This window comes from Limosilactobacillus viscerum (assembly GCF_947387525.1).
Classification (GTDB): domain Bacteria; phylum Bacillota; class Bacilli; order Lactobacillales; family Lactobacillaceae; genus Limosilactobacillus; species Limosilactobacillus viscerum.
The window spans coordinates 57,672-105,112 of record NZ_CANDNW010000003.1 but is presented as its reverse complement, the minus strand read 5'-3'; the positions used below and the strand labels follow the sequence as shown (position 1 = coordinate 105,112).

At 45.8% G+C, this 47,441-nt stretch carries 42 protein-coding genes, 1 pseudogene and 2 other annotated features (1 of these 45 only partly in view); of the genes and pseudogenes, 8 read left to right on the top strand and 35 right to left on the bottom strand.

The window, feature by feature from the left end; all coding sequences use genetic code 11:
- The 28 genes and pseudogenes from QOS07_RS01995 to ezrA all read right to left on the bottom strand — a co-directional run.
- A pseudogene (locus QOS07_RS01995) lies at window positions 1-208 on the bottom strand (ISL3 family transposase); the annotation flags it as partial.
- 256 nt (window positions 209-464) lie between these two features.
- The gene (gnd, locus tag QOS07_RS01990; RefSeq protein WP_283587330.1) at window positions 465-1,364 is read right to left on the bottom strand and encodes a phosphogluconate dehydrogenase (NAD(+)-dependent, decarboxylating); all 900 of its coding nucleotides are present in this window, start codon (window positions 1,362-1,364) and stop codon (window positions 465-467) included.
- Between the two features lie 148 nt (window positions 1,365-1,512).
- Window positions 1,513-1,971 carry a preprotein translocase subunit YajC gene (gene yajC / locus QOS07_RS01985; RefSeq protein ID WP_283587329.1) on the bottom strand — a complete coding sequence of 153 codons (459 nt, stop codon included), beginning with the start codon at window positions 1,969-1,971 and terminating at the stop codon, window positions 1,513-1,515.
- 71 nt (window positions 1,972-2,042) lie between these two features.
- Window positions 2,043-3,119 carry a tRNA-ribosyltransferase family protein gene (locus tag QOS07_RS01980; RefSeq protein ID WP_283587328.1) on the bottom strand — a complete coding sequence of 359 codons (1,077 nt, stop codon included), beginning with the start codon at window positions 3,117-3,119 and terminating at the stop codon, window positions 2,043-2,045.
- A gap of 7 nt (window positions 3,120-3,126) precedes the next feature.
- Window positions 3,127-4,149: a Holliday junction branch migration DNA helicase RuvB gene (ruvB, locus tag QOS07_RS01975; protein ID WP_283587327.1), complete on the bottom strand. Its 1,023-nt coding sequence runs from the start codon at window positions 4,147-4,149 to the stop codon at window positions 3,127-3,129.
- Between the two features lie 15 nt (window positions 4,150-4,164).
- Window positions 4,165-4,761 carry a Holliday junction branch migration protein RuvA gene (gene ruvA, locus QOS07_RS01970; RefSeq protein ID WP_283587326.1) on the bottom strand — a complete coding sequence of 199 codons (597 nt, stop codon included), beginning with the start codon at window positions 4,759-4,761 and terminating at the stop codon, window positions 4,165-4,167.
- Between the two features lie 23 nt (window positions 4,762-4,784).
- On the bottom strand, window positions 4,785-6,812 hold the full coding sequence (gene mutL / locus QOS07_RS01965; protein ID WP_283587325.1) for a DNA mismatch repair endonuclease MutL: 2,028 nt from the start codon (window positions 6,810-6,812) through the stop codon (window positions 4,785-4,787).
- Between the two features lie 12 nt (window positions 6,813-6,824).
- The gene (gene mutS, locus QOS07_RS01960) at window positions 6,825-9,464 is read right to left on the bottom strand and encodes a DNA mismatch repair protein MutS (RefSeq protein ID WP_283587324.1); all 2,640 of its coding nucleotides are present in this window, start codon (window positions 9,462-9,464) and stop codon (window positions 6,825-6,827) included.
- Between the two features lie 152 nt (window positions 9,465-9,616).
- Window positions 9,617-11,170 (bottom strand): ribonuclease Y, encoded by a 1,554-nt coding sequence (gene rny, locus QOS07_RS01955; protein WP_283587323.1) that lies wholly within the window; start codon window positions 11,168-11,170, stop codon window positions 9,617-9,619.
- Window positions 11,171-11,271: 101 nt separating this feature from the next.
- On the bottom strand, window positions 11,272-11,460 hold the full coding sequence (locus QOS07_RS01950) for a hypothetical protein (protein WP_283587322.1): 189 nt from the start codon (window positions 11,458-11,460) through the stop codon (window positions 11,272-11,274).
- 123 nt (window positions 11,461-11,583) lie between these two features.
- Complete coding sequence (gene recA, locus QOS07_RS01945; protein WP_283587321.1) at window positions 11,584-12,651, bottom strand: recombinase RecA; 1,068 nt, start codon at window positions 12,649-12,651, stop codon at window positions 11,584-11,586.
- Between the two features lie 93 nt (window positions 12,652-12,744).
- Window positions 12,745-13,992 carry a competence/damage-inducible protein A gene (locus QOS07_RS01940; protein WP_283587320.1) on the bottom strand — a complete coding sequence of 416 codons (1,248 nt, stop codon included), beginning with the start codon at window positions 13,990-13,992 and terminating at the stop codon, window positions 12,745-12,747.
- 118 nt (window positions 13,993-14,110) lie between these two features.
- A complete protein-coding gene (gene pgsA, locus QOS07_RS01935; RefSeq protein ID WP_283587319.1) occupies window positions 14,111-14,695 on the bottom strand; it encodes a CDP-diacylglycerol--glycerol-3-phosphate 3-phosphatidyltransferase in 585 nt (194 codons plus the stop codon).
- Between the two features lie 18 nt (window positions 14,696-14,713).
- Window positions 14,714-15,811 carry a helix-turn-helix domain-containing protein gene (locus QOS07_RS01930; RefSeq protein WP_283587318.1) on the bottom strand — a complete coding sequence of 366 codons (1,098 nt, stop codon included), beginning with the start codon at window positions 15,809-15,811 and terminating at the stop codon, window positions 14,714-14,716.
- Window positions 15,812-15,897: 86 nt separating this feature from the next.
- Window positions 15,898-17,196, bottom strand: a complete 1,299-nt coding sequence (gene yfmH, locus QOS07_RS01925) for an EF-P 5-aminopentanol modification-associated protein YfmH (RefSeq protein ID WP_283587317.1) — start codon at window positions 17,194-17,196, stop codon at window positions 15,898-15,900.
- A 5-nt stretch (window positions 17,197-17,201) separates the two neighbouring features.
- Window positions 17,202-18,449: an EF-P 5-aminopentanol modification-associated protein YfmF gene (gene yfmF / locus QOS07_RS01920; protein ID WP_283587316.1), complete on the bottom strand. Its 1,248-nt coding sequence runs from the start codon at window positions 18,447-18,449 to the stop codon at window positions 17,202-17,204.
- A gap of 252 nt (window positions 18,450-18,701) precedes the next feature.
- Complete coding sequence (locus QOS07_RS01915) at window positions 18,702-19,550, bottom strand: amino acid ABC transporter substrate-binding protein (protein WP_283587315.1); 849 nt, start codon at window positions 19,548-19,550, stop codon at window positions 18,702-18,704.
- A gap of 23 nt (window positions 19,551-19,573) precedes the next feature.
- A complete protein-coding gene (locus QOS07_RS01910) occupies window positions 19,574-20,251 on the bottom strand; it encodes an amino acid ABC transporter ATP-binding protein (protein WP_283587314.1) in 678 nt (225 codons plus the stop codon).
- An 11-nt stretch (window positions 20,252-20,262) separates the two neighbouring features.
- The gene (locus QOS07_RS01905) at window positions 20,263-20,910 is read right to left on the bottom strand and encodes an amino acid ABC transporter permease (protein WP_283587313.1); all 648 of its coding nucleotides are present in this window, start codon (window positions 20,908-20,910) and stop codon (window positions 20,263-20,265) included.
- A 70-nt stretch (window positions 20,911-20,980) separates the two neighbouring features.
- Window positions 20,981-21,337: a binding site (T-box leader), on the bottom strand.
- Window positions 21,338-21,389: 52 nt separating this feature from the next.
- On the bottom strand, window positions 21,390-21,926 hold the full coding sequence (gene mreD, locus QOS07_RS01900) for a rod shape-determining protein MreD (protein WP_283587312.1): 537 nt from the start codon (window positions 21,924-21,926) through the stop codon (window positions 21,390-21,392).
- Window positions 21,927-21,932: 6 nt separating this feature from the next.
- Window positions 21,933-22,790 (bottom strand): rod shape-determining protein MreC, encoded by an 858-nt coding sequence (gene mreC, locus QOS07_RS01895; RefSeq protein WP_283587311.1) that lies wholly within the window; start codon window positions 22,788-22,790, stop codon window positions 21,933-21,935.
- 140 nt (window positions 22,791-22,930) lie between these two features.
- Window positions 22,931-23,932 carry a rod shape-determining protein gene (locus QOS07_RS01890; RefSeq protein ID WP_283587310.1) on the bottom strand — a complete coding sequence of 334 codons (1,002 nt, stop codon included), beginning with the start codon at window positions 23,930-23,932 and terminating at the stop codon, window positions 22,931-22,933.
- A gap of 147 nt (window positions 23,933-24,079) precedes the next feature.
- Complete coding sequence (locus QOS07_RS01885) at window positions 24,080-24,709, bottom strand: JAB domain-containing protein (protein WP_283587309.1); 630 nt, start codon at window positions 24,707-24,709, stop codon at window positions 24,080-24,082.
- A 50-nt stretch (window positions 24,710-24,759) separates the two neighbouring features.
- Window positions 24,760-26,076, bottom strand: coding sequence for a bifunctional folylpolyglutamate synthase/dihydrofolate synthase (locus QOS07_RS01880; protein WP_283587308.1), 1,317 nt, complete (start codon window positions 26,074-26,076; stop codon window positions 24,760-24,762).
- A 119-nt stretch (window positions 26,077-26,195) separates the two neighbouring features.
- Window positions 26,196-28,850 (bottom strand): valine--tRNA ligase, encoded by a 2,655-nt coding sequence (locus QOS07_RS01875; protein WP_283587307.1) that lies wholly within the window; start codon window positions 28,848-28,850, stop codon window positions 26,196-26,198.
- 90 nt (window positions 28,851-28,940) lie between these two features.
- Window positions 28,941-29,155: a binding site (T-box leader), on the bottom strand.
- 45 nt (window positions 29,156-29,200) lie between these two features.
- Window positions 29,201-30,421, bottom strand: coding sequence for a tRNA uracil 4-sulfurtransferase ThiI (thiI, locus tag QOS07_RS01870; RefSeq protein WP_283587306.1), 1,221 nt, complete (start codon window positions 30,419-30,421; stop codon window positions 29,201-29,203).
- Between the two features lie 25 nt (window positions 30,422-30,446).
- A complete protein-coding gene (locus tag QOS07_RS01865; protein WP_283587305.1) occupies window positions 30,447-31,595 on the bottom strand; it encodes a cysteine desulfurase family protein in 1,149 nt (382 codons plus the stop codon).
- 330 nt (window positions 31,596-31,925) lie between these two features.
- On the bottom strand, window positions 31,926-33,620 hold the full coding sequence (gene ezrA, locus QOS07_RS01860) for a septation ring formation regulator EzrA (protein WP_283587304.1): 1,695 nt from the start codon (window positions 33,618-33,620) through the stop codon (window positions 31,926-31,928).
- A 121-nt stretch (window positions 33,621-33,741) separates the two neighbouring features.
- On the opposite strand from ezrA, the gene QOS07_RS01855 reads away from it, so the two are divergent.
- Together QOS07_RS01855 and rpsD are read left to right on the top strand one after the other, a co-directional pair.
- On the top strand, window positions 33,742-34,209 hold the full coding sequence (locus QOS07_RS01855) for a GAF domain-containing protein (RefSeq protein ID WP_283587303.1): 468 nt from the start codon (window positions 33,742-33,744) through the stop codon (window positions 34,207-34,209).
- A 186-nt stretch (window positions 34,210-34,395) separates the two neighbouring features.
- Complete coding sequence (rpsD, locus tag QOS07_RS01850; protein ID WP_003715925.1) at window positions 34,396-35,001, top strand: 30S ribosomal protein S4; 606 nt, start codon at window positions 34,396-34,398, stop codon at window positions 34,999-35,001.
- Window positions 35,002-35,057: 56 nt separating this feature from the next.
- Here rpsD and yaaA read toward each other — a convergent pair whose 3' ends face one another.
- The gene (yaaA, locus tag QOS07_RS01845) at window positions 35,058-35,807 is read right to left on the bottom strand and encodes a peroxide stress protein YaaA (protein WP_283587302.1); all 750 of its coding nucleotides are present in this window, start codon (window positions 35,805-35,807) and stop codon (window positions 35,058-35,060) included.
- Window positions 35,808-35,899: 92 nt separating this feature from the next.
- Between yaaA and QOS07_RS01840 the strand changes: the two genes are divergently transcribed.
- From QOS07_RS01840 to QOS07_RS01815, 6 genes are all read left to right on the top strand, one after another.
- Window positions 35,900-36,385, top strand: coding sequence for a YueI family protein (locus QOS07_RS01840; protein WP_283587301.1), 486 nt, complete (start codon window positions 35,900-35,902; stop codon window positions 36,383-36,385).
- Window positions 36,382-37,686, top strand: a complete 1,305-nt coding sequence (locus QOS07_RS01835) for a replication-associated recombination protein A (protein ID WP_283587336.1) — start codon at window positions 36,382-36,384, stop codon at window positions 37,684-37,686. Before QOS07_RS01840 ends, QOS07_RS01835 begins: the two co-directional genes overlap by 4 nt.
- A 291-nt stretch (window positions 37,687-37,977) precedes the next feature.
- A complete protein-coding gene (locus QOS07_RS01830) occupies window positions 37,978-38,271 on the top strand; it encodes a hypothetical protein (RefSeq protein ID WP_283587300.1) in 294 nt (97 codons plus the stop codon).
- A gap of 65 nt (window positions 38,272-38,336) precedes the next feature.
- Window positions 38,337-38,828 (top strand): universal stress protein, encoded by a 492-nt coding sequence (locus QOS07_RS01825; RefSeq protein WP_283587299.1) that lies wholly within the window; start codon window positions 38,337-38,339, stop codon window positions 38,826-38,828.
- A 91-nt stretch (window positions 38,829-38,919) separates the two neighbouring features.
- On the top strand, window positions 38,920-40,005 hold the full coding sequence (locus QOS07_RS01820; protein WP_283587298.1) for a GntR family transcriptional regulator: 1,086 nt from the start codon (window positions 38,920-38,922) through the stop codon (window positions 40,003-40,005).
- On the top strand, window positions 40,005-40,847 hold the full coding sequence (locus tag QOS07_RS01815) for an aldo/keto reductase (protein ID WP_283587297.1): 843 nt from the start codon (window positions 40,005-40,007) through the stop codon (window positions 40,845-40,847). The genes QOS07_RS01820 and QOS07_RS01815 overlap by 1 nt, the downstream gene beginning before the upstream one ends.
- 76 nt (window positions 40,848-40,923) lie before the next feature.
- Here the strand turns inward: QOS07_RS01815 and QOS07_RS01810 are convergent, their stop codons facing one another.
- The 6 genes from QOS07_RS01810 to QOS07_RS01785 form a co-directional block, all read right to left on the bottom strand.
- Window positions 40,924-41,493, bottom strand: a complete 570-nt coding sequence (locus QOS07_RS01810) for a sugar O-acetyltransferase (protein ID WP_283587296.1) — start codon at window positions 41,491-41,493, stop codon at window positions 40,924-40,926.
- A 107-nt stretch (window positions 41,494-41,600) separates the two neighbouring features.
- On the bottom strand, window positions 41,601-41,930 hold the full coding sequence (locus QOS07_RS01805; protein WP_283587295.1) for a hypothetical protein: 330 nt from the start codon (window positions 41,928-41,930) through the stop codon (window positions 41,601-41,603).
- A 221-nt stretch (window positions 41,931-42,151) separates the two neighbouring features.
- Window positions 42,152-43,576 (bottom strand): L-arabinose isomerase, encoded by a 1,425-nt coding sequence (gene araA / locus QOS07_RS01800; protein ID WP_283587294.1) that lies wholly within the window; start codon window positions 43,574-43,576, stop codon window positions 42,152-42,154.
- 377 nt (window positions 43,577-43,953) lie between these two features.
- The gene (locus tag QOS07_RS01795; protein ID WP_283587293.1) at window positions 43,954-45,312 is read right to left on the bottom strand and encodes a sugar porter family MFS transporter; all 1,359 of its coding nucleotides are present in this window, start codon (window positions 45,310-45,312) and stop codon (window positions 43,954-43,956) included.
- A gap of 320 nt (window positions 45,313-45,632) precedes the next feature.
- Window positions 45,633-46,715 carry a GntR family transcriptional regulator gene (locus QOS07_RS01790; protein WP_283587292.1) on the bottom strand — a complete coding sequence of 361 codons (1,083 nt, stop codon included), beginning with the start codon at window positions 46,713-46,715 and terminating at the stop codon, window positions 45,633-45,635.
- Between the two features lie 81 nt (window positions 46,716-46,796).
- Window positions 46,797-47,441, bottom strand: the 3' portion of a protein-coding gene (locus QOS07_RS01785) for an L-ribulose-5-phosphate 4-epimerase (RefSeq protein ID WP_283587291.1). It continues 87 nt past the right edge of the window; the window shows 645 of its 732 coding nt (coding positions 88-732); the start codon falls outside the window, past its right edge — the gene reads right to left on this strand; the stop codon is at window positions 46,797-46,799.

The following is a 47,441-nucleotide window of genomic DNA, read 5'->3' as shown; positions in this document are numbered from 1 at the left end:
ATTTATATTTAGCCTGATAATAACCAAATTTAACAATCTGACCACGGTTGATCACCCCACAATTAGGGCAAGCTTTAGGGGTATAAGACAGCCGGCAACTAATCTGGGCCACCCGAACTGATTTAACGACCGCAAATTTAAGCCAATGTCGAGAAAAACTTAAGTGGGGATCTGTTAAATTAAGGAGAATTCTAGTATCATTATCCATAGAGGTTACCTTCTTTTCTGTGTGATTTGGCGATTTCATTGTAACAGAGGGGACCTCTGTTTTTTTAGTTTAAACGTAAAAATCTGGTATTGGTATAGAAAGTGAAATTTCTATATCAACACCAGATATTGTAGAGCCAAATAAACGAGGCCCAGCGCCCGGTAATCGAACCGAACTCTGGACCTCTATTTATATTCGTGGAAGTTGAAATCGTAACCGACTTCTTACCCCCTCGTTAAATTTTACTCAGTTGAAACTACTTCTTATCAACTGCGTGGCCACCGAAGCCGTTCCGCAATGCAGCAACCACCTTACCATCAAAGGTGTCTTCTTGCATTGACTTGTAACGTGCAGCCAGGGCTTCGTAAATAACAGGAGTTGGAACACCATGTTCCATTGCGTCAACCAATGTCCAGTGTGCTTCACCACTACTGTGCATCCGACCTTGAATATCATCCAGGTGAGGATCCTTTTCAAAGGCTGCTTGGGCTAATTCCATCAGCCATGAACGAATAACTGAACCATTGTTCCATAACTTAGCAACAGCGGCATTGTCATAGTTGAAGTCTGAAGCTTCAAGAACTTCAAAACCTTCACCGATGGATTCCATCATCCCGTATTCAACACCGTTGTGGACCATCTTGAGGTAGTGACCAGAACCAGCCTTACCAGTGTACAGGTAACCGTCCTTTTGGGCAATTCCTTCAAAGAGTGGACGAATCCGTTCAAAGACTTCCTTGTCGTCCCCACCTATCATGAAGTTACCACCTTCGAGGGCACCACGCCAACCACCTGAAGAACCACAGTCAAAGAAGTGGATCCCCTTTTCAGTCAGCATCCGGTTGTGCTTCAGGGAGTCCTTCCAGTAAGTGTTACCACCGTCAATAACAATGTCATCAGCAGAAAGCTTGTCTGCCAATTGTTGCATGGTAGCATCCGTTGGCTTACCAGCTGGGACCATTACCCAAACAGTCCGTGGTGTATCAAGCTTTTCAACCATTTCATCAAGGGAAAAGGCAGTTTGTGCACCGTAAGAACCGGCTTCTTCAACTGCATCCTTGTTCAGGTCAAAGGCAACAACGTCGTTATCGTTCCGCAGCATATTTTGAGCAAGGTGGATACCCATCTTTCCCAAACCAATCAATCCAATTTGCATTATAAATTCCCTCCTGTTATCGGCAGTCTCGCCAGGAAATGCAAAATCCCGACAAATGAAAAAAACAATAAAAGGGGCTTCAAAAAAAAGAAACCCTTAACTAATTACCAGTTAAGAGTTTCGCACGTTTATATAAATTAGTCAATTATTATTTTGTCTCGTCATCGGTTGATGAATCGTCAGCAGTCTTGTCGTCTTCTGACTTTTCAGCTGAATCAGCGGCCTTGTCAGCACTTTCTGCTGGCTTATCGTCTTCCGCCGTGGCTTTGTCTGCAGAATCATCCTTGCTTTCATCGGCAGCACGCTTAACAACCCGCGCAATTGCCACCATGTCAAACGTAAGGTAAATGCCTTCACAGTCAAGCGTAACTGTCCGGTCTTCCTTGTTGACAGTGTCAATCTTACCGTGAAGACGGCCAATTGTTACAACCTCGTCACCCTTGTGCAGTTCATTCATCATTTCTTGGTGTTGCTTACGCTGCTTTTGTTGTGGACGAATCATAAAGAAGTACATCAATGCGATCATCAAGACGATCAGGATGATGCCAGAGTAACCACTTGCATTGCCGGAAGCGGCACCGAGTGTTAAGAAGCTTAAACTATTCACTATCTTATCCATTCCTTTCAAAAAATCTCTAAATTAACTGTACCAAACTTTTACTAAAAAAACCACTACCACTAACCAATTGCTAGGTCATCGGCAAAGTCATCAACCTGGCCAGTAGCAATTGCCTGACGGAGCTGAGCCAGCAGGTGGTTAACGGCGTAAAGGTTATGAATCAATAGTAGGCGAACTCCCAGCGGACTCTTCGCCAAGGTCAGTTGGTGGAGGTAGGACCGTGAATAGCCTGCCCGACAAGTTGGACAGCCACACCCCGATACCAGGGGCCCTTGGTCTGCAAGGAAGTGCTCTTTTACCAAGTGAATCCGCTTAGTACGGTTAAAGGCAACACCGTGCCGGGCAGCCTGGCCTGCACAATCGCTGTCCACCAGGTCGATCCCGTTAATAATTGCTAGTAATGCTTGCTCAAGCGAACCACAAGTCGATAAATAACGAACCCCAGCAGCAGGCAACATTGCTGTCGTTTCTCGAATAACCCGTACCTGTTCCGTTAGCTTAACGTCTTCATCAATTCCAGCCAGATTATAGCCACTAAATTGGTGACCTTGCACCGCCTCAACGCTAAACCGGCGAAGGCGTTTAAGCCCACCACCGGTGATTGTTGCTAGTGACCCAGGGTTAGCTGTATCTAGCCACGAGGCAGTTTGCTTAGCCGCTGCCTGAAGGTCGTCAACCGGTGAATAGTAGTTTTCCCACCGGGCAAAAGTTGACTGAAGGTCACAACCAAGTTTTGCTTGCCATTCCATCGCTATCTCCGGCGTATACAACTTTTGCTGGCCACTTGCTGGTTCATGAAAACTAACACCATTCTTCTTCCGACCACGCGGCTTTGCCCACCGGTAAGCCTGTTCAGCACCGGTATCGCCAACTACCAGTCCGGGCCACTGTAGCCGTGTATGAAGGTCGCCAAAATCTGGATGCTGTCCTTCACTAGCCGCCAGGCAGTAAGGTAAGACCGACTGCTTAATCGCCGTCGTCCCCAGTTTAGTAAGTTCCCCCGGTGTCAACGTAGTGATTGTATCACCGGTTTGGACAAGTGCAGGCGTTGTCACCTGTTTTTCACCGACCTGCAGCAGTCCTGTGCGGGCATTGCCACTTTGCTTATTTAAGTTAAATTTTACTTGTTTCTTCATTATTATTTTACTTTCCCTTGTCGGTCGGGTACTCAATTCCCAGGTGCTCATAAGCTGCTGGCGTTACTACCCTTCCCCGTGGCGTCCGCGCAATAAAGCCGATCTGGATTAAGTACGGCTCATACATTTCTTCAATTGTATTCGTTTCCTCACCGATGTTAGCCGCGATCGTCTTTAAGCCAACTGGACCGCCATGGTAAAAATTAATCATTGTTAGTAACATTTTACGGTCCACTTCATCAAGACCGTGGCTATCAACTTGGAGCAAGTTCAGCGCCTGCTTGACGGTTTTTGAATCAATGCTCTGCTTGTGGGCAACCTGGGCAAAGTCACGAACCCGCTTCAATAGCCGGTTCGCAATCCGGGGAGTTCCCCGCGAACGTAAAGCTAGCTCGTGAGCACCTTCATCCTCAATTTTTGTCTTAAAAATTCGGGCGGACCGGAAAATAATCTGTTTCAGCTCATCATTATTGTAGTAATCCATGTGTTCAACAATTCCGAACCGGTCGCGAAGTGGTGCTGACAGCATCCCTGCCCGGGTCGTTGCACCAATTAGGGTAAACGGTGGCAACGGAAAATGAACTGGGTGGGCAGTTGGTCCTTCACCAACCACAATATCAATGTAGTAGTCTTCCATTGCCGAATAAAGCATTTCTTCAACGACTTTTGGCAGGCGGTGAATTTCATCGATAAATAAGACATCGCCGGGCTTGAGCTCGTTCAATAACGCCACTAAGTCCCCTGGTTTTTCAATTGCGGGACCACTGGTGGTTTTAATATTAACCTGCATTTCATGCGCAATTACCATTGCCAGGGTCGTTTTACCAAGGCCGGGTGGTCCGTAAAGCAAAACGTGGTCCAGGGCTTCTTCCCGTTCCTTAGCTGCCTTAATATAAACAGTTAGCTTTCCCTTTAGTTGGTCCTGACCAATGTATTCATCGAGGGTTTGCGGACGAAGAGTCAGTTCAAGTTGTTCTTCAGTTTCATCTTGTGACTGGTCAGACAGGATTCCGTGTTTCTTGTCTTCCACCTTAATTCCCCCTTACTAGTTCAACAGGTGCAGAGCTTGACGTAGGTATTCATCAGTGCTTGCCTTGCTACCCTGCAGGTTCTTCTTAACCTTCTTTACGTCGCGCTCTTTGTAACCTAGCGCCTTTAACGCTGCCAAAGCGTCACTTAATGCTGGATTATCCTCTTCCGCTGTCTCACTAGCACTACTGGTAAAGAGGTCACCAGTACTGGCGCTTGCCAACTTATCTTTCAGGTCCAAGACAATTTGTGAAGCAGTCTTCTTCCCAATTCCTGGGAACTTAGTGAGGTAGCCAATATTGTTATTAGCAATTGCATCAACCAAGCCCTGGTGGTCTGGATTGGCAAGGATCGCAAGCGCACTCTTTGGCCCGATCCCCGAAACGTTAATCAACTGCATGAAAAGTCTTTTTTCCGCCTGGTCGCTAAAGCCAAACAGTGAAATATCGTCATCACGGACTGCTTGGTATACATAAACCCGGACGGCCATCGTCGAGTCTTCCTTGAAGCGGTAGGGGTTGGCTACCAAGAGCTTGTAACCAACGCCATTTACGTCAATCACAATGTACTGGGGAGCAACAATTGAAATTTTTCCCGTTAAATATTCATACACGGTTAGTAAAACTCCTTTACTGGTTAAAAGTCATGATCATCAAAGTCATCTGCATACGGAACGTGTGATTCCTGGATTCGTTTAAACATCTTTTCCAGGTCACGGTCGTTAAAGTGAACCGTCACTGGGCGGCCATGAGGACAGTTAAACGGGTTTTCGCACTGGGGCAACCGCCGCAAAAGTGCCCGGGCTTCCCGATCATCCAGGTGGTGGTTGGCCTTGATTGCCCGCTTACAGGACATCATGATTGCCGTCTTCATCCGAAATTCCCGGACCGTCAATTTACCATCCTTAATTATCCAGTCAATCATTTCTTTTGCCGTATCCTCTTCCTGCCCTTCCGCAAACCAGGTGGGGTGTGAACGGAGAATAAAGCTGTTTTGACCAAACGATTCAAGGTGGAGGCCAACACTTGCCAAAACGTCAGCATGGTTACTGATGTTCATCGCATCCACCGTTGAATAGTTCAGCACTAGCGGTACTAGGAAGGTCTGTTGGTCGTCACTTACCAGCCCAATCTCCTTCCGGAAACGTTCATAGTTTATTCGTTCCTGTGCGGCGTGCTGGTCAACAATATACAGACCATCGCTAGCCTGGGCGAGCAAAAAAGTTCCCTGGAGCTGTCCGATATATTGGAGGTCGGGAAAACGGCCCGCGGCTTGGTCACTCTTGTCATGAACATCCAGTTCTACGTTTTTGGTCTTGGTCTGCTGGTTATTCATTTCTACGTGATCATCTTCACCGGCAAACGGCTGGGCATCCCCTTCGTGTTGGTAACGCTCGTCAAATTTCTGCATCCGGGGCGAATGAAGTTCAGCGGTCTGGTGGATAATCACCGGTGCCGCGAGTTGACTATCAACCGTATCAGCACCTGCGCTTCCATTATCTGCTGCTTGGGTAGGTTCTTCTGGATGGGCAGCTGCCGGCTGGGGCTTAGTTATTGGTGCTCCTTGGTCAACCGTATATGGCTGCGCCGCTTCATTCAGGCGCCGGTTCAAATCATTAACAACCTCCGGATCCGGCTGGGGACCAAAGTTATCACCATCGAGGTCCGGTATTAAGTTTTCTTGCGCAATCCGTTGGCGAATTGTCTGGGAGATTAGATTAGCTAGCTGGGGTTCCTTGCTCAACCGTACCTCCCGCTTTGCAGGGTGAACATTAACGTCAACCAGGACGGGATCAAGGTCGATATTGATTACCGCAATCGGGTAGCGACCAACCATTAACTTTGATTCATAGCCCTGGATAATGGCCTTTGTTAGCTCAAAGTTCCTGATATACCGGTGGTTAATCGTGATCGTAATGTACTGGCGTGAGGCCCGGGTTAGTTCCGGCAACGAAACAAAGCCGCTGACCTTAAAGTCATCGTCTTCTCCTTGGACCGCCAGCATCTTTCGTCCAGCTTTAATTCCATAAATTGCCGCAATTACCTGCTGGAGGTTGCCATTACCGGCTGACCGAAAGAGCTCCTTGCCATTATGGGTAAAGCTAAACGCTACTCCGGGATTGGCAAGTGCCAGGCGGTTAACGATATCAGTAATCCGCATTAATTCGGTATGCGGAGACTTGAGGTACTTCAACCGGGCAGGAGTATTGAAAAACAGCTCGGTTACCCGAACATCGGTCCCCCGGCGCGCAGGAGCTGGCTGGTTAGCAACTAGTTCACCACCACGCAGGTGAACCATCCGTCCCGCGGTAGCCCCTTCCTGGGCAGTTGTCAATTCTACGTCTGCGACCGAGGCGATACTTGGTAAAGCTTCACCACGGAAACCCATTGTTTGCACCCGGAAGAGGTCCTTGCGGCTGCTAATCTTACTTGTGGCGTGCCGCTTAAACGCTAGCTGGACATCATCACTAGCAATTCCGTCGCCATCATCAATCACCCGGATACTATCTAAGCCGGCATTTTCGACAATGATATCCACCCGGCTGCTGTGAGCATCCAGTGAATTTTCCACTAGCTCCTTTACGATTGATGCGGGGCGTTCAATAACCTCACCAGCGGCTATCTGATCCGCTAACACACTATTTAGTTCATGAATTTGCCCCATTGATTAGCCACCTCACTTTAATTTTTGCTGCCACTCATAAAGCTGGTTCATTACCTGCATTGGGGTCATCCCCATCAGGTTTAATTCCTTCAGCTGGTGAAGGACCCGCTCTTCCTTTTTATTCAACTTCTTAGCCGGTGGTTGGGGGCTAAATAATTCCATCTGCCCGTTCGGCTCTACTACCGGTTTAACAGTAGTTGACTGTTCAGCGACCCGGTCGGCTTCCTTCGCCTTTTCTGGTGCTGGCTTGTCGGGAGCCTGGCTCGTTGGCAGTTCGACATCCTTCTTCTCTAACTTCTGCAAAATCTGGTCGGCCCGTTTCAGTAATGGAGCAGGCATTCCAGCTAGCTTAGCAACGTGAATACCATACGACTTATCTGCTGGCCCGGCACTAACCTTGTGGAGGAAAACTAATTCACCATTTTTCTCCGTTGCCCCAACATGAACATTCTTTAAGCGTGGCAATGTTTCTTCTAGGCTTGTCAACTCATGGTAGTGGGTTGAAAACAGTGTCTTTGCCCGGACATGCTGGTGAACATATTCAATGATTGCCTGGGCCAGTGCCATCCCATCATAGGTGGCGGTCCCCCGACCAATTTCGTCAAAGAGGATCAGACTACGGTCCGTAGCATGGCTCAGGGCATTGTTTGCCTCCATCATCTCAACCATGAAGGTACTTTCACCGGAAATCAGGTCATCGGCCGCCCCGATCCGGGTAAAGATCTGGTCAAAAATTGGCAATTCAGCCCGACTAGCCGGAACAAAGCAGCCCATCTGTGCCATCACCGCCGTTAGGGCCAACTGACGCATGTAAGTACTCTTACCAGACATGTTTGGCCCGGTAATCAACAGGATATCGGTATCGTCACCCATTTGGACGTCATTAGGAACGTACTCCTGGTGCCCCATAAACTTTTCAACCACTGGGTGACGGCCATCCTTAATTGAAAGCTGATGGCCAGTATTCATCGTTGGCCGAACAAAGTGGTAATCTTCACTAACCACCGCAAAGCTCTGCAAGACATCCAATTCGGATAACGCCTGGGCAAGCTTTTGTAGCCGCTTGATCTGCCCCTTCACCTGTTCCCGTACCTTCACAAACAGGTCATATTCAAGGGCAACTGACTTTTCCTGGGCCCCTAAGATCAACGCTTCTTTTTCCTTTAATTCCGGTGTTGAGAATCGCTCAGCATTAACCAGGGTTTGTTTCCGTTCATAACGGTCACGAGGAATCTTGCTGAGGTTAACCTTGGTTACTTCAATGTAGTATCCGAAAACATGGTTATAGCCAATTTTCAGGTTGTTGATTCCGGTTACCTTTCGTTCCTGGTCCTGTAAATCAGCAATCCACTGCTTGCCATTATTCATTGCATCACGGTATTGGTCGAGCTGGTCATTATAACCATCCTTAATCACCCCACCATCAGTCACGGCAATTGGCGGTTCTTCTACCACGGCGCGGTCAATTAAGTCAGCAATGTCACTCAGCGGGTCTAGGCGGCTAGTTAGGTCGGCAAAGACTGGTGAGTCTAGTGTCTCTAATACGTACTTAATTTTTGGTACTTGCTGAAGTGAGGTCTTAAGCTGGATCAGGTCACGGCCATTAACGCTTCCGTAGGCGACCCGGCCGGCTAACCGTTCCAGGTCATAAACCTTGATCAACTCTTGTTGGATATTGCTCCGTTCAAAATAGTGGTCAAGTAGTTCAGCGACTTTATCTTGCCGTTCCTTAATTGCGTTAGGGTCAATCAACGGCCGGTCAAGCCACCGCTTTAATAGCCGACTCCCCATTGCCGTTTTGGTCTCATCAAGCAGCCATGATAACGTCCCCTGCCGCTTACCACTTCGCAGGTTAGTCATTAGTTCCAGGTTTGTCTTAGAATAGTGATCAATTTTCATAAATGAACTTGGCTGGTAAGCAATCGCCTTTTGGAGGTGGGCAAGTGACCGCTTCTGAGTGGTTAGAAGGTAGGAAACCAGTAAGCCAACTACGTGTTTTTGTCCCTCACTAGTAAGGTCCTGCGTTAAGTAGCTAATTTCTGACCGCTTCAAAACTTCTTCCTGCGTGGACAGCAAAATATGGCGCTGGTCAAGCGCCGTCGTCAGTTGGTCCGGCAATTCCCCCTGGCCGACGACTTCCTTTGTTTGCAGGTTGATTAACTCGTTTAGGATGCCATCGACGTTTGCAAAATCACTGGTCTTAAGCTCACCAGTTGATAGGTCCGTGTAGGCAAGGTAAAAATGGTTATCTTGGTGGTAGATGGCACCTAAGTAGTTATTGTCCTTTGCTTGGTCACCATTTAAATCCATCTGAGTCCCAGGCGTAACTAAGCGGGTAACTGCCCGTTTAACCATTCCCTTCGCCTTTTTAGGGTCCTCCATCTGCTCACAGATAGCAACTTTGTACCCCTTATCAATCAACACGTCAACATAGCTTTCCACTGCCCGGTGCGGTACCCCACACATTGGGATCGGGTTCTTGGCACTATGATTACGGGTGGTTAGCGTCAGCTCTAAAAGTTGCGCCCCCTTAATTGCGTCATCATTAAAGAGCTCATAAAAATCACCCAGGCGGTAAAAAAGAAACGCGTCTGGGTACTGGTCTTTCACCTTTTGATACTGCTCCATCATTGGTGTTTGTTTTTTTGTCAAAAAAATTTCACCTCATTAAATTCGATACGGTTATATACTATTTAATTATATTTTTTGCGGACCGGCAGTGCAAGACTTGCGAATTTTAAAAATAAAAAGGCTGGGATTATCCCCAGTCCATTAATATTATCAAGCTAACCAGCAAGCGTTAACTATTTAGCATAGTCAACTGCCCGTACTTCACGAATAACAGTCACTTTGATGTGACCAGGATATTCCAATTGTTTTTCGATCTTTTGCTTAATATCGTGGGCCAAAGTAGTTGCCTCCAGATCAGAGACTTTCTTTGGCTTAACAATTACCCGTAATTCACGGCCGGCCTGAATTGCAAAACTATGGTCGACACCATCATAATTATTAGCTATACCTTCAAGTTTCTTCAGGCGTTGGATGTATTGTTCAAGCGACTCACTCCGCGCACCAGGACGGGCACCAGAAATTGCATCGGCTGCTTGAACAAGGACCGCGATTACTGACGATGCTGGAACATCACCATGGTGGGAGGCAATCGTATTGATTACCACCTTGTTTTCCTTGTATTTCCGTGCCAGTTCAACACCCAGTTCAACGTGTGAACCATCGACTTCGTGGTCAATCGCCTTACCGATGTCATGCAAGAGCCCTGCCCGCTTTGCCAGGTTTACGTCCTCGCCAAGCTCACTAGCCATAATTCCAGCAAGTTTAGCAACTTCAACTGAATGGTCAAGAACATTTTGACCATAACTAGTCCGGTACTTCATCCGCCCAATCGTCTTAATTAAGTCTGGGTGCATTGAATGAATACCCAAGTCAAAGAGTGCCTGTTCGCCCGTCTCCCGAAGTTTGCTATCCATTTCCTTACGTGCCTTATCAACCGCTTCTTCAATCCGTGCCGGATGAATCCGACCATCTTGAATTAACTTCTCTAAGGCAATCTTAGCAATTTCACGCCGGACCGGGTCAAAGCCGCTTAAGACAACTGCTTCCGGAGTATCATCGATAATTAAATCAATACCCGTTAACGTTTCGAGGGTCCGGATATTCCGCCCTTCACGACCGATAATCCGTCCCTTCATATCATCATTTGGCAAGTTAACCACTGAAACCGTTGCTTCAGAAACAACATCTGCAGCACTTCGCTGAATTGCTTCGACGATTAGCTTCTTGGCGTTACGGTCTGCTGTAATTTCAGCTTCCTGTTCGCTATCACGAATCATTACTTCTCGTTCAGACTTTAATTGATCCTTCATCTCGGCGAGCAGCTGTTGCTTGGCATCCTCATGAGACATTTGTGCAACCTTTTCTAGCTCTTCTTGGCGTTGGTCAACTAACGCGTCAGCCTTTTGCTGAGCATTCCGTAATTTTTCAGTCTGCTGGTCCAACTTATGTTCACGGTTACCAACTGCCGTTTCACGTTTTTCCAGTGCTGAATCCTTATGGTCTAAGCTTGTTTCACGTTGTAATAAGCGATCTTCTTGGCGTTGAATTTCGTTCCGTCGCTGCTTCAACTCATCTTCAACGTTTTCCCGGTAACGGTGGCTTTCTTCCTTTGCCTCAAGGATTGCTTCCTTTTTCGCCGTTTCTGCTTCAGTCTTGGCTGTCGAAAGAATTCCGGCGGCCGTTTGATTTGCTGCCGTAAGCTGCTTTTCATAAATAACTTTACGTACAGCATAGCCAATAACAAGACCGACAACCATAGCAAGCGCGGCGAAAATTAATAACTGCATTATTTCACCCCCGCTTCAACTATTTTGTTGTTGGTTGGTTAATTATTTTCACCGTGTAATGCAAAAAGCACCACACAAAATAAATTTTAAGCTTGCAATTCTTAAGTGTCAACAATATTATTTTCTTCATTTGAAATATTGTTAACCATGGCCGTTAAATTAACGATCGCTGCTTTATTATTCTTTTCTTCCACGTGTAACGTGCTCCGCGGGACCGGGCCTAGTACATTATAGAAAACCGGCACTGACGCCTTCAGCGTCAATACCGGTTTGCATTTCTCTTCTTCCACGCGTAACGTGCTCCACGGCCGAGGGCCTAGTACATAACATGGCAACCGAAGCCGACGCGTCCCGCGTCAACTCCGGTTGCCATGTTATGCATACGGCCCTCTTATTGGCCGTTCCGCACTTAGTTAATTTTTACTAGCTTCCTCAATTGTTTCCTGTTGGCCGCCCTCTTTTGGTTGGTCCGCTTCGCCATTGTTTTCCAATGGCTTCATCCCGTATGCTACCCGAACCTTGTTCATCAGTTCGTTCATGCTTTCTGGATGGTCTGCCAGCCATTGCTTGGCGTTTTCACGACCCTGACCAATTCGTTCGTTGCCATATGAGTACCAGGCCCCACTCTTGTTGACCAAGTCCTTTTCAACCGCCATATCCAGCAGTTCCCCAGTCTTTGAGATGCCTTCACCGTACATAATGTCAACTTCACACCGCTTGAACGGTGGCGCAACCTTGTTCTTAACAATCTTTACCCGGGCCTTGTTACCAATAACATCTGTCCCGTTCTTAATCTGTTCCGCACGGCGGATTTCCATCCGGATTGTCGAATAGAATTTCAGTGCCCGACCACCAGTCGTCGTTTCAGGGTTACCAAACATCACCCCAACCTTTTCACGAATCTGGTTGATAAAGATCGCAATCGTCTTCGTCTTGTTGATCTCACCAGAAAGCTTCCGCAATGCTTGCGACATTAACCGTGCCTGAAGACCAACATGGGCATCCCCCATGTCACCATCAATTTCAGCCTGTGGAACTAAGGCAGCAACGGAATCAATTACCACCAGGTCAACCGCCCCACTGGCGATCAGTGCGTCAGCAATTGCTAACCCTTCTTCACCAGTATCTGGCTGGGAAAGAAGCAAGTTATCAACATCAACCCCCAGTGCTTCTGCATATTGTGGGTCTAGGGCGTTTTCTGCGTCAATATATGCCGCAGTACCACCCTGACGTTGAACCTCTGCCACCGCATGCAAGGCAACCGTCGTCTTACCAGAACTTTCTGGGCCATAAATTTCTACTATCCGACCACGTGGGTAGCCACCAACACCAAGCGCTTTATCAATCGCTAAAGAGCCACTAGAAATAGTGGCAATCTTCATGTCGGCAGCATCACCCATGCGCATGATAGAACCCTTACCAAAGTTCTTTTCAATCTTTTTTAACGCAACATCCAGTGCTGCTTTACGCTGGTCTGCCAAATTAAATTCCTCCTTTTATTCGGACTCATATCTGCCAATTAACAATACCAGTTTTCACACTAAAAAACAAGAAAAATGCGAACAACGGTTCGATTATTTCTGTAATGCCTGGTATACCATCTGAAGGCCATACTGAACACTAAGGTTTCTAATTTCCTGTCGACCATTATAAGCGGCGAGGTGAAGTTCCCTGGTTTGAACCGGCTGATTACGTTGTGCTAGGCCAAGCCAAACCGTCCCCGCGGGGTTTCCTTCAAGTGCATCCGGTCCCGCAACACCAGTAAAGGCTACCCCAAAATCAGCATCTAATTGTTGCCGACTTTTTTCTGCCATCTGGGCCGCGGTCGGTGAACTAACCACACCGTATTTTTCAATAACATCTTTGTCAACACCCACCAGTTTTTCCTTTGCACTTGCAGCGTACGTGACAAAGCCGCCATCAAATACATTGGAAGCACCGGGAACTGAACAAATAGTGCTTTGGAATAAACCACCGGTCAGACTTTCTGCACCAGTGATTGTTAATCCGCGTTCTTTCAAGGAGTCAACAACCACTTCCGCCAATGAGCACTTATCACCCATTCCAAAATAAAATGGCCGTTCAACAGCTAAGATTGCTGCTGTTACCTTGTCAAGCAATGCTTTTGCTTCTTCTGTCGGCAAGTCATAGACATTAATCCGAACCTGGATCTGACTTGGCTGGACATAAGAAGTAACTGTCATCCCCGTAAAGTCAGCCGTGGCTTCCTCAATCTCATCCATTAATAATGATTCAGGCCGCCCCAAAAAGTTTAGTGTCCGACTGGTAATCTGCCGGCCGGTTCCGTACTTTTCAATTAGCCGTGGCTTAACACTCTTTTCCAGCATTGCCCGAAATTCAGAGGGTGGTCCTGGCATCACAACTACTAGTTGCTTTCCATTATCATACCAACTACCTAATGCTAGACCGACTGGGTTAGCCAGCGGTTGACCGCCCGCCAGGTACCGAGCCTGCTGTATATTTTCTGGTGGCAATTCTGTCTTCCGGTTCTTAAAGCTCTCCTTAATCCACTCCCAGTGCTGGTCATCAGTGGCAAGGTCAGTTTCAAGGGCCGCAGCAGTACTGCGCAGCGTAACATCATCCGTGGTTGGTCCAAGGCCCCCACATACAAAAATAAGTCCCGCTCGTTTCTGTGCCGTGTGAATTGCATCCTTAATCTGGTTTGCATCATCTAAGACGGTTACCTGGTAAGGTGCCTTAATATCCATTGCGGTTAAAGTCTGTGCCAACAGTGGTGCATTGGTATTAGTAACTTGTCCTAGCGCTAATTCAGTCCCAACTGAAATGATCTCAGCATCCATAATTTACCCTCCTAATTAATAAGAACGGATTATTCCTTTTAAAGCATTTATTCTTTATCTAACTTTCGCTAATGGCAAAAAAGAGACCGCGAGCCCAAGGCCACAGTCTCCTTAATTTTTACTTGAAACCATCTGAAAAGACACCCCGGCCCTGGATAAAGTAGTCCACACCAGAGTAAATAGTAAAGAATAGGCAAATATAGAGCATAATTTGCCCAAAAGGAATATTCCAGATAGCGAAAATAACGTTGTTTAACAGCAAGAAAATGATCGCAATGAATTGCGTCGTCGTCTTAATCTTTCCTGGCATTTTAGCGGCCAAAACCGTTCCATCTTGTTCTACTAGCAATAACCGCAGACCGGTAACTGATAATTCACGCCAAATAATAATCGCGGTTACCCACGCTGGAACAATTTGACTCCCCGTCAAAACGATAAAGGCAGTCATTACCAATAATTTGTCAGCTAGTGGGTCAGTAAATTTACCGAAGTTCGTAACTAAGTGATTTTTCCGCGCAATCCGGCCATCAAGATTATCAGTAATGGTGGCAGCAATAAAGAGGATTGCCGCAATCAGTTGGGCAACCGGAATCGTTGCGCCCCAAAAGGTAACGCTCCCCCATGATAAAGGTAAAACCATCAGCAGGAGAAAGAAAGGAATAATTATTAGACGAACAACAGTTAGCTTATTAGGTAAATTCAATTTTAGTTCCTCCCAGTATTAACGCGTACCACCGGTTGTTTGTGCTGCACCACCGGTCGTGGTAGTAGCAGCGCCTTGATTGGTAGTAGTTCCTTGAGTAGTCGTCGTCCGACCCGTAGTGGCATTAGAAGTGCCCGTGGTGGTGTTGCCGTTTGTTGCTACTCCTGAACGAGTAGTTGTTGCGGTACTAGTGGTATTCCGCTGCGTTGTCGTTGCACTACTGCTGCTTGAAGAACTAGCCGTTTGACTACCGAAGTTGATGGTAATTGTCCGCGTATTTTGGTTCTTGCCACTATTAGTGAAGTTAATCGTCTTACCGCCAATTATAATCTTGGTTGCTGACGGGTTAGTGACCGTAATTACTAAGGAAGTAGTTGACTTTGCGATCTTAACACTGTTCTTACCGTTGGCAGCCATGGTCTGGCTAAACAGGACTTGATTATTGCCTTGAACCCGGACAACAGAACTAGCACTGGTTTGCACTTGTAAGTTAGTGTTCTTCTTCAGCTTACCAGCACTGTATACGACCCCCGTAGTTGTCCGTGAGCTTTCCCGTAACTTAATTGGTGAGCTAGTTGGCTTCTTTACATTCTTCTTAACTGAAGAAGATGACTCCTTCTTCCGGCTCTCACCAGAAACAGAAACAGAACTATTATCAATTCGGGTAGAAGAATCACGGTGACTACGAGCAATGGCCGTAACCCAAATTGCTGCCAGCACAACAATAATGACACATGCAATAATTACGGTTGGCAGGTATTGGCGCGCCTTACTTACACTGTTACTAACCGTCTTCCGTTGGCTAGCCCGCGTTTCAACCGCCTGTGAAATATGGTCAGAATATTCGGCCGTCTTTGCCTCAGGAAGGTCATCATCGTATTCACTAAGTAATTCCTGTCCGTCAAGGCCAACTGTATCAGCATACTGCTTAACAAAGGCCCGGACATAGAAGTCACCTGGCAACTCATCGAACTTCTCATCTTCAATTGCGATTAGGTAACGCTTTTGAATCTTCGTAATTTGCTGCAGGTCATCAAGGGTGTAGCCCTTAGCTTGACGGGCCTTCTGCAGCTTCTTACCAATTTCCATTTGTTGTTCGCTGTCGTTTTCACTCATTATCTTATCTCCATTAATTTCATTATTTTTCTCACTGGACATTATATCATGCTGTCCCGTTTGTGAAAGTTAAGAAAATCTATCAATTATTGGTGCTGAGAAACAATTTGGTAAACTGACATCCCCGCAGGGTTAACAAAGTCCTTTGCCGCCTGGTGAAGGTCCGCCAGTTGCAGTTCTTTCATCATGCGAATTTCATCCATCAGGTTGGCACCCGCAAAAAGATCGCCAGCATACCGGTTGCCGATTGCCTCTGGTGAATCAAGCAGACTAATTAGCCGGCCAATTTCCGCCCGCTTAATTCCTTCAAAGTGGTCTGCTGCCCGATCAATTTCTTCATCCGCATTATCCAAAATAGCCATCACTTCATCAGCAAATTTTTCACGTTGGTTGGTGTTCGTACTGATATAAGCAAAGTGGAAAGCACGGGTCATATCAAAGTTATAACCAAAGGAATCATCAATAATCCCCTGGTCATACAGGCGGAGGTAGTTATCAGAGGTGTCATCAAGCAGTAGGTCCAAGAGCAGGTCCACCGCTAACTTATACTTAAGCCGCTCATGACCATCGTCAAAAGTCTTTAACCCCCGTATTCCAACCATTGCCTTCGGTCGGTTAACGTCCATTGTCAAGGAGCGGAACGGAATTACATCGTGACCACTCGGATCATTCAATTCAAAGAAACGACGGGGCTTTTCCTGTGGTGCAAACTCTTTTTTCGCCTGGTTGTCCTCAATCCAGCCCATCGTTTCAGCCGGGTCCAGCTTACCAACCAGTAATAAGTTCATATTGCTTGGCTGGTAAAAGGTCCGGTAGCAATCAAATAAAATTTTCGGCGTGATTTTACTAATTGAATCAACCGTCCCCGCAATATCAATATGCATCGGGTCATGGGGGTAGAGGTTGCCTAGCATTCCCAGGTAAAGGCGCCAGCTAGGATCATCATTGTACATTTGAATCTCTTGGCCGATTATTCCCTGCTCTTTTTGCACCGTCTCGTCAGTAAAGTATGGGTCTTGCACAAAATCTAACAGGATATCCAAATTTTCCCGCAGGTGGCTAGTGGTCGAAAAGAGGTAACTAGTTTGGGTAAAACTAGTAAACGCATTCGAGTCGGCCCCGAGCTTGCCAAACAGGTCAAAAGCGTCGTGATCCTTTTTTTCAAAAAGCTTATGCTCTAAAAAGTGTGCAACACCATCTGGTACCTGAACCGGTTCTTCTTGTTGGTACGGAACAAAGTGATTATCAATTGAACCAAAGTCGGTGGTCATGATGGCGTATGTCTTGTTAAATTCAGCCATGGGCATCAATTGTACTTTAAGTCCATTTTCTAAGGTTTTCCGGTAGATTGACCGGTTAAATTCTTGATAAAGATAATTGTCCATTTATTTTAATTCTCACCACTTAATAAGTATACTGCTTGCTTGTTTAACATTTGTGCAACCTGAACTACTTGGTCCCTCGTTACTGCATTAATTTGGGCTGTTTCATCCTGCGTTGGCAAGCCAAGTAATTGGTTTGCCAACCGCCGACCAAGGATATTTCCAGCCAAGTCATTACTGGACAAGTACTGGTTAATTAAGCCGCTCTTAACCTCTTCAAATTGTTCATCCGTAAACTGACCATGCTGGAGTGCGAGTAATTGCTGGTCAATTAGCTTTTCTACCCGTGAAGCCTGACGGGAGTCAATCCCCGATTGAACACTCAAAAGACCATTAAACGGCATCAAGCGACTAGCAGCATAGTATGCCAAGCTGGCACGTTCACGAATATTAACGTACAGCTTTGAATACGGACTACCACCAAAGAGGTCATTAAAGACCAGTCCGGCATAGTACAGTTCTTTTCCACTATAGAGTGGCAATTGGTAACCAAGGTTCAGCTTTGCTTGACTAACTGGCTGGTACTCAACCTGCCGTTGAACCTGCTTATATAACGGCTGGTGATATAGCACTTCCTGGTGGTTGATTGTCCGGTCAGCAAACGGCATCTTAGCAAACGCGGCCTTCACTTGCTCCGCATCAACATCACCAAGGAAGAGAATATCAACCCGGTCGTTGGCAATCATTTCCTGGTAGGTTTGGTAAACACCAGCAGCGGTTAGTTTATCAATTTCTTGGCTCCGACCGAAGCTTGGTACCCGCATCACTGTACCATCGCGATAATAAAGGTCCAATAACCGCCGAGCAGCCCAGAATTGTTTATCATCATAGTAACTATTAATCGTGCTCTTTAGGTTAATTGCCTGCCGGTCAAATGTTTCCTGGTCAAACTGACCATTATTAACTAGCGGGTTAAACAGAATCTCGTTAATTAATGCGACCACTTTTTCAAATAATTCACTGTTTGCTAACCGGTCATTAATAAAGCTAGCCTTAAGGCGGACACAGTGAAGCCGACCAACCCGAGTAACACCCATGCTAAGGTAAGTACCATACTGCTTAGCTAACTGGTCAGCCAGCGCTGTTTGGGTTGGGTATTTCTTGGTACTGGTTTCCAATAAATTAGCCAGGAGGTTGCGCGCCGTCGCATTATCAAATGTTTGCGGCGTCGCAAAATTAATTAGGATTTGGTTCATATTGAACTTCTTGCTTGGAACAACGTCCAAGTTAACCCCCGAAGCGAGGTTGTAATGCATGAAAATCATACTCCCTTTACGAATATTCGGTTGCGTACTGAATAATGATACGTTAAATAGTAGCCAATTTCAAACTATTCCGTGGTATTGAAAGCTGTGGCACCAACCTGGTTGAATGAGCTCGCTTCACCAAGCCACGGGATATGCTCTGCGATGCTTAAAACTAACACAAAATGGCCCCAAATCAAATCCTCGTCCACTAAAAAAGCCTACGGACACCTCATTTTGGTCGCCAGTAGGCTTAATTATTTTTTAGTCATTATCGGATCCTAGGTAGTTACTGTTGGAGCCGAACCACTTTTCGTTAATCTTTCTTAGCTGACCATTCTTTTGGAGGTTACCAAGGCCACGGTTAATCTTCTTCCGTAATGTCTTGTCACCCTTCCGCATTCCGACACCAAAGTATTCAGCAGGTAATTCTTTTGTATCATATACCCGGTATGAATTCTTGTCCTTTTGGTGGTTAACGTAGTAGTCAGCATAAACTTGGTCCATTAGGATTCCCTGAATCCGGTTGGCGTTCAAATCAATAAACGCATCTGGGAACGTATCATAGAGAACCGCCGACTTATTTTTAATTTTATCCTTTAATAGCTTTGGCTTAGCGTCAAGTACGGATTGACCAGTCGACCCGTTTTGGACCCCGAGGGATTTTCCAGCCATGTCATTCAGGTTGTTAATGTGGCTGCTCTTCTTAGTAACCAGAACTTGCCGGTTCTTTAAGTATGGGCGGCTAAAGGCAACCTTCTTCTGTCGGTCAGGGTTGATTGAGTAACCATTCCATAATAGGTCAATGGTCCCATTTTTCAGCTCTGTTTCCTTCATTGACCAGTCAATGGTTTGAAAGTCAACTTTAATCCCGTATTGCTTGAAAACTGCCTTTGCAAGGTCAATATCGTAACCAACTAATTTACCATTCTTTTGCCGGAAACCCATTGGAACAAAGCTGTCGTCAAGGCCAATCGTAACCTTTCCCCGCCGTTGGATTCGTGACCAGGTGTCCTGGGTATTAGCACGCGTGGTAACACTCTCACACCCGCCAAGCAAGAACATCGGAACGACGAGGAGCAGCAGCAACCAGATTGCTTTAATCTTTTTCATATGCCTCTTCCTCTCTTCCGTAGTTAATTTTCTTGGTTCTCAACATCTTGCACCTGGTTAAGGGACTTGTCCAAGGCCTTAACCTTCAAAATGTCATCAGCAATTGTATCCGCAAACGTGAAATCGTGAGTAACAACCAGTTGGGTCATTCCATCCTTCTTTAGGCCCAAAATAATCTTGGCGACTTCCTTCCGCATGGTTGGGTCTAATGCGGATGTTGGTTCGTCATAGCAAAGGATCTTCGGCTTCATTGCTAATGCCCGCGCAATCGCAACCCGTTGCTTTTGCCCACCAGAAAGTTGGTATGGGTACAGGCTGCCCTTATCATCTAGTCCTAATTCATCAAGTAATTCCTTTGCTTCTTTTTCAGCCGTTGCCTTATCCTTCTTAAGGACCATTGTTGGTGCTAACGTAATGTTTTCCATTACGGAAAGGTTAGGAAAAAGGTTGTAATCTTGGAAGACAACCCCAATTACCCGGTCTGTTTCTTCATTTCCTTGGGGGTCAAAGGCCTGACCATCAATCAAGAATTGACCACTATCGGCAGTTTCCAAACCGGTGATACACCGCAAGAGGGTCGTTTTACCGGCACCAGAAGGACCAACAATACTTAAAATTTCACCATCTTTAACTGTCAGGTTAACATTATCCAAGATTACCCGATTGCCAAAGCTCTTTTTTAAATTCTTAACTTCTAACATTGCGACCCCTCCTACTTAAAGTAAGCATACCGTTGTTCAACCTTCCGCAGAACAATGGTGCAAATTCCGACAAGGATTAAGTAAATCAAACCGACTAACAGTAATGGTACCAAGGTAACGTCCCGTGAAGTTGCTACGTTTCCGGCCCGGAGCAAGTCACCAAGTCCAATTACGTAAACTAATGATGAATCCTTTACCAGGTTAATCACTTCATTCCCAATTGACGGGATTACAATCTTAACCACTTGGGGAATTACAATCTTACGGAGTGTTTGCCAGTAGTTCAGCCGTAGCACACGAGCCGCTTCAAATTGTCCTTCATCAATGGCTTGAAAACCACCACGGAAAATTTCAGCAAAGTATGCGGCGTAGTTTAGAATGAAGGCGACTAAAGCAGCATCGTAACGCTGGAAGACAATGCCAATAATTGGTAAACCATAGAAAACAAAGATTAATTGCAGTAATAATGGCGTCCCCCGCATCAGCCAAACATAAATTTCTAGGATCCACTTTAATGGCCGAATCTTAGAAATCAAACCGATACTAACAAGGATCCCCAGCGGTAAGGAACCGATTAACGTCCAAAAGAAGATCTGTAGGGTTAACGACGCCCCCTGGAATAATGACGGTAAAATTGATGAAACATATTGCGCAGACATATAAATTTCCTCCTTCTCTTCACTGAGCGAATGGTGTAAACAAAAAATCCTCTAGAACTAATAACTAGTTCTAGAGGACGAATCAATCGTGGTGCCACCTCTTTTTGTGGTTACTTCACAATAACCACCTCAGCAAGTTCACTTTACTTTCACTAATGAAATGGTAAATAAAAAACACCCTCGAGCCAAACTGGCTACGAGGGCGTTTCCGCGGTTCCACCTCATCTTATCAGCTCCCTCACGAAAGCTGACCTTAGTGAGTTCATAAAATAAACTCCGTGCTGTAACGGGCGACCCCGGACCTTCCTACTGGAATTCAGAAGATCAACTCACAGATGTGATTCAAGTGCTTTAGCAGGTCTCTTCCCATCAACCGAGACTCTCTTCGCAACTAAGAACACTTTACTAGTCTGTTCATTGTCATTCGCTTTATTGATTGTTTACACAATACACTCATTATATTTTAATGTCAAGAACAATTAAGCAGTTTTTTCACTCGTTGCCCATGAATATAGTGACTGGATTGGCCAGTACAGGACGACGAAGTAAATCAAATTCAGTGCTAAAGTCGGCGCTAATGAGAATGCTAAGTAGTCGCCAAAGTTAACACTCGTAATCCCAACCATGTAGTACGCACAATAATTAACCGTTGCAAAAACAACAATATCAATAAAGAAGATCATAATTGCTGTTAAAAACGAGTCACTGAAGTAGTGCGCTAGCAACCTGGTTAGTGCCACAATACACGGAAATAGAACCATGTATAGACCGAGAACACCAGAACTGTAAAGGTCCGCCACGACTCCGGCCGCAATTGAAAACGGAATTAACGGGATATCAACCCCATTTTCAAAGAAATATGACAGCACTAACCATAAGAGCACCAATTCACTCATCATCGAATATGGGAAGCGGAAAAAGAGTGGTGCCCAGACATGGCTAAGTGAGCCATCCAAAAACAGGCAGACAAAGAGACCGATTGGGAAAACATACTTTAATCGTGATAGTCGATACATCAGTAATCACTCCCGTGCAGTGCTTTCGGCAACAGTCACAATGTTAATGTCGTTAAAATTGGTTGCGGGGGTTATATAAACCTTTTGGGCCAGTCCATAATCATCCTTGCCAACCCGTGCAACCTTACCAACATACAGGCCCTTAGGGGTAACGCCACCCATTCCGCTGGTAACGACCCGGGTACCCTTAGTAACCTTCGCCTTCGAACTTACCTGTCCCATCACTAACTCATTCCGGTTAGCATTGTATCCGGTAATAATTCCGTTAACGACCTGGTTGCCCTTGCCACCAATTGAAATGGCAAAACGACTTGACGCCTCGTTAGTGTCACTTAATAGTTCAACCTTACTGTTAGTCTTATTAACTTCAACAATTCGGCCGATTAAGCCACCATCACTCATTACCGGCATATTTTTCTTAATGCCGCTTGATTGTCCCTTGTTAATTACTAACTGTTGTTGCCAGGACGATGGTGTCCGCATTAAGACGGCCGCAGTTACCGTGTCATAGTCCGTCATTGACTTCTTCAACTTAAGTTCTTGCTTAAGCTGTTTGTTTTCATGGGCAAGAGTTTGGTCACGCACCTTGGTTTGTGCCAATTCCGTAACTTGTTGCTTTAATTCACGGTTCTCTGAATAAGTATTCATCAAATCATTTACCGAACTAAAGCTCGTTTGCAACCAGTTGACTGGCAACGCCACCGCACTATCCGCAAAGCCAACAATATCGTTGCCGAATTGTTGGATCAACGGCGGTGTGTTGCGCCGGTTCCGCATTGTAACTGACCCAGCCATTAGGCCAAAGCAAACGACCAGAATTACCACAATGATAACCAACCGGCGATTGGAAAAGAACTTTTGCATGATAATCCTCCATTGTGGGCAAGATAATAAAAGGGGGCTAGACAAAACAAATCGTTTTGCGACCAGCCCCGTCTATCACTAGCCAAATCTAATGATATATATTTTACTACTAACCAGTAGCTTCCTAAATCATTCTCTATCTACTTCTTCATTACATCAATGCTCTTCAATGATTCACCGGTACCAATGGCAACACAGTCAAGTGGATCATTAGCAATAAAGACAGGCACCTTGGTTACGTCAGCAATCACGTCAGGTAAGTGCTTCAGTAAGGCACCACCACCGGTCAATACGATCCCGTGGTCGATAACATCAGCTGCAATTTCTGGAGAAGTTTCTTCAAGAGTACCCTTAATGGCGTTGATGATATTTTCAACAACATCTTGGAGAGCAACGGAAACGTCCTTAGCGGAAACTTCCATCGTCTTTGGCAAACCAGTAACCAGGTCCCGGCCACGAACTTCAGTTGTTCCCATTTCTTCAGCAGCAGGTACTGAAGCAGAACCAACGTCCCACTTCAGCTTTTCTGCTGTCCGTTCACCGATTAAGAGGTTCATATTTTGACGAACGTACTGTGCAATGGCATCGTTCATCTTGTCACCAGCCATCCGGATTGACCGACTAGAAACAATCCCACCAAGTGAAATGGTAGCAACATCAGTGGTCCCACCACCAATATCAACAACCATACTACCAGTTGGGTCCATTACCGGCAGGCCGGCACCGATGGCGGCAGCAAATGGTTCTTCAATTACGTAAGCATCACGTGCACCAGCGACACGAGTAGCATCAATTACCGCCCGCTTTTCAACTTCAGTAATTCCACTTGGTACACAAACCATTACGTATGGCTTACCATTTGAATTACCCAGTGCCTTGCCAATGTAATACTTCATCATTGCGACGGTAGTGTCGTAGTCAGCGATCACACCGTCCTTCATTGGACGAATTGCAACAATACTTTCTGGTGTCCGCCCAATCATGTCCCGTGCATCACTACCAACAGAAATTACTTCGTTTGTCTTTGCGTTACGAGCAACTACTGAAGGTTCACGGAGAACGATTCCTTTACCCTCAAGGTAAACAATCGTGTTAGCGGTCCCCAGATCGATTCCAAGATTTTTGGTTCCGATTCCTAGCAATCTGCTTCTTCCCTTCGTTTTAAGACTAATAATCTATTTTATCCAATATCGTTGATATTATACCATAGCCATGGTTCACATACGAACTTAAATATACATTAATTAGCGGACGAAGGCGAAACCTACACGGATAAATTAAACTTTTCTTTACCTTTCACCGTTTACCTGCTGTTCCTCCCGCCAACTATAATAACGGTCCTGACCAACGATTAAAAAATCTAACATCTGCAAACCCAGCACCTGGCAGCCGTGTTCTAGCCGTTTAGCAAAGCTGTTATCCTGTGGCGATGGCTGAACATCCCCCGATGGATGGTTATGAACCATCACAATCCCGGTTGCCGATCGGCGAAGAGCGGCAGCAAAAATGCGGTCCGGATAGAGCATACACTCACTCCGACCACCGCGGAATAAGGTTGTAATGTCAATGATGTCATTATGAACGTCAGTAAACGCAATTGCCACACATTCCTGCTCTTCTTGGCAAAAATGATCAATCATTTCCTTACCAAGAACGTGACTAGAGTAAGCATGCCCGCAAAGCTCATGGTGACTGCGGGCAACCAGCTGTCCAAGTTCAATTCCCGCAATTAGGGACCGCATTTCCGGCCCCCAGCTTAATACTGTTTCTCGTTCCTCTTTTGTCATCTGTTTTACACTTAGCGGCGTTGGAAAACATTCCCAGAATTTTAAGAAAAGCTCTTCACCGCGTTCAATTGTATCAGCAGGGATACTCCGTACTAATAAGTCGAGGTACTCTTCACTTATTGCTTTTGCCATCTTTATCATTCTCCTATTTTTCGGTCTAAATAATAAATACGGCAAAATTCTTAATTGTCACTAAATAAATGTCGAACTTCTGAAATAAAGTACAGTGACCCGGTCACAATCATTACATCTTCACTGCTGAGCTGACTGGCAATCTCTTGGAAGGCCAACTGCCACTGCTCATTAACCTGAATTGGGTAGCGTGCCGGAACCTCCTTTGCGACGGTGGCCAGGTCTGCACTTGGTCGCTTGGGGCCGGGGCCGGCAAAGTGGGTGACTGTGATATGGACATTGCCCAGACTGGCTAATTCGCCGAGCATCAAATCATACTGCTTATCGGCCAAAATTGCGACGAGCAAATAAACATCCCGGTCACTGAAGTCGTCCTTAATCGTCTTGACCAATGCCTGAACCCCCGGCAGATTATGGGCACCATCTAGTAAAACAAGTGGCGAATCATTGACAACTTCCAAACGTCCAGGCCAACAGGTGCTAGCAAGTCCCTTTTTCAGTGCCGTCCGGTCGACGGGCAGGTGCAAACTATTAAGGAATTGCTGGGTAGCCATTAATGCAACTCCGGCATTTTCCACCTGGTAGTCACCACCCAGGCCTAATTGGCAGCAAAAATTAGGCAGCCCTGGTCCCTGGTACTTAATTTCGGCATAAAAGTGGTGGGACTTTTCTTTGCTAATCTTAAAATCATCCCCCAGCGCATACACGGTTGAATTCAGCTTAGCAGCCGTTGAACGGACAACCCGTTCAGCGCTTTCCGGGAGGTTGCCGATTACAACCGGCTTTCCATCCTTGATAATTCCCGCTTTTTGCTGAGCAATCTCTGCCAATGTGTTACCTAGGTACTTCATGTGGTCCCAGCCAACGGTTGTAATCACACTCACCGCCGGAATGATGACGTTGGTTGAGTCAAACAGACCGCCAATTCCCACTTCCAGTAATACTACATCCGGTTTCTTTTCGGCCATGTAGCAAAACATAATGGCTGTATCAATTTCGAATTCGGTTGGCCCGCCTTCTGGCAATTCCTGGTCAAGTTTGGCTACTACCTTTGCTACCCGGTTAGTTAACCGGACCAGGTCCTCATCACTGATCTGCTTGGCATTATACTCAATTCGTTCGTTAAAGCGGGTAATAAATGGTGAGGTAAAGCTTCCCACGTCAAGGCCGCTTGCTAACAGCATCGACCGCATCATGGCAACTGCCGACCCCTTGCCATTCGTCCCCGTTACGTGAATATAGCGAAGGCCATCCTGTGGGTTCCCTAATTCAGCTAAAAAGCGGCGCATCCGTTTTAAGGTTGGAATCTTCTTAAACTTAGTCCGGCCGTGAATAAAATTTAATGCTTCTTCATACGTCGAAATCATTTTCTTGCTCCTTTAACTTGATAACGCGGTATGCAAACGAGGCCCACAGCCTGGCAAAGCCAAACTCCGGACCTCGTTTTGTGCTCAGCGGAACTTTAGTTATGTTCCCGATTCATTTATTAAGCATTTTCCAGTGAAGTAAGACGGTCCTTGGCTGCCGCAAGCTTTTCTTGCCATTCAACAGCCTTTTGCTTTTCAGCTTCAACCACCTTTTCTGGCGCATTTTCAACAAACTTCTTGTTACCAAGCTTCTTGTTGGAACGGTCAACTTCCTTTTGCAACTTAGCGATTTCTTTTTCCATCTTGGCCTTTTCTTCATCTAGGTCCACCAGTTCAGCCATTGGGATGAAGACCTCGGCCCCTGCCAGGATGCTGGACATTGCCAACTTAGGTGCTTCCACATCGGCTGCAATCTGCAGGTCAGCTGGGTGGCAGAAGCGGTCAATGTAGTCGCGGTTAGCATTCAGCATCTCCTTCAAGTGGTCATCCTTAGTCTTGACCAGGATATCAACCGGCTTTGACATTGGTGCATTAGCTTCATTCCGGATTGTCCGAACAGCCTTGATCATTTCAATTAAGCTGTCCATCTGTTCAGTTGCTGCTGGATCATCCAGGTCCGCATTAACCACTGGGTACTTGGCAATCATGATTGACTTGCCTTCGTGTGGCATTGATTGCCACAGCTTTTCAGTGACAAATGGCATGATTGGGTGGAGCAACTTCAGGGTTTGATCCAGGACGTAACCCAAGATGTTCTTGGTGTTGGCCTTTTCTTCATCTGTCCCGTTGTTCAGCTTTTCCTTGGTCATTTCAATGTACCAGTCACAGAAGTCATTCCAGATGAAGTTGTACAGGGCACGACCGACTTCACCGAATTCAAACTTCTCTGACATTTCATTAACCTGCTTAATGGTGGCATTCAACCGGCTGAGAATCCAGCGGTCGGAAAGGTCCCACTTATCCTTAGCAGGCAGAACTGGTGCCGACATCTCGCCAAGGTTCATGATTACGTACCGGCTAGCATTCCAAATCTTGTTAATGAAGTTCCAAGCGGCATCCATCTTCGTGTAAGAGAAACGGATATCTTGACCTGGAGTTGAACCAGTAATCAGGAACCACCGTAAAGCATCAACACCATACTTCTTAATAACGTCCATTGGGTCAATCCCGTTACCAAGGGACTTACTCATCTTCCGCCCTTGTTCATCACGAATTAAACCGTGAAGAAGAACATTCTTGAATGGAGCCTTGCCAGTGAATTCCAGTGATTGGAAGATCATCCGGGAAACCCAGAAGAAGATAATGTCATAACCGGTAACCAGGGTATTGGTTGGGAAGTAGCGCTTAAAGTCAGCTGCATCGGTATCTGGCCAGCCCATCGTTGAGAATGGCCATAGGGCACTGGAGAACCAAGTATCTAAGACATCACTATCTTGTTCCCAGTTTTCAGCGTCTTTTGGTGCTTCCATTCCAACGTAAACTTCCCCGGTCTGCTTATTGTACCAAGCCGGGATCCGGTGTCCCCACCAGAGTTGCCGGGAAATAACCCAGTCATGAATGTTCTCCATCCACTGGGTAAAGGTATGCTCAAACCGTTCAGGGACGAAGTTAACCCGGTCGTCAGTCTTTTGGTTCTTTAATGCCATTTCGGCCAGTGGCTTCATCTTAACAAACCACTGGGTAGACAAACGAGCTTCAACTTGAACACCGGTCCGTTCAGAGTGACCAACAGAGTGAACAATTGGAACAACCTTTAGCATGTAGCCTTGGTCTTCCAGGTCCTTCACGATCGCCTTCCGTGCTTCAAACCGGTCCATTCCTTCATACTTACCGGCATTTTCGTTCATTGAGGCGTCTTCGTTCATTGTGTTCAGTTCTGGTAAGTTGTGGCGCTTACCAACCTTAAAGTCGTTCGGGTCATGGGCAGGGGTAATCTTAACCATCCCAGTACCAAAGTCAGGCGTTACGTAACTGTCAGCGATGATTTCAATTTCACGGTTAACCAGTGGAACCTTGACCTTCTTACCGATCAGTTCCTTGTACCGTTCATCATCAGGGTGAACCGCAACAGCTTCATCACCAAACATGGTTTCAGGCCGGGTAGTGGCGATTTCAATATAGTCCTTACCGTGGAAAGTGGTGCCATCAGTGAATGGGTACTTAACATGGTAAAAGGCACCCTTGTCATCCTTGTGGACAACTTCGATATCAGAAAGAGCGGTCCGTGCTTGTGGGTCCCAGTTGATAATGTAAGTTCCCCGGTAAATCAGGCCCTTCTTGTAAAGTTCAACAAAGACCTTCCGTACCGCCTTGTTTAACCCCTCATCCAGTGTGAACCGTTCACGGTCATAATCAACGGAGATCCCCATCTTAGCCCATTGCTTGTGGATAATATCGGCATATTCATCCTTCCAGTCCCACACCTGTTGGACAAACTTTTCCCGGCCAAGGTCATAACGGGAGATACCCTGTTCGCGTAACCGCGCTTCAACCTTTGCCTGGGTAGCAATCCCGGCGTGGTCCATTCCAGGAATCCACAGCACGTCATAACCCTGCATCCGCTTTTGACGGATAATGATATCCTGCAAGGTTGTATCCCAGGCGTGACCAAGGTGCAGTTTCCCCGTAACATTCGGCGGTGGAATAACGATTGAGTACGGGTGGGCCTGCTTATCACCACTTGGTTTGAAGAGGCCCTGGTCAATCCACCATTGGTAACGACCAGCTTCAACAGCTGTTGGATCATACTTAGTTGACATATCTTTTTCTGCCATTGTATAACCGCTCCTTTCACTTTCTCTTCTAAAACTTATCTCATTTCGTAAGCACTGACGAGACGAATAAAAAAGTCGTCCTACCATCTCTGATAGGACGACTTGCTCGCGTTACCACCTAAATTGGATAGCCACCTGGCTACCCCGCTCAATCATTTAGTAACGGTAATGAACCGGACCAGCCTACTAAACGTTCAGCCAGTCAGCTCCCGAGCTACATTCACGAATTAACAGCGAGGCCTTCTCAATTAACGGCCCTCCCTGGACACTGCTTAATCCACTACTATTTCGGTCATTGCTTATTATGCTTGTATGATAGCTAAATAATTCCCTAACGTCAAGCAGAGATTTTAAAGTAATTCTGCAAAAACGTCTTCATTCTGGTTCAGGAAATCTTCACCTGGGTGGATGTTGGTAATCTTGATCCCGTCAAGCGAACGTTGAATCAGGACATCAATATCAAGGTGCTTTTCATAAAGCCGCGCCTTCTTTACGCTTGGCTTGGTCTTTGGCGACGGTGGTGTAAAGACGGTGCAGCAGTCCTCGTATGGCAAGATTGACAGGTCATAAGTGCCGATTTCTTCAGCAATCTTGATGATTTCGGTCTTGTCATAAGAGAGGACTGGCCGTAAGACTGGATAGTTTGTTACATCTTCAATTGCCAACATGCTTTCCATTGTTTGTGATGCTACCTGACCAAGCGATTCACCATTAAAGATTGCCAGGCCATGCCGTTTTTCCATGATGGCCGTTGCCAATCGCAGCATCATCCGCCGCTGGATCGTCATCAGGTAACCTTCAGGCACCTTTTCCTTAACCGTTTCCTGAATTTCAGTAAATGGCACCTCAATGAACTTAATGCTTCCTGAATACTTGGCTAGCTTTTCGGTTAGCTGCTTAGCCTTAGCCAAAGCCTGCGGACTAGTGTACGGAGGACTGAAGAAGTGAACCATCTCCATGGAGACACCACGTTTCATCCCTAAGTAGGCGGCAACTGGTGAATCAATTCCTCCGGAGAGCATCATCATTCCCTTACCGGCGGTGCCGACCGGGAGACCACCTGCCCCCTTGATTGTTTCACTGGATAAGTAGATCCCATTAAGCCGGATCTCGACCCGGATAGTTAAGTCCGGGTGGTGAACATCAACTTTTAACTTGTCCGGGAACTTGGTTAGCAAGTCACCACCAAGCTTATCGTTCATTTCAAAGGTGTCAATTGGGAATTTGTGGTCTGAGCGCTTGGTTTCAATTTTAAAGGTAACTGGTTCCTTCACTTGCTCTTCGACCATTTCTTCCGCCGCCTTTGCAACCGCGGCAAAGTTTTTTTCCACCTTGATCGATGGTGAAAAATTTTGAATACCAAATACATCCTTGAGGTGCTTCATTACCTCATCATAGTTAGCCCCATTTAATTCAACATGAAGCCGGTCCTGCTGTGCGTGAACCTTTACCTGGTCAAATTTGTGGAGGGCGTGACGAACATTGTCACCAAGGCGGTCAATAAATGATTTTTTATTATGACCCTTGGTGGAAAGTTCACCGTACCGCACCATAATTTCAGTGTATTGCAAGTATTTTCCTCCTTCCGTCTACTCCTTAATCAATAATTTTCTTGAAGCCCGCGTATAATTCGTCAAAGACACGGTTGAATTCATCCGCTTCTTCTAACGTGTTCTGATCGCCAAGGCTGATTCGAACAGCACTCGTCGCTTCGTTTTCGGGTACCTTCATTGCAGCTAGAGTACCTGCTTCAGCATGCTTCTTTGAAGAACATGCGCTGGTTGTTGAAATATAGATACCCTTTTCCTCAAAAGCGTGAACAATGGTTTCACCACGAACACCAACAATCGCAAAGCAAAGCACATGAGGTGCAAAGCCCTCCTGACGACCAGAGAAAATCTTCACGTGGTCAAACTGCTGAAGGTAGTCATAGATTTTTTCCTTAATTGCTTGCTCCGTCTTAACCGTCGTCGCTTCATTTTCTTTCACCAGACGGATTGCCCGGGCCATGGCGACATCCCCGGGTGTATTTTCGGTTCCACTCCGCATTGTCCGCTCCTGGCCACCACCAGCAACCAGTGGCTCAAGCTTTCGACCGCTCTTCACGTAAACAAAGCCGGTCCCCCGTGGTGCATGAAATTTGTGCCCTGAGAAGGTTGCAAAGTCGACCCGGTCACTGAAGACAATGTCATCAATTCCCTTGCCAATTGCCTGAACGGCATCAACCATGTAGTGGATGTTTGGGTAATCCTTTAATATTTCCCCCACTTCCTTAATGGGTTGGATCGTCCCAATCTCATTATTAACAGCCATAATTGAAACTAAGATTGTGTCTGGACGAAGAGCAGCCTTAACATCTGCCGGGTTAATCCGTCCTTCTTTATCAACTGGAAGGTAGGTCACATCAAAGCCCAGTTCTTCTAACTGTGCCATTGAGTTACGAACAGCAGCGTGTTCAACCGACGTGGTAATAATATGCTTACCGAACCGTCGCTTAGCCATGGCGGTTCCCTTAATCACCCAGTTATCACCTTCTGAGCCGCCACTAGTAAAGATGATTTCACTTGGCTTTACGCCTACCAGCTTGGCAATTTGCTGCCGGGCTTGTTCTAATAGATTCCACGCTTCTTCACCGAAGTTATGCAGGCTGCTGGGATTCCCCCAGATCTTCTTGCTTACCGTGTCATAGGTAGCTAGTACTTCCGGCGAAATCTGTGTTGTCGCGCTATTATCAAAATAGATCATCGCTCTTGCTCCTCTGATAATTTCATCTGACGGTCATCAACCGGCTCCTTGCCGGCAGGAAAATGGTTCGACGCTTTCTTAAAGCAACTTCATATTATAACAAAGACCGGAGCTGTGACACAACCCCGGTTAGGGCCTGCGACGCGAAGCTAGCCTATCTGGTATGGCTAGCATAGGGCGATCGTTAGCACGGAACGGGCTAGCAATTGTCCGCAGCTAGACACTAAGGCGCTGGGGGTGTAGCACGCGATATCTCTGTAATATTCGGAGCTAAAAAACAAAGGGATTGTGGCAAAACCGAGTTTTGTCACAGTCCCGACCGTCAACTATTTAATTATCTTCATTATAGTAGCTATCTTCAATCCGTTTAAATGAACCTGGTTCAACCTCCTCAAGGGCGGTCCCAATCTTTTCAAGGCTCTTTGCATACTTATAGTCACTGAACAATTGTCGTGACTCAGTGGCGGCCTTTTCGATTCTTTCATTATCCGCAAAACGGTTAGCATATTGAAGAAGGCGTTCCGTCAGTTCTGCACTATCACGAAGGTCATTTGTCTTTTCCCGCAGCGTTTCAAGGTCCGCTTCAACCATGATCAATTGCTTAGTAACATCATCCATGTTGATCTTATACTGGTGGAGTTCGGCGGATAATTTCTTAATCTCATCCGTTACACCCATGAAGTAATCAATGTAGTCTTGCGAAACTCCCGGTAAGTTTAGTTGCTCAACTTGCCGCTTAATTGTCCGAATATCAACGGAGTACCGTTGGAGCATCTTCCGGGCACGAAGTTCATCAGTCTGCAGTTTTGCAACCTCATCGTTGATTTTCTTCTGCTTCTCTTCAATTGCAGTTAGCTCTTTTTGGTTTGCCTTTTCAACCTCAATTACCTGACTGAAGATTACGGTATGTTCCTTAACCGCCTTTGCATCCCGCTGGTAATCCTTATCAATTGACTTAATCTGTTCGTCAAGGCGCCGGGCGGACTCAATTTCATTATTATTAAACGTATAGCTAAGGTTAAGTCGCTTTAATTCAGCCGTTAATTCACTATTTTGCCGCCGAGCGTGTGGAATGAATTCACTCATCGTCTTCATTAGGTGAAGGGCTTCCGGCTTTGCATCAATTTCCTTTTGCATTACGCCGTATAAGTTATCAATCTCTTCACTAAGGTCCTTATTAGACTGCTTAACAACATCGACCTGTAAATCATTTAATTGCTTAACGGTTTGCCGTAGCTTTTCTTGCAGCTGTTCAATCTTTTTATCTAAATCTTTTTCAGTAAAGTTGTAATGCTGGTTGGTTAGCGTCTGGTAACCACTCTTTAATTCAGAAAGCTGGTCAGGGAATTCGGTGACTAATGGCCGGTACAACTTCGGAATTACTTCTAGTAAGTGGGCAAAATGATCATTATCGGTTTGCAGTTCATTTAAGATTTCTTGTGCGGCTTCGAGGTCACCTTTGTGGGTAAGGTCAACAAACTTCGCATATCGTTGCTCTAACTTGGTTAAGCGTTCGTTTAACTCCTTAACCGTGTCGCCATATTCAAAACTCTTATCGTCTAACTTTTGGTGGAAGTGGCGGTAGCGTTTTTCAATCTGGTCGACTGCTTGATGGTGCCTTTTTTCTTGCTGCTGCAGCTTTTGCAGTGCCTGCTGAATCTTATTTACCTGCTCACTAGTGTTACCAATGGCTTCACGGTAGTCATTAATAGCAGAATTGATGGTCAGCAATTGGCTAGACCTAGCAGCAGCTAATAATTCATCACCCTGTTGTGGCAACTTTTTAATTGCTGGCGCTACCTTGTCATCATATTTTTTTTGCAAGTTAGCAAGTTCTTCTTTTGACTCGCCGATTAGTTGCATCTTGCTTGCAGCTGCTAGCTGGCTGCTCAGATTTTTCTTCGTTAATTCATCACTAACGGACTTTAATTCGTTAATTTCTTTTAATGCTCGCCGCTGGAACCAAACGACCACGATTAAAAGTACTAAGACAATTATTAAAACTGCAATTAAAATTTGAAACATTAATTACCCCACCTAATCATTTAACCGGTTGACAAGAACCATCACCGGTCATAAGCTTCTTAATTAAAATTATAACATAGTCACTAGCACTTGCCGGTGCTTATTTAAGGGAGGCAAAATTATGGAAAATTACCATTTAATCAGTGACCAGTTAAATGCACTGCTAACGGGTGAGAAAAATCCCATCACAGTCCTTGCCAATGCAAGTGCACTGGTTAACCAAACCGTTACCAATCTCAACTGGGTAGGGTTCTACCTATATGATCACGAGCATGATGAACTTTATCTCGGCCCGTTCCAAGGACAGGTTGCCTGCATGCATATCCCGCTCGGCCATGGCGTTTGTGGGGTAGCCGCAAAAGAAGTTCAACCACAGGTGGTTCCTGATGTTACCCAGTTTCCGGGTTACATTTCCTGTGACGCTGCCGCCAAGTCGGAACTGGTTATTCCTTTAACCGATAAAAGTGGCGAGTTATTTGGTGTTTTTGACCTCGATGCGCCAGTAAAAGACCGGTTTGACCAGCAATTAGTTCGCACAATGAAAGAAGTTGCCCAAATTATTAGTAAAGTCATTGACGAACCAGCTTAATACATGGTATTCTGGATCTTGTGTAAAATAATGCAGCAGTGAGGGGCAAGCTCGTCAACAGACTGGTGCCAAATGGTGTTTTTAGTAACCCAGCTGCAAGGGTGAAAAATTCAAATCAGCCTGCACGAATGTCAAGCTCACATCGGATTATTTTACTCCAACAAAAATTATTGGAGGAATTCATTTATGTCTCGTTATACTGGTCCAAGTTGGCGTGTATCACGTCGTCTTGGCGTTTCACTTTCAGGTACTGGTAAGGAATTAGCTCGTCGTCCATACGCTCCTGGTGACCACGGTCGTGATCGTCACGGTAAGCTCTCTGAATATGGTACGCAACTTCGTGAAAAGCAAAAGCTGCGTTTCATGTACGGAATGACTGAACGTCAATTCGCTAACCTCTTCGTTCGTGCCGGCAAGATCAAGGAAGGTACCCACGGTGCTAACTTCATGGCCCTGTTGGAACGTCGTCTTGATAACATGGTTTACCGTTTAGGTTTGGCTACTACCCGTCGTCAAGCTCGTCAACTGGTTAACCACGGTCACATCACTGTTGATGGCAAGCGCGTTGACATTCCTTCATACGAAGTAGACGTTAACCAAGTAATCGGTGTTCGTGAAAAGTCCAAGAACCTGGACATCATCAAGAACGCTGTTGACGCTGTTGTTTCACGTCCTTCATACGTTGACTTCGATGCCGACAAGCTTGAAGGTAAGTTGAACCGTATCCCTGCCCGTGAAGACATGGATGCAGATATCGACGAAGCCCTTATCGTTGAATTCTACAACAAGTAATCTTAAGTGGTTACTTAACAAAAAAGAGTCCGCTGGTGCGGGCTCTTTTTTGTTTACTACTTTTGCAAAGCAAAGGCTAAGTAATTGCTAGTCGACAAGTCTGGTTGAAACCGGTAGCCGCCAACTGTGAACTTCTTTACCCCGGCAAGATCACTAACCTGATTTTCCGCCAGGTACCGGACCATCGTCCCTCTCGCCATCTTTGCCTGGGTCGCCTTTTGCTTGACCTTACCGTTAACGACCTCACCAAAGACGCACTTAACTAGGCGGCGGTGGCCGGTTAAGTATGGACTCACTGCCTTTTCATATTCTGCCGAAGCTAGGTCAAGGACAAGACGGTCATCACGAAAAAGCTCATCAGCTAACCGTGAGCCCCAAAGTTCATACAAGTTGTGGGTCCCATCAACGTTTGCACGGTCCCCCATCCCCAGACGGTAAGGGACAATCCCATCAAAAGGTCGTAATATGCCATAAAATCCAGACAAGATTCGCAAATTTTGTTGGATATATCTAAGGCCGGCATCCGTAAAAACATCTGGTGCCATGTGTTGGTATTGTAACCCCGTAAACGCGATAATCGCTGGCGTTAAGTTATTTTCCAGGTCCATTTCCTGAACCCACCGGTAATTTTTATCCGCCAGTCGTTTGCTGCAGTTCCACCAGAGATGGTGTAATTGTTCATAGTTCAGTGTCCGCATCCACGCCAGTATTTCCTTTGTTTGCCCAATAAATTGCGGTAAGTCCTGGTACTGAAACGAATCAAGATCAACTGTCATCGTCCGTGCTGGCGAAATAATAATTTTCATCAAAGCCCACTTCCTTGGAGTTGTCTGACAAGATTTTCTGTTTACTCTAATGTTACAATAAAACCATTATTATTTTTAAGGAGGAATTATTTGTGCCTGAAGAGAAAAAAACAGCCGTAGAACAACGACTTGATAATACCGTTTATGGCACCCCCAAAATCAAGCCCGATGAACAGCGTAAATACCTCGGTACTTTTCGTGAACGGGTGTGCCTGACTATCAGTGTGGCCGAATTGCGCGAACAAAATTGGACGGAAGCACTAACCAGTGAAATTAATAAAAAAATTGGCAACCTCGTCTTCATCAACGGTAACCTTCCCCACGAAGAAATTCACCCTTATATTCAGGCAGCCACCAAGGCTGGTGCAGCCTTTACGTTAAAAACCGAACCAGAGTTTAAAACTAACGCCGATTCACTAGCGGTGGTCGTCGCAGGAAAAAGTGCAGTTTACCAGTCACCCGTTGACGTAAAAAAGCGCTATCCCCAGTTTACTGGTGACAGTTCAACCGGAACGCCCACTACTACAGAAAAGAAGGGTGGATTTTTACATCGACTCTTTCACCGGGAGGGACAATAATGGAACCACTTGCTTACCGGATGCGCCCACAAAGTCTCGATGAGGTTGTCGGTCAGCAACACCTTGTGGGACCCGGAAAAATTATTTCACGGATGGTCAAGGCACGAATGCTATCATCAATGATCCTGTATGGTCCGCCGGGTACGGGTAAGACCAGCATTGCCAGTGCGATTGCTGGTTCAACTAAGTATGCTTTCCGCAAACTTAATGCCGCTACCGACACCAAGAAGGACCTCCAAATTGTTGCAGAAGAGGCCAAGATGAGTGGTACCGTCATCCTCTTGCTTGATGAAATTCACCGTCTTGATAAGTCAAAGCAAGACTTCCTTCTCCCCCACCTCGAAAGCGGCCGAATTATCTTAATCGGTGCGACAACCGAGAACCCGTATATCAGCATTAATCCTGCAATTCGTAGCCGGACACAAATTTTCCCGGTCTACCCACTCAGTATCGATGACATCAAGGTTGCGATCGCCCGGGCATTAACTGATAAGAAGCGTGGCCTTGGCAAGATGCCAATCGTTCTTGAGGCAAACGCGGAAGAGCAACTTGCCCGAGCAACAAATGGCGATTTGCGGAGCGCATTAAACGGGCTCGAGCTTGCTGCCAAGTCAACTGACCCGGGTCCAGATGGTAAAATCCACTTAACCCTTCCTGTAATTGAAGAAAGCGTCCAAAAAAAGGCACTTACTGCCGATAAGGATGGTGACGCCCACTATGATGTTATTTCCGCCTTTCAAAAATCAATCCGGGGTTCGGACGTCGATGCGGCACTCCACTACCTTGCCCGGTTAATTGAGGCTGGCGACCTAACTTCGATTGCCCGGCGCCTGATGGTAATTGCTTACGAAGATATCGGCCTGGCTAATATGCCGGCGGTCCAACGAGCAGTGACGGCTGTCCAGGCCGCACAACAAATTGGCTTCCCCGAAGCACGGATTCCACTGGCCGACGTAGTGATTGAACTATGCCTTTCACCAAAATCGAATTCCGGCATCATGGCGGTTGATAAAGCAATCGGTCAGGTTAAACAAGGTGGCTATGGTGACGTTCCTGCCTACCTCAAGGATGCCCATTACAAGGGAGCCAAGAAGCTTGGTCACGGGATCGATTACCAGTTCCCTCATGATCATCCACAGGATTGGGTTGCCCAGCAGTACCTTCCTGACCGCATTAAGGATGCACAGTATTACCAGCCAAAACAAAATGGCCGCTTTGAACAAGCACTTGGCAACCAATATTGGCAACTACGCCGCGCACAGAAACAGTCATTAAATGGTCAACACCATCCGACGAAATAATTGCCTATTTGGGTAAAGAATGCTAAGATAAAAATTGAAAATTCTGTGGTGTACGCGTTGTCTAAACGCAGGTTTGCCTTACAGTCTTTTTACTTTGGGACTAGCGTCATGTTCTTTTCTACAACATGCCTTTTCACTTGGTAGTTGGCGACTGAACAACCGTGTCCCACCTGTTTTTACATACAGGTCAACACTGAATGACAATTAACGGCACTAACGGAGTTTTCGTACATATGAAGGGTTGCGACATTTCGCCGCAGCCCTTCAATTTTAAACAAAGGACTTACCACTATGCTTTTACCTATTTTCGTCACCCTGTTTGGCCTAATTGCCCTCTTTGAAGGGATCTTCTTCTTATCCCACCTGCATAAACCCTTCATGATTTTTGACCCAACCACAAGCAAGTTTATTGCTAGTCAGTTGAAAATCTGGGGCGTCATTATGACCGTTATCGGTGTGGTAACAATTATTGCCGCCTGGACAAATAGTATTGCTTTTATTGTCATCATGGTCATCATTGGTTGTATTTTAGAAACTCAGATGGCTTTTTCCATCACTAGTGAATTTCGTTCAAAGTATCACTAAGATGCTTTACCGTGGTGACGGTAAAAGTGTATAATAATGGTAAACAAGCTTAAGGAGGCACTATTATGGCACAAACATACAAACACATCTTGGTCCCAGTTGATGGATCTGCGGAAGCTGAATTAGCCTTCAAGAAGGCCGTCGCCGTTGCAAAGCGTAACGGGGAAGATGCAGAATTACGGCTGCTCCACGTTGTTGATACCCGGGCTTTCCAAAACATCTCAAGCTTTGATACCTCAATGGTTGAACAAGTTACTGATACAGCTAAGAAGACGCTTGATAAGTACATTGATTACGCCAAGGAACAAGGCGTCAAGAATGCCAGCTACTCAATCGAATACGGTGCGCCAAAAACAATCATTGCCCGTGACGTTCCTAAGGAAATGGGTGCGGATTTAATTATGATTGGTGCTACTGGGTTAAACGCGGTTGAACGGATTTTAATTGGTTCCGTTACTGAATACGTTACCCGGACCGCTATCTGTGATGTTCTGGTTGTTCGGACCGATTTAAACAACAAGTTAATCACAAACCCTAAGAAACAAAACAAGCGTTAAGCTTAAGGCAAAATAATATTTAAATGCTTCATAATTCGGTGTTCGCCTTACTTATGAAGCATTTTTTGTTATCAAAGGAGGCTGGCACTGCGTGGAAGTAAAATACGAGCTTGTCAAGGAAACATTGCGAAAAGAAATCCTCAACGGAAAGTACCAAATTAACGAAAAACTACCAACCGAAAGCAAACTAATGGAGCGGTTTAACGTTTCTCGCTACACCATCAGAAGAGCTGTTGGTGAACTCGAAAATGAACACTACATTTACCGGATTCAGGGTGGTGGAATGTTTGTCCAGGATTGGCAACGAAACTGGTCAGCAGATGATACCAACAAGCTAATCGGCGTTATTTCAACTCATATGGCGGACTACATTTTCCCGCCAATCATTTCAGGCATTGATAGTATCCTTTCTGAGAAGGGCTACTCATTGATTGTTGGTAACACTCTTAATAATCACACCCGTGAACGGCAGTCCTTGCTTAACATGCTCGACCTGAAGATTGCGGGGTTAATAATTGAGCCCACCCAGAGTGCTCTCCCAAACCCCAACCTTGACCTTTACCAGCAAATTAAGGACTACCAGATTCCCACTATTCTGTTCCATGCTACTTATCCGGAGGTTGACTTCCCTAGCCTGCTTGGTGAAGACGAAGTGGCTGAACGAAACCTGGTCAACTACCTCTTCAGCCTGGGACACCACCGGATTCTTGGAATCTTTCAAATTGATGACCGCCAGGGTGCAGACCGTGAACAGGGTATGATCCGTGCTTACCAGGAGGCAGGAATCCCCGTTACCGATAGTGAATTAATCATGTACCAGTCAACTGATAATATCAATGCCATTTTGCAACGGGTTGACCAAGTTTTCCAAAATGCCAATCACCCAACCGCAATCGCCTGTTATAATGACCACTTAGCAACGACAATTATCGGTCATTTGCAACGGCAGGGAATTAAGGTGCCACGTGACGTATCAGTAGTCGGCTTTGATAATTATGAATTAGCGCAAACGCTAGAACCTTCCCTGACCACCGCAAACCACCCTAAGCGGCAGCTCGGGGAAGATGCCGGGAAAATGATGCTTAAGTTAATTAATGGTGAGCCCGTTGAATCAATTACCTACCCGGCCCCGCTGGTTAAGGGAACATCCACCCGCTCAATTAAGGAGGAACCATAGTGAACACTAAAACAAATTTAATCACCCTTGCTGATGGTCAGCAAATGCCCCAGGAAGGGTTCGGCCTGTACAAGGTAACTGGTCAGTCAACAATCTCTGCCGCGGTAGCGAGCGCTTACCGTGCTGGCTACTGTCTCTTTGATACTGCCCAGTTATATAAAAATGAAGCAGAGGTTGGGCAAGCGCTAACCGACCTGGAAGTTCCCCGGGAGGAATTGTTTGTCACTACCAAGGTGGCGGAAGAAAATCAAGGCTACCAGCAAACAATTGACTCAGTTAAGGACTCCCTTCATAAGCTGCAGCTGGATTATGTCAACCTGTTGATGATCCACTGGCCAATCGAACGGGCCTTCTTCGACAGCTGGGCGGCACTCCAAGAATTGAAAAAGCAGGGACTTACTAAGTCAATCGGGGTCAGCAATTTCCAAATGATCCACTTGCAATACTTAGCAACCCAAGCGACTGAGATGCCGGTTGTAAACCAGATTGAACGCCACCCACGGTTAAACCAAGCGCCACTGGTCAAGTTTGACCGTGACCACCACATTGTTACCCAGGCGTGGAGTCCACTTGGTCGTGGGACGATCCTCAACAACCCGGTACTACGGGAAATTGGCGCACACCACCACAAGTCCCCCGCACAGGTCGTTCTCCGTTGGCACCTGCAAAGTGGTGTCTCTTTTATCCCAAAGTCCGTCCACGAGGCGCGTATTAAGCAGAACATGGACATCTATGATTTTGAACTTTCTGACGAAGAAATGGCCAGAATTAACGGGTTAAACGACTTTCACCGAACCGGTAAGGAGCCAGCACTCGTTTATGAATATAATAAGAAGTGGTAACAAAAGCCCGTTAACGTTAGTCAATCGACGAACGCTAACGGGCTTATTTATTCAACGTATTATCACTTATTTACCCCTATTCTTGGTAAGGGTTCTTCTTTATTACTCTTGCGGGGTTTCCGGCAATAACAACATTATCGCCAAATGACTTAGTAACCACGCTCCCCGCTCCAACAATCACATTGTTGCCAAGTGTAACTCCAGGGCATATCACCGCCCCACCGCCAATCCACACATCATTACCAATCGTAATATCAAAACTTTGACCATATGCACCGTTTCTTCTTAGTTGTGGATCCAATGGGTGGTTGACCGTATATAGCTGTACCCGCGGTCCTAATAAACAGTGGTCACCAATCCGGATTGGGCTAACGTCAAGCATTACACAATCATAATTGGCAAAGAAGTCATCGCCAACGTTAATGTTATAACCATAATCACAACGAAACTGCGGATGAACTTCGCACCCCTTACCAACGTGACCAAATAATTGTTTAATGACCGCCGTGCTTTTAGCGGGATTGCCTTCACCAAGTTTATTAAATTCCTGCACTAACTTTCGTGCATGCTGCCGCTCTGCAACCAGTTGCGGATCATAAACCTTAAAAACCTCGCCCGTGAGCATTTTTTCTTTTTCACTTTTCATCTTGTGCTCCCTTTACTACCATTCTTCTGGATAACTAAAAGGGAGCCCGACCATGAAGCCCAACACTGACTTCGGTCTTGCTCCCTTCTCAATCGCTTTTAACCACATTACTGGTGACTTACGACCATCGACTTTACCCGCCGTGGTTGGTGCTGGTGCCAATAGTCAATTCCGTGAACATGACGGTAGTGGTCCCATTCATGCTTTTTAATTAATAGTCGCTTGTCTGATTCACCAACTGGTGAGACATCAACCTTATCCATACAGTACAAGTACATCGCCAAAAGGATCGCGTCAGAGATAATTCCAACCCCAGTAAAGAGTAGTAAGATTCCTACTACTGAAAATACCTTTTCAAACTTTGTCCAGCGCCGGTAGTAGATAACACCATCTTGCAAACTATCAGTCTCAACTGGTTTTAATTTACGAAACTTCACTTGCCCGTCCTCCAGAAATATTTGTTAGTATTATTTTACAATTATCCGGACAAATTTGCAAGCGTTTCCACGATAGAACTAACAACTTCTATCAGATAAAATTCAAAAACCCACTGGTATCCAGCGGATTCCCGGATACTAGTGGGCTTTTATGTTAGAAAGAGCTTAACTACTCTCTGCTAACTCGTGTGTTCTTATAAGGGGTGAAAGGCTACTTGCTATTACTTGATATCGATTAATTCGATCCCGAATAACTTAGCCAGCGTTTCCATTTGGTCCATCGTCAGGTTCATTGAAAGAACGGTGTGGTGACCACCACCATTACGCATCCAGGCAGTAGCGCCCTTCTTCAAGCCGCACTTTGGTGTCCACATTTGCTTTGCAACTGGCAGGTGTGGCATTTCCTTTTCAGGCTTTGCGCAATCAACGTCATAAGCAATGAACTTGTAACCATCGTCGAAGTATGACAACGTAATGTCAATTCCTTCGCCCTCTGAACCAGTGAATACTAACCGTGCTGGGTCAGCCTTGTCACCAATGTCCAGTGGGTGAACTTCAACCCGTGGCTTGTCTGAAGCTAAGGTTGGGTCAACTTCCAACATGTGTGAACCCATGATTGCTTGGTGACCCTTCCGCAGGTCCAGCGTGTAGTCTTCCATGAAGGCAGTTTGCTTGTTTTCAGCAATGATCTTCAGCAGACGAGACAGACCAGCAGACTTGAAGTCACCTTCAGCACCGAAGCCGTAGCCATCAATCATCAATAATTGAACAGCTAAGCCAGGCAGTTGTTCCAATCCTTCAAGGTCTTGGAAGTTAGTGGTAAATGCATCGTAACCCTTTTCGTCAAGGAAGTTCTTGATACCAAGGTATTCACGAAGTTGGTAACGAACTGAGTGAACATACTTATCATGGTCGTTGTCGCCTTCAACCATGTCGTAGTTGTCTTCCAGACGCTTGTATTCCTTATCAATGTCGTCTTCAGAAACAGCGTTAACAGCAGCAACCAATTCAGCTACTGGCCAGTAATCAACGGTCCAGCCAAGCTTGATTTGGGCAGCAACCTTGTCACCTTCAGTAACGGCAACATCACGCATAGTGTCCCCGAACCGAGCAATCTTAATGTTGAAGCTTTCGTTGTAACCAACGGCAACCTTTTCCCAGTCGGCAATTTCGCCTTGAACTTCTGGGTCATTCCACCAACCGTAAACGATCTTGTCAGGAACACCCATCCGAGCGTTGATGTAGTCGTATTCACGGTCACCGTGAGCACTTTGGTTCAAATTCATGTAATCAAAGTCAATAGTGTCAAATGGAATGTGGTCAAGCATTTGAGTAGCCAGGTGAAGTAGTGGCTTTTGCAGTAACTTAGTACCACGTATCCAGTTCTTAGCAGGTGAGAACGTGTGCATCCAGGTGATAACCCCGGCAACATTATCGTTGTAGTTAACTTCCTTCATGAACTTCGTAATGCTGTCAGCAGTCGTTGCAACCAGCTTGAATACAACCTTGTATGGCAACTTGCCACTTGCATTCAGGCCATCTACCAACTTGCGGGCATCCTTTTCAACTTGCTTCAGAGCTTCTTCACCGTAAAGTGGTTGACTACCAACGGCAAACCAAAATTCGTAATCTGGAGTTTTCAACATAATAATTATATCTCCTTTTCCTTAAATGAATTCGCAGTAAACTATCTTATTAGCTCACTACTAAATCGCTTACATTGATATTATATATAATTTATACGGATAAATCAACATAGAATACAAAAAATAATCATATAAATTGAACAGTCAATCAAACATTACAGTGTACCATTCGACAGGTATTAGTACTAAAGTCACCAATATTTATCCTGGCTTTACCTTGATTGACTTCTAACCATCCAATGTAGTGGTGCAAAAGACTGGTACCATGTCGAAAGCTGGTTTGCCAACCTAATCCGGTCAACTACTACACTGCAGCATAACGTATTTAAAACAACAAAGAGGCTGAGTTAATTCTCAGCCTCTTATGAGCTTTTATATTAAGCCTTCTTCTTAGCAGCAGTCATCTTACGCATTGAAGCTTCAATCTCTTCAAGTGACTTCCCACGAGTTTCAAGGAAGAACTTGTTAGTAAAGATGATACAAATTACACAGATGACACCGTAGATGATGAAAGTGTTAGCGATATCGAATGCGGCTAACATTGATGGGAACGTTAAGGAAACAACCATATCAGCCAGCCAGTTCGTAGCAGAACAAAGTGAAGTACCTAAACCACGAATGTTTAATGGGAAGACTTCACCGATGTAAACCCAGGTAATTGGAGCCCAAGTACATGCGTAGAAGGCAATGTAAACAGTCAAGGCAATGGCACTTACGTAAGCGGCAGCTTGTGATCCACTGTCCAACTTCAGGATAGTAGCCATTACGAAGAGTGACAGACCCATCCCGGCAGCACCGACAGTCAGCATCTTCTTCCGGTCAACGTGGTCCATCAACAGCATGGCAACAACGGTAACAATAACGTTAACAATACCAATACCAATGTGGGCCAGCAAAGCAGCAGCAACACCCCAACCAACTTTAGTAAAGATCGTTGGTGCATAGAAAATAACTGAGTTAGAACCAATAATTTGTTGGAAAATAGCGGCACCTAAACCAGTAACGAGGGCTGGACGAACGTCAGCACCGAATAATTCTTTCCAACCACCCTGCTTTTGGTTAGCAGATTCTTGAATTTCAGTTAAAGCAGTATTAACCGCTTGTTCATCACCCTTGTTAGTGTTCATCAGAACTGCACGGGCTTGGTCGGTCTTACCAATCTTAACTAAGAAACGTGGGCTTTCTGGAAGGAAGAGTGCACCGAAGAAAAGAATAATAGCAGGTAAAGCAGCAAATCCTAACATCCAACGCCAACCAGTGTAAAATCCTTGGAACGTGTAGTTCAAAATGTAGGCCAACAGGATACCAATCATAACCATCAGCTGGAACATGGTGGCAACCGCACCGTGCATGCTCTTTGGCGCTAATTCGTGAAGGTATGCTGGAATCAATGCGGAAGTAATACCAACACCGATACCCAAGATGACACGAGTAACAAGCAATGTCCAGTATTCTGGAGCGAATCCTGAACCAAGGGCACCAATTGTAAAGATAATTGCGGCCCAAATTAACAACTTACGACGACCATACTTATCAAGGAACTTACTAGTTCCGAGGGCACCAAGAATCGCACCAATCAGAACTGAGGAAACAACCATCCCTTGTTCCCAAGAGTTTAAGCTCAATTGCTTTTGGATAAACAGGATAGCACCAGAAACGGAAGCGATATCGTAACCGAATAGTAAACCACCGAGCGCACCAAAAGTATAGATAAAACCATTTGAAGTCTTCTTCAATTTTGTTCACTCCTATACTTTATCAACAAATAACAACCTCAAAACCTAAAAACCACATGTGATAATACTTAAAAGTTTTCCTTCAAGCGCTTACAACGTAAGTATAGAATATTTGTCCGAATAAATCAATAAAACGATTACATTATTTTAAACTTTTTTCCGGATAAATTTAAGGAAGCGGTCATTAGCCCTGCTATTTCAAGCTTTTACCGCACCTTCTTTACTAGTAATAAATAGACAAAAATAACCAAAAATGCCTACTAGCTACCATCTTTTTAATGGCTTAGCCAGTAGGCATCAAATAGTATTTGTCCGGACTGCTAACTATTTGTTACTTTCCGGACTGATTTTCGTTCAACAATTTCGGGGTGGTAAACGATTGGTTCAACCTTTTCCCCCTTAATCAACTTAAGGATCATGTTTCCGGCATCCATCCCCATCTTATTCTTCGGGTGAACCGCCGTGGTCAATCCCGGCAAAACGTATGCACTCAACAGGTAGTCATCAAAACCAACAATGCTTACATCATCCGGGATCTTCATTCCTAAGGACCGGACCACATCCATCACTTGGATTGCCAACTCATCGTTGTAGCAGGCAATCGCCGTTGGTCGGTCTGGTCCCTGCAAGTGTTGGGCGATTTTATCAAAAATCCGGGCAATATCATCAGATGATTGGTACATGATCACGTCACTTGCGAGGGTCAAGTCTGGGCGCTCCGTGTATGCGTCCATGTATCCCTGCAAGCGTCCTACCCCCTGCAAGTCATCGATCTTAAACACACCAAGGATCCGTTGGTGTCCCTTCTTAAACAAGCAATTAACTAGTTTCCATTCGGTTTCCCGATCAGCAATATCAATATATGGTAACGAAGACGTGTCATAGTGAGCATCAATAAACATTGCTGGGATATGTGATTGTTCGATTTGCCGGTAAAGGTCCTCGTTAGGGTTGGGACGCGCACTCTGGGTGGGTTCCAAAATCAAGCCATCGACATTACTGTCCAGCATCCGCTGTAAGCTAAGCCGTTCTTGCTCATGGTCATTATGGGTATTCCCCAGGAGAATCGAATAGCCATGGCTGGAAAGCGTCCTGTCAATCCCGCTAATAATACTAGGAAAGATGTAGTCGGCCAGGTGGGTGGTGATTACCCCCACTACCTTCTGGGTAACTGGTTGTTCGTGGTTTGCCTGCCAGTCCTCAACAAACATCCCGCCCCCTTGGATCCGGTAAATGTAATGTTCATTCTCTAATTCGCCCATTGCACGACGGATGGTGTAGCGGCTAACATGGTATTCATTCATTAAGGCCGACTCAGTAGGCAACTGGTCACCTGGTTTGTACTTACCGGAACTGATTACTTTCCGGATCTTTTCTTTTACTGTTTCATACTTCGTTGCCATAATTTTCTCCTAACATAAAAGAGCGATGGTATAACCCACTTGTTATCCCATCGCTCTTTTGCTATTTACCTAATTACAATTTTAGTTTTCCCGCTTAGCATGGTCCTTACTGTGGGCGTTGTTTTGGCCGTAGTAAGCATTCTTACCATGCTTACGGTAGTAGTGCTTGTCAAGTAAGTACTGTGGCAGATGGTTGTCGGCACGAGTCAACTGAAGAGTGTGGTAGTCTTCTTCAGCAACAACTTCCAGTACCTTAGCGTTGTAAACCGCCTTGTCTGGAGTTGGGCCCCAGGCAAATGGACCGTGTTGCATTACTAGTGCGGCAGGCGTTGCTTCGTAGTCTAATCCCCGTTCCTTAAATGAACGAACGATTACCTTACCAGTGTTGCCTTCGTAGTCTTCTTCAATTTCTTCCTTGGTCAAAGCATCCGCAGCAGGTACATCAGTGTAGAAGGTATCTGCGTGAGTGGTGTTCATGGCTGGAATGTCCATGTGGGCAGCGGCAAATGAAACGGCCCATGGGGAGTGAGTGTGAACGATCCCACCGATCTTTGGGAAGTGGTTGTAAAGGTAGGTGTGGGTTGGGGTATCACTGGATGGGTTCATGTCACCTTCAACAACTTCACCCTTTAAGTTAACAACTACCATGTCAGATGGCTTCAGGTCTTCGTATGGAACACCGGATGGCTTAATAACGAAAAGTCCCTTTTCCCGGTCAATCCCGGA

Bases quoted from the DNA above. Each gene is read 5' to 3' on its own strand.
- QOS07_RS01910 (WP_283587314.1), bottom strand. From the start codon at position 20,251: ATGTTAGAAGTTAAGAATTTAAAAAAGAGCTTTGGCAATCGGGTAATC.
- QOS07_RS01865 (WP_283587305.1), bottom strand. From the start codon at position 31,595: ATGATCTATTTTGATAATAGCGCGACAACACAGATTTCGCCGGAAGTA.
- QOS07_RS01915 (WP_283587315.1), bottom strand. From the start codon at position 19,550: ATGAAAAAGATTAAAGCAATCTGGTTGCTGCTGCTCCTCGTCGTTCCG.
- yaaA (WP_283587302.1), bottom strand. From the start codon at position 35,807: ATGAAAATTATTATTTCGCCAGCACGGACGATGACAGTTGATCTTGAT.
- QOS07_RS01980 (WP_283587328.1), bottom strand. From the start codon at position 3,119: ATGAAGAAACAAGTAAAATTTAACTTAAATAAGCAAAGTGGCAATGCC.
- QOS07_RS01825 (WP_283587299.1), top strand. From the start codon at position 38,337: ATGGCACAAACATACAAACACATCTTGGTCCCAGTTGATGGATCTGCG.
- QOS07_RS01810 (WP_283587296.1), bottom strand. From the start codon at position 41,493: ATGAAAAGTGAAAAAGAAAAAATGCTCACGGGCGAGGTTTTTAAGGTT.
- ezrA (WP_283587304.1), bottom strand. From the start codon at position 33,620: ATGTTTCAAATTTTAATTGCAGTTTTAATAATTGTCTTAGTACTTTTA.
- mreD (WP_283587312.1), bottom strand. From the start codon at position 21,926: ATGTATCGACTATCACGATTAAAGTATGTTTTCCCAATCGGTCTCTTT.
- QOS07_RS01905 (WP_283587313.1), bottom strand. From the start codon at position 20,910: ATGTCTGCGCAATATGTTTCATCAATTTTACCGTCATTATTCCAGGGG.
- gnd (WP_283587330.1), bottom strand. From the start codon at position 1,364: ATGCAAATTGGATTGATTGGTTTGGGAAAGATGGGTATCCACCTTGCT.
- QOS07_RS01880 (WP_283587308.1), bottom strand. From the start codon at position 26,076: ATGATTTCGACGTATGAAGAAGCATTAAATTTTATTCACGGCCGGACT.
- QOS07_RS01885 (WP_283587309.1), bottom strand. From the start codon at position 24,709: ATGGCAAAAGCAATAAGTGAAGAGTACCTCGACTTATTAGTACGGAGT.
- QOS07_RS01830 (WP_283587300.1), top strand. From the start codon at position 37,978: ATGCTTTTACCTATTTTCGTCACCCTGTTTGGCCTAATTGCCCTCTTT.
- rny (WP_283587323.1), bottom strand. From the start codon at position 11,170: ATGCAGTTATTAATTTTCGCCGCGCTTGCTATGGTTGTCGGTCTTGTT.
- QOS07_RS01875 (WP_283587307.1), bottom strand. From the start codon at position 28,850: ATGGCAGAAAAAGATATGTCAACTAAGTATGATCCAACAGCTGTTGAA.
- yfmF (WP_283587316.1), bottom strand. From the start codon at position 18,449: ATGCATTACAACCTCGCTTCGGGGGTTAACTTGGACGTTGTTCCAAGC.
- mutL (WP_283587325.1), bottom strand. From the start codon at position 6,812: ATGGGGCAAATTCATGAACTAAATAGTGTGTTAGCGGATCAGATAGCC.
- araA (WP_283587294.1), bottom strand. From the start codon at position 43,576: ATGTTGAAAACTCCAGATTACGAATTTTGGTTTGCCGTTGGTAGTCAA.
- QOS07_RS01855 (WP_283587303.1), top strand. From the start codon at position 33,742: ATGGAAAATTACCATTTAATCAGTGACCAGTTAAATGCACTGCTAACG.
- QOS07_RS01790 (WP_283587292.1), bottom strand. From the start codon at position 46,715: ATGGCAACGAAGTATGAAACAGTAAAAGAAAAGATCCGGAAAGTAATC.
- rpsD (WP_003715925.1), top strand. From the start codon at position 34,396: ATGTCTCGTTATACTGGTCCAAGTTGGCGTGTATCACGTCGTCTTGGC.
- mreC (WP_283587311.1), bottom strand. From the start codon at position 22,790: ATGCAAAAGTTCTTTTCCAATCGCCGGTTGGTTATCATTGTGGTAATT.
- QOS07_RS01930 (WP_283587318.1), bottom strand. From the start codon at position 15,811: ATGAGTGAAAACGACAGCGAACAACAAATGGAAATTGGTAAGAAGCTG.
- QOS07_RS01940 (WP_283587320.1), bottom strand. From the start codon at position 13,992: ATGGATGCTGAGATCATTTCAGTTGGGACTGAATTAGCGCTAGGACAA.
- yfmH (WP_283587317.1), bottom strand. From the start codon at position 17,196: ATGGACAATTATCTTTATCAAGAATTTAACCGGTCAATCTACCGGAAA.